Annotated in this window: 39 protein-coding genes and 11 pseudogenes (1 of these 50 running past the window's edge); 31 read left to right on the top strand and 19 right to left on the bottom strand. The window is 58.2% G+C overall.

All coding sequences use genetic code 11. The features are described from left to right. Together EN857_RS35650 and EN857_RS14330 are read right to left on the bottom strand one after the other, a co-directional pair. A pseudogene (locus EN857_RS35650) lies at positions 1-61 on the bottom strand (class I SAM-dependent methyltransferase); its annotated part reaches 332 nt to the left of the window's first position; the annotation flags it as partial. Between the two features lie 679 nt (positions 62-740). After that, on the bottom strand, positions 741-1,094 hold the full coding sequence (locus EN857_RS14330; protein ID WP_128186998.1) for a transposase: 354 nt from the start codon (positions 1,092-1,094) through the stop codon (positions 741-743). Between the two features lie 284 nt (positions 1,095-1,378). On the opposite strand from EN857_RS14330, the pseudogene EN857_RS14325 reads away from it, so the two are divergent. After that, positions 1,379-2,727: pseudogene (locus EN857_RS14325) on the top strand (IS5 family transposase). 394 nt (positions 2,728-3,121) lie between these two features. On the opposite strand, the gene EN857_RS14315 reads toward EN857_RS14325, so the two are convergent. From EN857_RS14315 to EN857_RS14285, 6 genes are all read right to left on the bottom strand, one after another. Beyond that, positions 3,122-4,297: a Xaa-Pro peptidase family protein gene (locus EN857_RS14315; protein WP_128187000.1), complete on the bottom strand. Its 1,176-nt coding sequence runs from the start codon at positions 4,295-4,297 to the stop codon at positions 3,122-3,124. 335 nt (positions 4,298-4,632) lie between these two features. Beyond that, positions 4,633-6,003 (bottom strand): MmgE/PrpD family protein, encoded by a 1,371-nt coding sequence (locus EN857_RS14310; RefSeq protein ID WP_128187002.1) that lies wholly within the window; start codon positions 6,001-6,003, stop codon positions 4,633-4,635. Positions 6,004-6,229: 226 nt separating this feature from the next. Next, positions 6,230-7,387, bottom strand: a complete 1,158-nt coding sequence (locus EN857_RS14300) for a Xaa-Pro peptidase family protein (RefSeq protein ID WP_128187006.1) — start codon at positions 7,385-7,387, stop codon at positions 6,230-6,232. Positions 7,388-7,454: 67 nt separating this feature from the next. Beyond that, the gene (locus EN857_RS14295; RefSeq protein WP_135858787.1) at positions 7,455-8,030 is read right to left on the bottom strand and encodes a hypothetical protein; all 576 of its coding nucleotides are present in this window, start codon (positions 8,028-8,030) and stop codon (positions 7,455-7,457) included. Between the two features lie 7 nt (positions 8,031-8,037). After that, entirely contained in the window at positions 8,038-8,856 is an 819-nt protein-coding gene (locus EN857_RS14290) for a hypothetical protein (RefSeq protein WP_128187064.1), read from the bottom strand. 443 nt (positions 8,857-9,299) lie between these two features. Then, positions 9,300-9,980 carry a methyltransferase gene (locus EN857_RS14285; RefSeq protein ID WP_128187010.1) on the bottom strand — a complete coding sequence of 227 codons (681 nt, stop codon included), beginning with the start codon at positions 9,978-9,980 and terminating at the stop codon, positions 9,300-9,302. 334 nt (positions 9,981-10,314) lie between these two features. Between EN857_RS14285 and EN857_RS14280 the strand changes: the two genes are divergently transcribed. After that, positions 10,315-11,049, top strand: a complete 735-nt coding sequence (locus EN857_RS14280) for a helix-turn-helix domain-containing protein (protein WP_189521651.1) — start codon at positions 10,315-10,317, stop codon at positions 11,047-11,049. 236 nt (positions 11,050-11,285) lie between these two features. Here the strand turns inward: EN857_RS14280 and purU are convergent, their stop codons facing one another. Then, entirely contained in the window at positions 11,286-12,170 is an 885-nt protein-coding gene (gene purU, locus EN857_RS14275) for a formyltetrahydrofolate deformylase (protein ID WP_128187066.1), read from the bottom strand. Positions 12,171-13,272: 1,102 nt separating this feature from the next. Between purU and EN857_RS14265 the strand changes: the two genes are divergently transcribed. The 7 genes from EN857_RS14265 (at position 13,273) to EN857_RS14235 (ending at position 23,095) form a co-directional block, all read left to right on the top strand. Further along, positions 13,273-14,523 (top strand): sarcosine oxidase subunit beta family protein, encoded by a 1,251-nt coding sequence (locus EN857_RS14265; protein ID WP_128187012.1) that lies wholly within the window; start codon positions 13,273-13,275, stop codon positions 14,521-14,523. 7 nt (positions 14,524-14,530) lie between these two features. Continuing rightward, positions 14,531-14,821 carry a sarcosine oxidase subunit delta gene (locus EN857_RS14260; protein WP_128187068.1) on the top strand — a complete coding sequence of 97 codons (291 nt, stop codon included), beginning with the start codon at positions 14,531-14,533 and terminating at the stop codon, positions 14,819-14,821. Further along, positions 14,818-17,751, top strand: a complete 2,934-nt coding sequence (locus EN857_RS14255) for a sarcosine oxidase subunit alpha family protein (RefSeq protein ID WP_128187014.1) — start codon at positions 14,818-14,820, stop codon at positions 17,749-17,751. Before EN857_RS14260 ends, EN857_RS14255 begins: the two co-directional genes overlap by 4 nt. Next, complete coding sequence (locus EN857_RS14250; RefSeq protein WP_128187016.1) at positions 17,744-18,298, top strand: sarcosine oxidase subunit gamma; 555 nt, start codon at positions 17,744-17,746, stop codon at positions 18,296-18,298. Before EN857_RS14255 ends, EN857_RS14250 begins: the two co-directional genes overlap by 8 nt. Positions 18,299-19,636: 1,338 nt before the next feature. After that, positions 19,637-20,812: a Xaa-Pro peptidase family protein gene (locus tag EN857_RS14245; RefSeq protein WP_281035925.1), complete on the top strand. Its 1,176-nt coding sequence runs from the start codon at positions 19,637-19,639 to the stop codon at positions 20,810-20,812. A 20-nt stretch (positions 20,813-20,832) separates the two neighbouring features. After that, the gene (locus EN857_RS14240; protein ID WP_128187018.1) at positions 20,833-21,543 is read left to right on the top strand and encodes a gamma-glutamyl-gamma-aminobutyrate hydrolase family protein; all 711 of its coding nucleotides are present in this window, start codon (positions 20,833-20,835) and stop codon (positions 21,541-21,543) included. A 193-nt stretch (positions 21,544-21,736) separates the two neighbouring features. Next, positions 21,737-23,095 (top strand): MmgE/PrpD family protein, encoded by a 1,359-nt coding sequence (locus EN857_RS14235; protein WP_128187020.1) that lies wholly within the window; start codon positions 21,737-21,739, stop codon positions 23,093-23,095. Positions 23,096-23,281: 186 nt separating this feature from the next. Here EN857_RS14235 and EN857_RS14230 read toward each other — a convergent pair. Next, positions 23,282-23,590, bottom strand: a pseudogene (locus EN857_RS14230) (aminotransferase class I/II-fold pyridoxal phosphate-dependent enzyme); the annotation flags it as partial. Positions 23,591-23,842: 252 nt separating this feature from the next. Between EN857_RS14230 and EN857_RS14225 the strand changes: the two are divergent. Then, a complete protein-coding gene (locus EN857_RS14225; RefSeq protein WP_128187022.1) occupies positions 23,843-25,000 on the top strand; it encodes a Xaa-Pro peptidase family protein in 1,158 nt (385 codons plus the stop codon). A gap of 98 nt (positions 25,001-25,098) precedes the next feature. Here the strand turns inward: EN857_RS14225 and EN857_RS14220 are convergent. Together EN857_RS14220 and alr are read right to left on the bottom strand one after the other, a co-directional pair. Then, positions 25,099-25,449 (bottom strand): annotated as a pseudogene (locus EN857_RS14220) (D-amino acid dehydrogenase); the annotation flags it as partial. 28 nt (positions 25,450-25,477) lie between these two features. Continuing rightward, a complete protein-coding gene (alr, locus tag EN857_RS14215; RefSeq protein WP_128187024.1) occupies positions 25,478-26,611 on the bottom strand; it encodes an alanine racemase in 1,134 nt (377 codons plus the stop codon). Between the two features lie 450 nt (positions 26,612-27,061). Between alr and EN857_RS14205 the strand changes: the two are divergent. The 4 genes and pseudogenes from EN857_RS14205 to EN857_RS14190 all read left to right on the top strand — a co-directional run. Then, positions 27,062-27,166 (top strand): annotated as a pseudogene (locus EN857_RS14205) (IS5/IS1182 family transposase); the annotation flags it as partial. Between the two features lie 403 nt (positions 27,167-27,569). Then, positions 27,570-28,025 carry an Lrp/AsnC family transcriptional regulator gene (locus EN857_RS14200; RefSeq protein WP_128187028.1) on the top strand — a complete coding sequence of 152 codons (456 nt, stop codon included), beginning with the start codon at positions 27,570-27,572 and terminating at the stop codon, positions 28,023-28,025. A gap of 347 nt (positions 28,026-28,372) precedes the next feature. Next, positions 28,373-29,308: an aminotransferase class IV gene (locus EN857_RS14195; protein ID WP_128187072.1), complete on the top strand. Its 936-nt coding sequence runs from the start codon at positions 28,373-28,375 to the stop codon at positions 29,306-29,308. A 74-nt stretch (positions 29,309-29,382) separates the two neighbouring features. Further along, the gene (locus EN857_RS14190; protein ID WP_128187030.1) at positions 29,383-30,573 is read left to right on the top strand and encodes a glycine C-acetyltransferase; all 1,191 of its coding nucleotides are present in this window, start codon (positions 29,383-29,385) and stop codon (positions 30,571-30,573) included. 804 nt (positions 30,574-31,377) lie between these two features. Here EN857_RS14190 and EN857_RS35645 read toward each other — a convergent pair. Both EN857_RS35645 and EN857_RS34710 read right to left on the bottom strand, forming a co-directional pair. Then, positions 31,378-32,052, bottom strand: a pseudogene (locus EN857_RS35645) (transposase); the annotation flags it as partial. Between the two features lie 94 nt (positions 32,053-32,146). Next, on the bottom strand, positions 32,147-32,299 hold the full coding sequence (locus EN857_RS34710; protein WP_189521649.1) for a hypothetical protein: 153 nt from the start codon (positions 32,297-32,299) through the stop codon (positions 32,147-32,149). A gap of 302 nt (positions 32,300-32,601) precedes the next feature. On the opposite strand from EN857_RS34710, the gene EN857_RS14175 reads away from it, so the two are divergent. The 15 genes and pseudogenes from EN857_RS14175 to EN857_RS14110 all read left to right on the top strand — a co-directional run bounded on the left by EN857_RS14175 (position 32,602) and on the right by EN857_RS14110 (position 49,667). Then, positions 32,602-33,435, top strand: coding sequence for a transporter substrate-binding domain-containing protein (locus EN857_RS14175; protein ID WP_135858785.1), 834 nt, complete (start codon positions 32,602-32,604; stop codon positions 33,433-33,435). Positions 33,436-33,491: 56 nt separating this feature from the next. Then, entirely contained in the window at positions 33,492-34,466 is a 975-nt protein-coding gene (locus EN857_RS14170; RefSeq protein WP_128187036.1) for an amino acid ABC transporter permease, read from the top strand. Positions 34,467-34,579: 113 nt separating this feature from the next. Then, the gene (locus EN857_RS14165) at positions 34,580-35,323 is read left to right on the top strand and encodes an amino acid ABC transporter ATP-binding protein (protein WP_128187076.1); all 744 of its coding nucleotides are present in this window, start codon (positions 34,580-34,582) and stop codon (positions 35,321-35,323) included. Between the two features lie 85 nt (positions 35,324-35,408). Beyond that, positions 35,409-35,647: pseudogene (locus EN857_RS35640) on the top strand (hypothetical protein); the annotation flags it as partial. After that, positions 35,598-36,848, top strand: coding sequence for a sarcosine oxidase subunit beta family protein (locus EN857_RS14160; protein ID WP_128187038.1), 1,251 nt, complete (start codon positions 35,598-35,600; stop codon positions 36,846-36,848). The pseudogene EN857_RS35640 and the gene EN857_RS14160, both read left to right, overlap by 50 nt. Positions 36,849-36,866: 18 nt before the next feature. Then, positions 36,867-37,145 (top strand): sarcosine oxidase subunit delta, encoded by a 279-nt coding sequence (locus EN857_RS14155; protein ID WP_128187040.1) that lies wholly within the window; start codon positions 36,867-36,869, stop codon positions 37,143-37,145. Continuing rightward, positions 37,142-40,108 carry a sarcosine oxidase subunit alpha family protein gene (locus EN857_RS14150; RefSeq protein WP_128187042.1) on the top strand — a complete coding sequence of 989 codons (2,967 nt, stop codon included), beginning with the start codon at positions 37,142-37,144 and terminating at the stop codon, positions 40,106-40,108. Before EN857_RS14155 ends, EN857_RS14150 begins: the two co-directional genes overlap by 4 nt. Further along, entirely contained in the window at positions 40,101-40,625 is a 525-nt protein-coding gene (locus tag EN857_RS14145; protein WP_128187044.1) for a sarcosine oxidase subunit gamma family protein, read from the top strand. Before EN857_RS14150 ends, EN857_RS14145 begins: the two co-directional genes overlap by 8 nt. Positions 40,626-40,735: 110 nt before the next feature. Then, on the top strand, positions 40,736-42,004 hold the full coding sequence (glyA, locus tag EN857_RS14140) for a serine hydroxymethyltransferase (protein WP_128187046.1): 1,269 nt from the start codon (positions 40,736-40,738) through the stop codon (positions 42,002-42,004). After that, complete coding sequence (locus EN857_RS14135) at positions 42,005-43,402, top strand: L-serine ammonia-lyase (RefSeq protein ID WP_128187048.1); 1,398 nt, start codon at positions 42,005-42,007, stop codon at positions 43,400-43,402. It begins immediately after the preceding gene. A gap of 417 nt (positions 43,403-43,819) precedes the next feature. After that, positions 43,820-45,440, top strand: a pseudogene (locus EN857_RS14130) (ISL3 family transposase). Positions 45,441-45,463: 23 nt separating this feature from the next. Beyond that, entirely contained in the window at positions 45,464-46,207 is a 744-nt protein-coding gene (locus tag EN857_RS14125) for a S16 family serine protease (protein ID WP_245511307.1), read from the top strand. Between the two features lie 230 nt (positions 46,208-46,437). Continuing rightward, positions 46,438-47,499 carry a hypothetical protein gene (locus tag EN857_RS14120; RefSeq protein WP_135858782.1) on the top strand — a complete coding sequence of 354 codons (1,062 nt, stop codon included), beginning with the start codon at positions 46,438-46,440 and terminating at the stop codon, positions 47,497-47,499. A 98-nt stretch (positions 47,500-47,597) separates the two neighbouring features. After that, a complete protein-coding gene (locus EN857_RS14115) occupies positions 47,598-48,068 on the top strand; it encodes a hypothetical protein (RefSeq protein WP_128187052.1) in 471 nt (156 codons plus the stop codon). A 280-nt stretch (positions 48,069-48,348) separates the two neighbouring features. After that, positions 48,349-49,667: pseudogene (locus EN857_RS14110) on the top strand (DUF2130 domain-containing protein). A 644-nt stretch (positions 49,668-50,311) separates the two neighbouring features. Here EN857_RS14110 and EN857_RS14105 read toward each other — a convergent pair. From EN857_RS14105 to EN857_RS14090, 5 genes and pseudogenes are all read right to left on the bottom strand, one after another. Further along, positions 50,312-51,190: a TIR domain-containing protein gene (locus EN857_RS14105; RefSeq protein WP_128187056.1), complete on the bottom strand. Its 879-nt coding sequence runs from the start codon at positions 51,188-51,190 to the stop codon at positions 50,312-50,314. A 78-nt stretch (positions 51,191-51,268) separates the two neighbouring features. Beyond that, positions 51,269-53,794, bottom strand: a complete 2,526-nt coding sequence (locus EN857_RS14100; protein WP_128187058.1) for a S8 family peptidase — start codon at positions 53,792-53,794, stop codon at positions 51,269-51,271. Next, a complete protein-coding gene (locus EN857_RS14095; protein ID WP_245511306.1) occupies positions 53,784-55,073 on the bottom strand; it encodes an ATP-binding protein in 1,290 nt (429 codons plus the stop codon). Before EN857_RS14095 ends, EN857_RS14100 begins: the two co-directional genes overlap by 11 nt. A 468-nt stretch (positions 55,074-55,541) precedes the next feature. After that, a complete protein-coding gene (locus EN857_RS34705) occupies positions 55,542-55,715 on the bottom strand; it encodes a hypothetical protein (RefSeq protein ID WP_189522814.1) in 174 nt (57 codons plus the stop codon). A 69-nt stretch (positions 55,716-55,784) separates the two neighbouring features. Next, a pseudogene (locus EN857_RS14090) lies at positions 55,785-56,786 on the bottom strand (RHE_PE00001 family protein); the annotation flags it as partial. Here EN857_RS14090 and EN857_RS35635 point away from each other — a divergent pair. Beyond that, positions 56,694-56,891, top strand: a complete 198-nt coding sequence (locus EN857_RS35635) for a hypothetical protein (RefSeq protein ID WP_281035924.1) — start codon at positions 56,694-56,696, stop codon at positions 56,889-56,891. The pseudogene EN857_RS14090 and the gene EN857_RS35635 sit on opposite strands and share 93 nt — an antisense overlap. Positions 56,892-56,947: 56 nt before the next feature. After that, a pseudogene (locus EN857_RS35230) lies at positions 56,948-57,671 on the top strand (transposase); the annotation flags it as partial.

The raw sequence follows: 57,671 nt of genomic DNA, 5'->3' as shown, positions 1-57,671 counted from the left end.
CTAGAACTGCAGTCGCGGCTCTATCACCGCCAATATACGCAGCCTGTAAAGTGCCCGCCATTTCTGCCACGATCGAGGGGCCGCAGTAGCGTTCGCCCTCCATGTCCAACTCGTAGGAGTCTGCCCATTCAAAATAGTGCTGCGCCAATAGATTGGCGTCACCCTTGAGCGCATGTGACGCCTTAATCCGCTTTTGCGCAGCTTGTCGGATCGCGTTCTGTTGATCAACGGCTTTCATGGATTCTCCGCTAATATGTGAGCTTGCCAGTTTCCACTGCGACTTGTCTGCCCGAAAAATTCGCCCCGACCGCTGCAGATGCCGCTCCGGGAATTCCAACATCTCTCAAGAAAGGTTATCTCCGTTGACCTAATGCGTATCCTCTCTCGGTTTCCACCTGATTCATCATTAAACTTTTGTTATTATTTTCACTTTCAAATTAGATTGACGGGGGCCCGTCCGCGCCTCCAGATGAATTCAGCTGGTCCCGGTCCAGAACGCTTGGGAAATAGTTCAAGTTTTTTCCCGTGACTTCAACGGAAACCGGAAGGGAATAGCGTTGTAACCGTCCCGCTGGGCTCGAAGGGCGTGCCCATTGATTCCGCGACTCAATCGAGACGGGGAAGCCGCAAAGCAGCTTCGTTCTGTGCCGGTGAAATTCGTTGCAGTCCGACTCGAAACTCAACTGCGGACGCGTGCGTAGGATGGCTCCAGCACAGCGCCGGCGTGATCGCTCCGGATATTAGAGGGCGTTGTAGCCACTGTAGGCATCGGCCTGGAGAATGGCGGCGAAACCTCGAAGATGCCGCTCGTGATGCGCCTGTCGTCGATCGCACGAGGCGTAGTAGAGCGCCCCTGGCGGCGCACGGTCTTCAATGGCGGGTCGTCGCGACATAGGTCCAGATGTGGCCCGCGACGGTCTTGCCTTGGCCAGGATCGGCACCGTAGGATCATCGCCGTGCAGGCGCTCGGCAGCCAGAACATGGACCTCGATCAGCTCGTGGAGCGGCTGCGACGCCGTCGCGCAGACGCTTGAGGTGGGCGACCAGGGCGGCGTCGTTGGAGCGCACCGCCTCGGTCGCAATGCGCGCAGCACGTTCCGCCAGGATCATCGCGTGCTCGCACCCGGCGCCTGACGATGCGCCAGGTTACGGTGCTTGCTGAAGAGAAGTCGAACTGCGTCCCGGCACCGCGATCTGGTCGACCGTGAACTATCCGCAAGCCATTGATCTGGCATGTTGATTGAGACGGATAGCGGCTTTGGAATTGCAGGATTCGCGGTTTATGAGCGCTGTTTTCCTGCAATTCGGTTTTGCGATTCCCTTGTGCTGCGGAGCGTGATTCACTCGATTCGGCGGCGGCGAATCGAGGGGACGGCGAATGTCCAAGCCACGCGAGAAGCGCGAGACGGGAGAGCAGGATCTGTTCCGCTCCAGGCTCGATCAGATCATCAACATGAAGCACGAGCTGGTGCGGCTGGCGCAGGCGATCGACTGGCCGGTGCTGGAGGAGCGTTTCGGCGCCGTCTATTCGGACGGCCCCGGCATGCCGCCGCTGCCGATCCGGCTAATGGCGGGGCTGGCGATCCTCAAGCACACCTTCAACCTGTCGGATGAGGTGCTGTGCGAGCGCTGGGTGGAGAACCCTTACTTCCAGTATCTCACCGGCGAGACGTTCTTTTGCCATACGCTGCCGTTTGACCGCTCCTTGATGACGCGTTGGCGCAGCCGTATGGGCGAGGAGCGGATCGTGGCGCTGTTGCAGGAGAGCCTCAGCCTTGCGGTCAAGACCGGGGCGATGAAGCCGGCCGACACGCGCCAGGTCATCGTCGACACGACCGTGCAGCCCCGAAGAACGTCATGTTCCCGACCGACGCCAAGCTCATCCACCGGGCGCGCGAACGGCTGGTGCGGCTGGCCAAGAGGAACGGGCTCCATTTGCGCCAGAGCTATGTGCGGGTCGGCAAGCTGGCGCTGATCAGCCATCAGCGCTATGCCCACGCCAAGCAGTTCAAGCGGGCGAACAAGGCGCTGCGCAGGCTCAAGACCTATCTCGGCCGGACCATTCGCGACATCTCCCGCCAGATCGCCGGCGATGCGGGGCTGGACGCGCTCTTCAAATGGCCGCTCTACCAGGCGGCCAACGTTCTCGAGCAACGCCAGCGCCAGCGCGGCCGCAAGATCTACAGCCTGCACGCACACGAGGTAGAATGCATCGGCAAGGGCAAGGCGCATATGCCCTACGAGTTCGGGGTGAAGGTGTCGGTGGCCACCACGCTGAAGCGCTCCAAGGGTGGCCAGTTCGCCCTGCATGCAAAAGCACTGCCCGGCAATCCCTATGACGGCCACACGCTGGCAAGCGTCATCCCCGACATGGAAAAGACCATCGGCAACGAGATCGGCCGCATCCTCGCCGATGCCGGCTATCGCGGCCACAACGCACCGCAGAGCCACAAGTTCAGGGTCTTCACCGCCGGCCAGAAGCGCCGCGTCACCCCAGCCATCAAGCGCCAGATGCGGCGGCGGTCGGCGGTCGAGCCCGTCATCGGCCACATCAAGAGCGAACACAGAATGGGCCGCAACTACCTCGCCGGCCAGCAGGGCGACGCCCTCAACGCCATCCTGGCCGCCGCCGGCTACAACTTCTCCCTCCTGCTCAGGTGGCTGAAGGATTTTTTGTCGCTCTTGATCGCCCTGCTTCAACTTCGGCCGAAGTCGGTCGCCGCTTAGGGCCCGGATTGTTCACGGTCGACGATCTCGTAGACAAAGCTCTCCTGAGAAGGAGATTCGAAACAGCCGTGCCCGCAAGTCGCCGCACACGGTGAGTTCCGCACAAGCCACGAAAAGGGACGGCCTTGTTCGAGAGGTCAAAGCCGTCGACGATGCGTCCAAGCATCTTGCGTGCGTCACATCGCAGATGCCGCTCTGCGGGTAGCCAGCACCTCGCGCTCGACTGAATGGCGCCAATGCTTCTCGCCAGGCCGCGAAAAATACTGCGTCCGCATCCACTGGCCAACTTCGACGAAACCCGTGCCTTGCGCCTTGGCCCATTCGTGACTGGGCGTCAGGTGCCAGGTTATCACAAATCTCGAAGCCGCGTTCTCAATAAAAACTTCGTTGTTGCCTACTTAACGAACAGCTGGCGCGGTATTTTCGTCAGGGGTTCGTGCCCGGTCTCGGCAACGACAAACGGTTGAGTAATGGTGATACCGTGGTTCTTGAGCCAGAGCCCCGACATCATATGGAAGCACATGCCCGGTCGGAGCACTGTCTTGTCCCCCTTGCGAAGACTGACGGTTTTTTCGCCCACCGCTGGCGGATACCCAAGACCGAGCGAATAGCCGAGACGTGAATCCTTCTCGTGCCCGTGCTTGGCAAGCGTCTTGGCAAACGCGGCGTGGACTTCCTCTGCGCTCTTGCCGGGAGCTACGGCGTCGAGCCCTGCATTCAGAGATTCCACGACGACGTCCGCCAGGTTTTGATAGTTCGGGCTCGGTTTGCCGACGCAAATCGTGCGAGCCAGATTGACCTGGTATCGATGGCGATTTCCGAAGAGCTCGAGATTGACGATGGTGGACGGTAACAACGGCTCGTCGGTCCATGCGGCATGCGGAGCCAGAGCCTTCTCGCCTACGCAAAGGTAGGGTGGCGAACACGTATAGGTTCCGCCGAACTCGGGCGTACCCGCCATCATCTGATGGTATATGACAGCTGCAATGTCGCACTCCCTGACGCCGGGTTCGATCGCATCGACGGCACGGTACATCATCGCATCAGCGATACGGCCGGCCTGTCGCATGAGTGCCACCTCGGCCGGGCTCTTCACCAGACGTATCCAGTTCACGAGCAAGTCCGCATCGATGAAGGTGGCCTCAGGCAATGCCTTCATCAGGTCGGAATGTGCACGCGCGGAGTAGTAGTAACCGCCCATTTCGACGCCGACCCTCGTCTTCCGGCCAGCGATTCCCTTCACGATTTCCGCCACGAAGTCATACGGACTGAGAGCCGACTGCACATACGTATCAGCGTAAGTACGGATGCTGTCGTTGGACAGATAAGTGGTCATGAAGGCCGAAATGCCATCCATGCCCCGTCCGACCCAAATCGGCTCTTCGCGGTCGAGAGCCACCACCACCATCTGCGGAACGTAAAATGAATAGGCGTCGTAGCCGGTCAAGTAATTGGCGTTGGCGGGTTCGGAAAGGAGAAGAACGTCTATGCCCCGCTTTTCCATCTCCTTCTTCACGCCCGTAACGCGTGTCGCAAACTCGGACCGCTCAAAACGTAGTTCCTTCTCCATTTCGACCCCTTTTTTAATACGCCTTTAGAAGACTGTTCAGGACGTCCGGATTCAGAATCCGTCCGGGTAGATTGCCACTTGATGGCGCGCGTTATGCTACGCTCGCTCGCGCGCCTAAGCGCGGCGGCCAGCGCAATCTTGGACGGGACCGGGCCACGTTCGAAGCTTCCATCCCCTGTCGGATGCCAGTTTTCGCCAGTGCGAGACTTATCGCCTCACGCCGTCCGGCATAATCCGCGTCTGTTAAAACGATCGCGCCTCGATGGCGGTTTATGTGGGCGTGAATCATCTTTTACTAATCAACCCAATATGTTGCTTGGAAGTCAGCCGGAAGATCAGGCTAGCCTCTGCGCCGTGTCTCCCTCGGCGTTCCTTTCTAAGTGTCGGCCGTCTGGTGGCAAAAGGGCGGTCAGAAGGCGCCGAAAGCCTACAGTTTCAAGGCTAGCTGTCGCCGACAGGATCTCGTCCTGCCACCGCGGGTGAACGTTCCTTCGGGCGATGTTCTTGAACTTCTCCGCGACCTGGTCGCTAGATAACGAGTTTGCTACATCCCCCAGGGGATGCAGCACGATCATCTCTTCGGGGCCGTTCCCCTGATCGATCAGGACGCGGGCAGGCGTTCCTACTGGAAACGCGGAAGCAAAATCGGGCGACGGCTCAAGTTCAATACGCGCGGCCAAGTCGAGAACACGCGCGTCAGCAAGACGCTCCATTTGAAAAGGCTGTAGAGCTTCGCGACCGTATAAAGCGGCCACCGCGCAGCTGAAATAGAAGCTGTACTGCCCCCCCTCCAACGTGCTGGGCGCGCGCTCGTTTGCAAGGCGCATCGCTTGGGGGAACGTTTCGATGCGCAGCTTGCGGATCTCTTGCCCGTCCCGACGCATGGCAAGGATCGCATCGATAGCCGCGTGGATATAGCGGCAGCATGCATATGGCTTAAGATAGCATTTTTGTACTTCCCACGACGACCCCAGAGCGTTTGTCAGGACATGGCGAGTGAAACGATCATTGTCATCAAGAAGATCAAGAGGTCCGGTTGCGGCTGCCCACGCGCGATAGGCTGCGGTGATACCCGCAACCACAGCAGGGGGGATCCCTTCCTTGATCGTGCTGCCCTCGAACTTGGAGCTTGCGGTTAAGAAGACAATCGGTCCTTCGGATCCGGCAATCGCCAATGCATGAGCGGTTTCTGCGGCACCTAAGCCCAGGAGACGGCAAACTGCAGCTGCAGCCCCGTAGCCGACCCAACGTCCGGTCGCATACGTATCGATTGTCGCAATCGGACGAGAGCTCGCAATTCGGAGAGCGATTTCGTATCCGAGCGCGATTGCAACCATCGTTTCGGAGACCGACGCGTCAACAGCTTGAGCCACTGCCAAGGCCGCGGGAATTACGCCGGCACCAGCGTGACCTCCTGCGCCGCGGTGACCATCGTCGATATCCAGTGAGCTCGCGGCAGCGCTATTCGCCATCGCGGCGCCGACCACACTAGAGTTATCGTCAGTCAACCAAATACTGATTGGGCCTTCGCCATACGCTTCCAACGCCGCCTTTCGGGCAGCATGAGCTAACGGCGATCGCAGGCCCGCAGCGGTGGCACCGATAAGATCGAGCAACAGCAACGAGATTGTATGCCGTGTAGCCGCCGGCAGCGCAGAGGCCGGGTAGCAGCTAACGAAGTTCGCGAGTTCAGCTATCGCTCTCACTTGGGCGCTCCACTTTCTCTAGTGAATGAAATGACCTTCGAAAATCTGCGTCGCCAGTAAGCACGACACCAGAAATACGGACCAGTACCGCGCCCGCTTCATCTGCCTTGACATAGGGCAAGATCATCGGACGTGCGCCGGACTTTTCGATTGCGGGCGCCGGACAAAATAAGCCCTTCTTCTCTGCGTCGAATTGCTGACGATACTTATGACTGGTTGAATAAGTTTAGCCCTCGTTCGAGGATTCGCAGTTGCACGAGAAGAGCTTGCGCTCGGTGCTGGTTAAGCGTTCAGGGCCTTGTTCCGTCACCAGCACCATGTCGCTGAAGCCCATCCCAGCTGCCATCATCAGCATATCAAACACCATTCCCGGCTCTAGGACCCATTCCACGCCCGGCACGAAATCGCGGATAAGTTCGCCTGCGGAGGGGCGGTAGTTGAGACCAAGCGAATAACCGGAACGGTTCGTATAGGTCTTGCGGAGACCCGTTGCTAGCAGCGGCTCGCGGCAAGCTCGATCGATCATGCTGGCCGGAGTGCCCGGCCGCATCAGCGCGATGGCCTCGTCTTGGACGCGGATGATTGTCTCAGCGATACGCTGCTGCTGAGCGCTGGGCTGACCAATTACGGCGGTACGCATCAAGCGTGCCCAGTAATGTTGATGGATCCCGCTGAGCTCAAGATAGACAGTATCGCCACGTTCCAGGCGCCGGTCGGTATAGGATCCGTGTAAGAGATTTGTTCGATTGCCGGAGGTGATGACACCGCTAAGCGGAATTTCCGCCCCGGCGCTCACCAATGCGCCGAACATGGTGCTGGCGAGCTGTCGCTCCGTGATGCCCGGCGTGACAGCCTCGATGCCAGCGTAAATGCCCGCTTCAACGCAACGGGCAGCGCCGCGCAGATAATCTATTTCTCGCGGCGATTTGATCAGTCGCAGATGGTCGACAATGCGCGGCTCTCTGACAAAAGCTGCATTCGGCAGCAGCGCCTGCAGCATCTTCCACCGTTCCAGCGTCAAGAACCAGGAGTGCTCATCCACGCCCACACGCCCACCTGCCAAGCCGAGGCCTTCGAGGGCACTTCGCGCCGCGTCGAGCGAAACGCGGATCGGATCGAAGGAATCTGCATAGCTTGTGTGGCTCCTGACCCAAGACGTGACGTGCGCCGCCGGGATTTCCACATCGCGCAAGATCAGCACCGGGTCGCCATGGCTCGGGACCGCTACGGCGTGATATGAGAAAAACCCCGCGCCAGCGTCGAGACCCGTCAGATATTGAATGTTCTCAGGTTGATGCAGGAGTAACACGGGAAGATCATGCTTAGCCATCTCCTCCTGTGTGCGTCGAAGCCGTGTCCTATATTCTTCAAGAGAGAAATCCATACCGTTGGCTCCTTCATCGTCAAAATAACTCACCTTTATTGGTCCGCCGTTCGCTTGGCGGATTGCGTCACGATGACATAGAAACAGATTGCGACGCGATCAGCAGACTTGAGACTGCAGTAATCGTGGGTGTGATCTCTTCCCGAATTCCCGACCACATCTTGATTGGCAGGGCCAGGGTGTCTGGCCCGCTCACGCACCACCAATAAAGGATACCGGCCAGAAAGCGTACACTACCTCCGACGGCGCGCACCAAGACCGTAGCGAGGTCAACGAGTTGCACGCTAGTTGAGTAGCGAACAGTAGTGCCTGCTGATTGGCCAGCGCCTCGCTGAGAGCCGAGCAGCGGTTCGATTCCCATGAAATAGCTGGATATTCCATAGAGCACGAGCCTGATCGCGAGTAACACGGTGGCGACGGTGGCCGCAGGCGGCCAGTTAAGCGTCGCGTTCATCAGCATCAAGGGTACAATTGTGTTCGGACCGCCTAGCAGTGAGGGTATGATGTAGAACTCAAGTGCGAACACGAAGAGGAGCAGCCCGGCCGCTCTTATGCATGGAGCGCTCATGGGAAAGAACATGCGCAAAAAATTCTGGGCCGGGGAGTCTCCCAAAGAGGCAGCAGCGCGCGTCAGACTGTCCATGACAGGCTCAGAGCACTTCGCGCGACGGCGCGGAGATGTAGCAGGACGCGTAGATATAGCCGGTCGTACGCTCTAGGCGATCCTCCATGCCCAGTTTGGCCATAGCCTTCAGGATTGCCTGCCGTTCTGTTGGTGTGGAGAACCGGCGTTGGCGTTGTCTGAACCGATCTACAATCTTGGTTTCCAAAGCGAAACCTCGAAGTGCCCGCGCGATGTCGTCATAACTGAAGGGGTGCATTGCAAAGGCGACGACCCATGGGTCTGACGTCGCGGAGGCCTTATACACGCGCGCAAAGGTTCGCTCCGTGGCGTAGCCCACACAGCCTGTGCTGATGATGATATCCGCACCCGCAAGGGCGCAACGTTCATTGGGGGTCAAGTCACGAGTTTCCAAATTCCCCGTGATACCAGCCTCCAGAAGCCCCAGAGTCCGTGCATATCTAACAGCCCGGAACGATGGATCCACGCCGACGAACTGAATGTCGTCACGGAGGCCGCGATCGCGAAAGAAAGCGCGATGCTCGGTCTCCTGTCGGCCCGAGAGCGATCCGCTGGGTTCCAGATAGGCAGCATACAGATCGTCGAGATTGAGATCGGTGCGCAGCAAGGCGGCGTTGACACCATAGGAGCAACCGATATCGATAATTTTCAACAAGGTCTTGTTTCGAACCCGTCTATAATCGGCAAAGATCCTTTCGAAGACCGGCTTGGCCCGATCTGGAATCATATAGTCCAGGTGCAAATGCGCGCGAAAATAGGCGTGCGGCCACTTGCGATTATAGGCTGCCGTGAAATCTTGCTTCGCTCCCTGAATGCTGCTGTACACTTCACTTGCTGGCGGCATCGTCCACCTCACTGCCCGTGACCTTGGGGTCGCAGCCGACGGTCAAGATAGCTCTGTCTGAAGCTGGGCGCGGCGAGCGTATTTGAGAGGTGTGGACTTACCGATATCTCGCTTTCCACAGAATGCAATCTGACACGGACCTGACATGCTGCTTTCCTTCATTCATCCATCGGGATCTGATCCAAGACATGAATATTCGTGGTGCCCCTGCCGCCTCACGTTGAAGGAGCTTCAAAGTTGTACCAATTGCGCAGAAAAGCCCGAAAAAGACTTTGCCTTAAGAATGATTGGCTTACAGCCTCGTGATCTGTCCTTCCGTCTAGCCGTTGGACCATGTTCAGCTGATTGCGGTGCGAACGACAGGTTTGTCCCGCGCAATGGGGTTGGACAAGTGGCAGTCAAGGAGCAATGCAACAGTTCTGAAGTCATACGCTTAGGACCTTTTTACGAAAGGAAAAGATCCTGTTGATCTGGCTCACATGAGGGTGGTTGCCGGCCCCGAGAAATTCGGCGGAGAGATCGTTCGCGCGGATAATTTCCGAGAGGAGATCGTCCCGCGCACCACCGGGGAAGCCGAGGAGGATGCTGCCCGCGTCTGTGAGGAATTTTGGGCCTTCCGATAGATAGCGGCAGAGCAATCCATAACCCGGGTCGATGGCTCCTCGCTCGAGGTTGTTCTCATACTCGTAATCGTCCGGCGCAAAGACCGACGGATAATTCCAAAATATAAAATCGAATTTTCGGTGCGCTGGAACGTTTGTAAAGATGTCGCTTTCGATTACCTCAACATTCTTGATGCCGTTTCGTGCAGCATTTTCTAACGCGTTCGCGACCGCGTTAGGATTGATATCACAGGCAAACAGCGACACAGCACCGAGTTTTGCGAGGTACAGACCCGGAAGGCCGAAGCCGCAGCCGATCTCCAAAATGCTTTTTCCAGCAACTGGAGGAAAATTGTCAGTATACCAACGCCAACTATGGAAATCATGTGGTGGGTAGACGCCTTCGTGAATGGTCAATTCCAGTCCAAATTCATTGATCCGCAGCGGAAAAGTGCGCTGTTGGCTGAGTTTGAGTCTCGTCTTGATATGATCAATTTCCGTCATATTTCTGCTTCTCTAGCTAGACACAAATAAACACAGCGATCGACTCAGGACCGTCCATGATACAGAGGGCCGAATACCTAATTCAGTTCGATACCGTCTCAGAACTCAATATTGGACAGATTAATTGTGATGTCAATCGTCCATATGATTATAGTTTGTAATATAGATTTCAGAAAATAGCAATAATTGATAATGCACTTTTGAATCTTCAACTAACTAATAACATATATGTTAAAATATGTTCGCAAATGTCATATTCATTTAAAAGTAAGACTTCTCGCCTAGAGCGCGCTGGAACGAGGCGTGCCGGCGCGAAGAGGCAATCCGCAAGCTCGTGGAGCGCTATCCAAAAAGTCTGAGCGGTCAGGCTGTAGCGGATCTGGCGTGGGAACTGGACCTCAGCCGGGCCACTCTCTACAGGACGATCAAGTTGTTTCGAGCAGGTGTCACTGTAAGTTCCCTGATGGACCGAAAGCGCGGTCGGCGACAGGGACATCGCGCTCTCGACAAAGATCGAGAAGCCCTCGTGCGTCGAACGATTGAAAGCCCCCTATCTCAAGCCGACACGCCCGTCATTTGCACAGTTGTGCGCCAGGTCCAAATCGCCTGCGCAGTGGCGGGCCTTGCTTCACCAAATTGGCGCACCCTCAAATCCCGGGTTGAAGAGGTCGATCTACGGGTGAGGGGCGCAAGCGCGGCGAGGGCGAGGTCGTCAAAGCTACAACGGCCACGCCAGGTACCCTTTCGGCGTCGCGGCAGCTTGAACTTGTGCAAATCGGTCATACCAAGGTCGACGTGTTCGTTGTCGACGAAGAAGGCGTCTACCGCTCGGACGGCCCTGGCCGACACTAGCGTTGGCATCTTTTCTCGGATGGTGACGGGCTTTTATCTGCCCATGGAGGCGCCGTCGCGATTATCGACAAGCCTTTGCATATGGTACTCCGTATTCGACAAGACCCATGAGGTATCGCTGCGGGCTACAATCGCGGGCGCCCTGTGGGGTTCACCGCGCATCGGCGCGCGCATGTATCCCGAAAAGGCTTGGAGATGGTCCTCGGCTTTCAAATAAACAGTCTCCTTGCGGCGATGAGGCCGCTGCGGGTTTTCAGGTCAAGAGCCAGTTCCAGGGCTTGGAGCGCTGGGCCCTTTCGGTCTCCCTCCGCACCGAGAAGAACCGGCAGTTCAAGAGCTGCAACGATCAACAGGCGTCGGCGGTCATATGAGAGTCGCGTACGGTGAGAGTGGGCTTGTCTCGGCAGGAATGACGGCAACCCGATCGCCATTCTATTGACGCCAATCGCCGTTTCATCCCATCCGCTCTGAGGCATAGGTCCCCGCGCTCGGCGGGAAGACCACGACGCGGTTGCCGTTTATGAAGCAGCGATGGTGGATGTGGGCGTGTACCGCCCGCGCCAAGACTTGGCTCTCAACGTCGCGGCCGATGGAAACATAGTCCTCGGCGCTCTGCGCGTGAGTAATGCGCGCGATGTCCTGTTCGACAATCGGGCCCTCATCGAGGTCCGCCGTGACGTAATGCGCCGTCGCGCCGATCAGCTTGACGCCGCGCTCATAGGCCTGCTTGTACGGACTGGCGCCCTTGAAGCTCGGCAGGAAGGAATGATGGATGTTGATGATCTTGCCCGACATCTTCTTGCACATCGCATCCGAAAGCACCTGCATATAGCGGGCAAGCACGATCAGCTCGGTCCCGGTCTGCTCGACGAGATCCAAAAGCTGGGCTTCGGCCTGCGGCTTGTTGTCCTTGCTCACCTTGATATGGTGGAAGGGAATGTCGTGGTTGACGACCACCTTCTGGTAATCGAAATGATTGGAAACGACGCCGACGATGTCGATTGGCAGTGCGCCGATTTTCCAGCGGTACAGCAGGTCGTTGAGGCAATGGCCAAAGCGCGACACCATCAACAGCACCTTCATGCGCTTCTGGGCATCGTAGATCTCGGCATCCATTTTAAATTTTTCGGCCACCGGCTTAAAGGCTTCGACCAGCGCCTCCTGCTCGATCCCTTCCTCAGAGATGAAGGAGACCCGCATAAAGAACTTACCGGTATCGAGATCATCGAACTGACTTGAATCAATGATGTTGCAGCCTTGATCGGCCAAGCAGTTCGATATTGCCGCAACTATCCGGCGCGTTGATTCGCACGTCACAACAATGGTATAAGCTGCCATAATAAATCCAAGGATTACAGTTGCGCTCAAGGGCGCCGTTTGACGGTCGCCCATTTTAGGTTTCATGAGTAATTAAGCGGCCATCAAACGACTTGATCCCGATCACCGGGCGAGCTACCCAACCTCGCCGGCCATGACGGACTCATGCGTTGGCTGCACTTTGGGACAGCCTGAGGGCAATCCTCCCTTGTTTGGAGCACCTCCTATGTGAACTCCATCTACTCCAATACGGTTTCGACCATCTTTACCCAGTAGCCGATGCCATACCGAAAAGCATTGTCATCGAAGTCAACCGCTGGATCATGTTTCAATTTGGCTGCACGCGGCCTTAGAGTGCTCGCTAAAGAATGGCGCATGTGCCCGTAGTGTTTGCACCAATCTGGGGCCTTCCCTGAAACATTGACGCCACTATGAGGTGTGTGTTGAAAGCGATGGGAGGCGAACCAAATAGAATGAGAGTGCAGAGCTATTTGGCGACTCCGACAAATCACCGCGAGTCTGCTCTTTGATTATTGGCGCAGTTCGATCGCAAGGCTGGGTAGATTCAAGGCGCCCAGGCATCCTGCTCAAGATGCCTTGGGAGACGGTGGATTGCGGTGGCCGTAGGGCGCACTCCGCGCCCAAATCTGCTTGCTTACCGAGACACGAAAGCCCTCCTACAGCTTCCAGTCAGAGTCACACCCGGTTGTCATCCAACAGCGACGGTTTGCCCGCTCGCCGTTAATCAATCCATAGCGACCACAGCCGCACTCCCCAGTCCCGATTGACCCGCACCGTGGCGCTGCCGAGCAGTGCTGCATCTACACCGGAGGTACATCATAGCACGAGGCAAGCGCCAGCAACTGCCGCGTTGAGTGGCATCGCCTCTCCCTCGTGCCAAAGTGTCGCCTATCCTAATCAAACTCGCCCCAGCGAGATGCCTAGGCGTAATCAGTCATTCGACGGCCTTTTTTGAAACAGCTCGCGCAGATTTTCAGATTGTTTGTGTTCCAAGCGCCATTTGCGCGATGTTACACCTCCTTGCCCACATTCCGACATCTCTCAACTGCTCGTCTTGAATGACGAAGTTGTAGTTCTGCTGCTGTTATTGAGGATTCCGGCCATGAAATTTTCAGGCTTTCGCGTTCTTACTGAAGCGCTCAAGGGTCATTCTGGATGGAAGCCCTTATGGCGCAATCCTGATCCACAGCCGTTTTACGATTACGTCATCATTGGCGGCGGCGGGCACGGCCTCGCGACGGCTTATTACTTGGCCAAGACCTTCCGGCAATCTCGTATCGCCGTTTTGGAGAAGGGTTGGTTAGGATCCGGGAATGTTGGCCGAAACACGACAGTTATCCGTTCTAACTACCTGCTTCCCGGTAACGGGCCGTTCTACGAGTTTTCACTGAAGCTTTGGGAGGGGCTGGAGCAGGAACTGAATTTCAACTCGATGGTTTCCCAGCGCGGCGTCACCTATCTCTTTCACTCGGATTGGCAGCGAGATGCGTATCGCCGCCGTGCCAATTCAATGGCGCTCGCCGGTGCGGACGCTCGCCTATTGAGCCGCGAGGATCTAAAGGCGATGCTTCCTTTTCTGAACTACGACAATGCGCGCTTTCCGATCCATGGCGGCTTTATGCAGCCACGCGCAGGGACGGCACGGCATGACGCTGTCGCATGGGGCTACGCTCGTGGCGCCGATCTGCACGGTGTGGACATTATCCAGAATTGCGAGGTGACAGGTTTCCGCATCGTTGATGGCAAGATCCGTGGTGTGGAGACCTCGCGCGGCTACATCGGTGCCAACAAGGTCGGCGTGGCAGTGGCGGGCTCCTCGAGCCGCGTCATGGCGATGGCGGGGATGCGCCTTCCGATCGAGAGCCACGTCCTGCAGGCATTCGTTACGGAAGGCCTGAAGCCAATTATTCCTGGTGTAATTATGTTCGGCGCGGGGCACTTTTATATAAGCCAATCCGACAAGGGCGGCCTCGTCTTCTGTGGCGAAATCGACGGCTACAACTCCTATGCGCAGCGCGGGAACTTACCGATGGTGGAGGATGTCTGCGAAGGCGCCATGGCCGTGATGCCGATGATCGGTCGGGTGCGGCTCCTGCGGCAATGGGGCGGCGTTATGGACATGTCGATGGACGGCTCACCAATAATCGACCGCACGAGCATCGAAGGCCTTTATTTCAACGGGGGCTGGTGCGTTGGGGGTTTCAAGGCGACGCCCGCCAGCGGCCACGCCTTCGCCCATCTTCTTGCGACCGATACGCCTCATGAGACCGCGCGCGCTTACCGACTCGATCGATTCGCAAGAGGATACTTAATCGATGAAAGCGGCGCTGGTGCGCAGCCGAATCTACAGTGAGGTCAAAATGCTCATTCCCCATCCAGTTCTGGGTTTGCGCGATGCAAGTGAATTTACATATCTCGGCGACGCCCGGCTTATCGACCGTCCAGACCCATCTGCACCCGACGCCGAGGCCGCCTTTTGCGACTATGTATATTTGCGCGACAATCCGGCGGGCGTGCACCGGGAGTTGTGGTTCCACGAGCACGGCGACCGCTCCTGGCTGGTCGTTACGCGCAACACGGTCACCCACGAAATTCTTAGCGCGGAGTTGGCCGACCACGTAGCCCTTGCGCGCAAGAGGAGCGTAAAATGACGCGGCTCTCAGGCGGACTAATCGACCGTTCACAAATACTGAACTTCAAGTTTGACGGAAAACGCTACCAGGGGCATCCCGGCGACACGCTTGCCTCGGCGCTATTAGCCAACGGCGTTCGCCTGGTTGGGCGCAGCTTCAAATATCATCGTCCCCGCGGGGTGCTGTCCGCCGGTTCGGAGGAGCCAAATGCCTTGGTCGAGCTGCGCACCGGCCCGCGACAGGAGCCGAACACGCGCGCGACAACGGTCGAGCTGTTCGAGGGACTGGAGGCGCGAAGCCAGAATCGTTGGCCCTCGCTTGGTTTCGACGCAATGGCTATCAATGACCTGTTCTCACCGCTTTTCACAGCCGGGTTCTACTACAAGACCTTTATGTGGCCGAAAAGCTTCTGGGAAAAAGTCTACGAGCCAGCCATCCGCAGGGCTGCGGGACTCGGCACCATCTCAATGAAGGCCGATCCCGATGCCTATGATAAAGGCTTTCTGCATTGCGACTTGCTGGTGATCGGCGGAGGGCCGGCCGGACTTGCGGCGGCGTTGACGGCGGCTCGCGCGGGCGCCCGTGTGATTCTGGCGGAGGAGGATTTCCGCCTGGGCGGACGACTCTTGTCCGAGACGGAGGCACTGGGCGCGGTCACGGTCGCCGACTGGGTCTCCGAGCTGGAATCTGAATTCGAGAGCCTGCCAAATCTTCGGGTAATGAGCCGTACCACGGTTTTCGGCATCTATGACCACGGCATCTATGGTGCGGTGGAAAGGGTTTCAGATCATCTTGCGCAGCCAGGTGGCCGCGTCCGCCAGACACTTTGGCGCATCACGGCGAAACGTGCCATCTTGGCTGCAGGCGCAATAGAGCGGCCCGTCGCCTTTGCGGACAATGACCGTCCCGGCATCATGCTGGCCGGCGCGATGCGGGCTTACGCGAATCGCTGGGCAGCGTGCCCATCCGAAAAGGTCGCCGTCTTCACCAACAACGAGAACGGTCACCGTACCGCCTGCAATCTCGCCGCCAAAGGTGTCGACATCGCCGCTGTCATTGACGCGCGCCCGGAGGCGAAGGCTCGTGGTGATTACCGTTTGATCGCCGGCGGCGTTGTGACCGGCTCACGCGGCCGTCTTGGCCTAACCTCGATTGAGGTTCAAACAAAGGGCAGGTCCGAATGGATCGATTGCGGCGCCCTAGGGGTCTCTGGCGGCTGGAACCCGAACGTGCATCTGGCTTCGCACCATCGAGGTCAGCCAACCTGGAATGAGCAGTTGCAAGCGTTCCTGCCTGGCGAGAATGGGCCTTCTGGGTTGCGGGCGGCGGGCGCTGCAGCGGGGTGCTTCTCGACCGCGGAAGCGCTGCGTTCGGGTGCGGAAACGGCGAGATGTGCGTTGGAGGACATGGGGATCGCGGCGAGATCGCCCAGTTTGCCGTGCCCGGAAGAGGACGCATATAAGATTGCACCCGTCTTTCACGTCCCGGGCAGGAAACGCGCGTGGGTCGATTTCCAGAACGACGTGACGGTGAAGGACATCAAGCTCGCCCATGCCGAGAACATGCGGCCGGTAGAGCACTTGAAACGATACACGACTTTGGGGATGGCGACGGATCAGGGCAAGACCGCCAATGTGATCGGGCTCGCCGTAATGGCGGAGCTCACTGGTAAAACAATCCGGGAAACCGGAACTACGATCTTCCGCCCGCCCTATACTCCCGTGGCGTTCGCGGTCCTGGGGGGCGGCGATATAGGGCCGCATTTCCACCCTCCCCGCTTGACGCCGACCCATCGCTGGGCCGAAGCTCAAGGCGCGGTATTTGACGAGTCCAGCCCATGGCGGCGAGCCGATTATTTTCGCCGTGAGGGGGAAACGCACTGGCGCCAGAGTGTAGATCGCGAGGCCCAGGCCGTGCGTAGCGCAGTTGGCTTGTGTGACGTCTCCACGCTCGGAAAGATCGACGTGCAGGGCACCGATGCGGGGCAGTTTCTCGATCGTCTTTACAGCAACATGATGTCGACGCTGAAGGTCGGCCGCGTTCGCTATGGGCTGATGCTGCGCGAGGACGGCTTTGCCTATGACGATGGTACCTGCGCCCGGCTCGCCGATGACCATTATGTGGTCACCACAACGACGGGCAATGCGGGGCTGGTCTACCGAAATATGGATTTCGCCCGGCAATGCCTCTGGCCCGAGCTTGACGTACAGCTCATATCCACGACCGAGGCGTGGGCGCAAATTGCTGTCGCAGGCCCGAGATCGCGTGCACTGCTGGAGCGGGTCGTCGACGGGTTCGACTTATCGAACGAGGCGTTTCCCTTTATGGCTTGCGCGGAAGTAACGGTTTGCGGCGGTCTGCGGGCGCGGCTCTTCCGCGTCTCATTCGTGGGAGAACTTGGCTACGAGCTCGCGGTTCCCACCCGCTACGGGCATGCACTGATGCATGGGCTGATGGAGATGGGTGCTGAACTGGAAGTGACACCTTTTGGAGTCGAAGCGCTATCTGTTCTAGGAATGGAAAAGGGTCACGTCGGTGGAGCCCAGCTTAACGGCCAAACCACGGCCGAAATGCTCGGACTCGGTAAAATGGTGTCGCAGAAGAAAGACGCAATCGGCGCGATCATGTCTCGGCGCGAGGGCCTGGCCGGAAATAAGCGCCGGCTGGTAGGTCTTCAGCCTGTCGAGCCTGGGGGCAAGATCGTTGTCGGTTCACATCTCTTCGCCGAGGGAGCAGCATTGAACCATGATACCGATCAGGGCTGGATCACGTCGGCCTGCTATTCGCCCCATGTCGGGTCAATGATCGGGCTCGCTTTCCTCGAGAATGGCTATGGACGGCTCGGCGAAGTGATCGTGGCTGCTAACCCGGTCGAAGGGGAAAGTGCACGCCTGCGCGTCGTATCGTCCCATTTCGTTGATGCTGAAGGAGTACGTCTGCGTGGCTAACCTGAGACCGCCCAAGGCGCTGGGCGCCGAAAATCCTCGTTACGCATCGTTTGCAGCGTTGGAGATTCGTGAGAACCCGGATCTGGCGCTTGCCTCGCTAGCGCTGCGCCGGGAAACCGTTGCGCCCCAGCCGTTCGGTTTAAATTTGCCGGGGCCGGGACGCTGGGTAGCAGATCAGGAAGTGGCAGCTTTCTGGACTGGACCGGGTCAATGGATGGTCGAAGCCGAAGGCCGCGCCGAAGAGGACTTTGCCGCAGATCTGAAAGAGGCTGCCCGCGGTTGCTCGGTGACCGAGCAAAGTGGTGGGTGGATGGCTGTCGAAATTACATCTCGGGCCGGCACAGGCCCCCTCGAGGCATTGCTGGCGAAGCTAATCAACATCGATCTTGCGGGTTTCGGGCCGGGTCGCGCGACACGTACAGTCCTTGACCACATGACCTGTTTCGTAATCCGCCGCAGCGAAACCCATGTCGCCGTGCTTGGCGCGCGCTCGTTTGGAGCTTCGCTCTGGCACGCGCTAGAAATTGCCTCAAGCAGGATAGAGTAGAAGGCAGCTTGGCGCAGGCTTTCCAATTGGCCGAATGCTTGCCAAGCCAAAAAAGTGTCGGACGTTCATGTACTTTTATAGCAACGGCATTTGCGGATGACTCGTAGGGGTCTCCAAACGGCGACCAACCTGACTCACGACTGTCGCGATAGCTGAACGCGGCTTGGCGAGATGGCAATCACGCGGATGGACCTGACGGCGGCGCCAGTTCGGGCTGCGGCGGCGAAGACGCGGGATGCACGGGCGGCGCCCCCGAACACTGGCGATCGCCCTTGTTAGAGCGGCGACCGCAAGATAGCGGCGGAGACCTGGGCATGCATCGGCAGACGCTGCGCCACTGGGTGCATCTACAATGCGGGCGGATTGGGCGGACTTTGCAACCGCAAATCGCAGGAGCCCCAGCCGCAGTTGACGCCGACGCAGAAGGCCGCGTTGCGCATTGGTGGAACAGGGCCACGATCCTGAGCGCAAACGGCATGGTACACTGGCGGAGAAAAGACCTTTAGGCGGCGGACCAAGGCGATGTCCGGGATTGCAGAAGCGCACGGCGGCCGCGCAACTGGCCGGCCTCGACTTTGTGCGGCTGACGCTGCGTCCCCGAGGGCGCACGAAGCGGCCTAGGAGGACTTCAATAAAACTTCTCCGACAAAGTAGCGGCTGTTGTGCCCGAACACGGCCGAGGCAAGCGGCGGAAACGATGTGGTCTGTGTGGCAACGACCCTGTTCAGCGCGGTGGAAAATATCGGATCCGCAGCGGTCGAGACCTAGCCGCCTTCCTGGGGCTCGTCCGCCTCAAAGATCGACGTAGGGAAGATCAAGCTGCTAGGATGTCGAAGCGCAATCAAATTGAGAGTGTGTATTGCTCACGTAACGGTGCTCCCGGTGATGGAGCGTTGCCTCATCCATTTTGCTGCCGGCTTGGCGAGAAGGAGGCCGGGCGCGGATATAGTCGGGTTTCGCAGGCCTGGCCTCCTTCGCGAGCGCCTTCTTGTTTGAGGGGCCAAACAGCAACGCGTGCGCCTGTCCGCTGCGCCAGACGTTTGGCCGGCGTGAAGCGTTTGAAGCAGTTTGTCCGGGTGGTCGCCGGGATACTCGGCCTGCAGTCGTGACAGAAGTTAGCTGTCGGGCCGTCAAAGCTCCATAGCTTGGGCATGTGCTGTGAGCAATCTTCACAACGAAACGTCGTATGTTGAGCGGCGATTTCAAATTGGGCCAACTTCTGCAACCGAATTTCACCATGCGGTAAGTTTTGACGGAAACGCGTCTTGTTTCGATATTACCGTATAAGGGTTGGCTGACCACCATCGGTCCCGGCACAACAAACTGGCACTAAGTTCAATGGAGCTGAATACAGTGACTGAGGCGGCGCTTAACAGGATGGATTTCTCACTCGAGGAGTATCGTTCACGGTTGCACCGTACGCAGGAGGAAATGGCGAAGTACGATCTTCCTATCCTATTGCTGCACCAACCAGAAAACATCAATTATCTTACCGGTTTGGATGACGTTATGTACGTCTCCTATCTGGCCTTAGTTGTTCCCAGCCGCGGAAACCCGGTGCTGGTCATTCGCGACATGGAAGTTCCGGCAGCACAAAACACCTCGTGGGTCAAAGACTACGTGGTATATCCAGATGCTGCAATCGATCCGCTCCGTGTTTCTCTCGACGCAGCACACAGGGCCGTAGACGGCCTAGGTTTGGCAGGCGGACGGATTGGTCTAGATGACCACTCGTGGTTCTTGACCGCAGAACGTTGGAAAATGCTTCAAACGGTGCTGCCTCATGCAAACTTAGTCGCAGAACCGCTGATTGTCGACCACCTCCGCCTGATCAAGTCACAGCGGGAAGTAGATTATCTACGTGGCGCTGCTCGGAGCGTTGACGCGGGGATGCGAGTGGGTCTTGATGCCATCAAGTGCGGCGTGTCGGAGCGAGAGCTGGCTGTCGCAGTCTATAGCGAATTGACACGCGCTTGCACACAGGTGCCAGACGGCTGTCAAATCACCTCTGGTGATCGAACAAATCTCATCCACGGGTGGTCCACCGACCGACGCCTGGAACGTGGCGATCCTGTTTACTTTGAGCTCAACGGAATTCACAAAGGATACTGGGCGCGCTTGATGCGCACCGCGGTCGTGGGTCCAGCGACTGCGCAGCAGCGCCGTATAGCAGAGAAAATTGTCGGCATTCAAGACGAGGCTATCGCGCTCATGCGCCCGGGCATACCGGCCAGCGTAGTCGATCAAGCTTGCCGCGAGCCGATCGTAGCGGCGGGTCTTCGCCAGACCTACACCAACCGTACTGGCTACTCGCTGGGTCTCAATCAACGGCCCTCCACCGCCGAATTGATCCGCGAGTTCCTGCCGGATGTGAAATGGGTGCTGCAGCCCGGAATGGTGTTCCATATGGTGGCGATCGCCGGCGGCATGGGTTTCAGCGAGACTGTGCTGGTAACGGAAGATGGGCCTGAACGCCTGACGCGCTTGGAGCGCACACTTTTTGAGAGCGCCTAACGGCTTATCCTGGGGAAAAAATGCGACCACTTGTTGGAATAGTCAGCAACTTTGAAGTCGAGAAGAAGGGTTACTTCTGCTTAGAAAATTATATTCGTGCGATCGAACAATCCGGAGCGCTTCCAATCATCCTGCCCTATGTTAGTGAAGGCGATGTTGATCAGTTGCTCGACACGTTGTCTGGAATCGTCCTGTCGGGCGGTGGGGACTTTCCAACCGAGTTCTACGGTGCTGATCCACACCCGTCTGTTCAGAGAATGATCCCCGAGCGTGATCGCTTCGAGTTCGCTCTTGCCCGGGCAGCGTTTGAACGACCGGTGCCGGTACTCGGTATTTGCCGTGGCATGCAGATACTGAATGTTATCGCGGGAGGAACCATCTATCCCCATACTCAGGACGCTCTCCCTGGGGTCGGCGACCATCGTGATGGGACCCCGCTTGAACAGGTAGTCCATGGGATTAGCATTGAGCCAAATACATACCTGTCGCGACTTGTCGAAAGCCAAAATTTGTCATTCCGGGTCAACAGCTCCCATCACCAGGCTATTGCCAGGCTGGCACCTGGTTTCATTGTTTCGGCACGAGCTGACGACGGTATCGTCGAGGCAATCGAGGCGCCGGATCGGCCCTTCGTCATCGGTGTGCAGTGGCATCCAGAGGCGATGTTCGAGAGCGAGCCTGCGTGCCGATCGCTGATACAGAACTTCGCCAAAGCTTGCGGGGTCAAGTAACACCCACAAGGCCAAAGGCCAGCAATATCGTCGGTTCGCTGTTGTAAAATGCGTAACTTCCTTTAGGAGGGCACCCCGATCCATGAAGCAGCCCGCTCACTCACATCAGTAGCAGCGCGATTAATGACTGTTGGTCGCGCGCAAACAACTTTCTCACCGCTAAGGCGGCTTATCATGAATATTGGAGCACATCGTGCAACCCCTTGTGAACCTCGCCGACTTCGTGGCTACCTTTCCGCCGGAAAGTTTGCCTGTGCCAACCAAGCAGACGATCTCCACCCTGATGCTCGACCTAATCGGTGCTGCAGGAGCCGGCTTACATTCGCCGCTTGCAAGGGCTGCCAGGGCGTCCGCCCTTAGTGCATATGGTGAAGGGTCTGTGACGATTTGGCTGACTAATCAGAAATCAAGTGTTGTAGGCGCTGCCATGGCCAACAGCGCTGCCGCCAGCGCGCTTGATATCGATGACGGTCACCGCGGCGCTGCGGGTCACGCTGGCGCCGGCGTTATACCTGCTGCTCTGGCTGTCGCCGAAGCCATTGGGGGATCATCATCGGAAATATTTGAAGCAATCGCGCTCGGTTACGAGATCGCTTTGCGCGTCGCAAGTTCCCGCCCCGCGGAATCGGTGGATAGCTATGCTAGTGGGCGATGGGTAAACTATGGCGCTGCAGCCGCTGCAGCCCGCCTGCTCAAGTTAACCGCTAACGAGACCGCTCATGCGCTTGGTATCGCGGGCGGCGAAGGCCCAATCGTCTTCACGGCCCCTTCTCCAAAGTTCGAAGGCAGCACGATCAAAGAAGGTATTCCTCCTGCCGTCGTGGCAGGCATTACTGCTGCTTATCGGGCTCGAGAGGGAGCAACGGGCCCGCTCGATCTCTTCAACGACGAGGCTCGTTTCGATAGCAACATTCTTTTGGGCGGTCTGGGATCGTCTTGGGAGGCGCAAAATTGCTATCTGAAACCTTACGCGTGTTGCCGGTACATGCATGCAGCCGTTGACGCTATCATCTCGATGCGTAGATCTGGAACTGAGATCAAGACGCTTCGAATCAATACGTTTCCCCAGGCAATGCGTTTGGCAAACGAACGCGCCCCAACCAACCTCGAGGGGGCTCAGTACAGCTTCTATTTCAATTGCGCGCTCGCTTCCCTTTACGGCGCCGAGGAACTTCAGCCGGTCGCCTTAGAGAGACTCACTGACGAGAGGGTTCTCGAAGTTGCCAACCTCATCGAACTCGTCCCTTCGCCGGAATTCGCCACGGCATTTCCCGTTGGTACACCGGCTCGGGTCTTCCTCGATCAGGGTGATGGGGTTAAAGAAATGCTTGTACTGCATCCGCTTGGAGACGTGGCAAATCCAATGTCGAAAGAGCAAGTCGTTCACAAATTCATGAACATCACCGAAAATCTCGGGCGCGAATGGCAGGAGGACCTTGTTGCGGCAGCTTTGAATTTCGAGGAGGGCGGTCTATCATATCTCGTTTCATCCTTGGCGGCTACCAAGCACGATGTTTCTCCGACGGAGCGGGGGAGAGCCGTGGCGGTCTGAGCGAGCTATAGCTGCTGGAAGGACAATCGGCTACAGAACTTGGAAGGTAGTCGGCGAGCCGAACCTTGGAGTCATGAATTGACGGTTCATTTACACCAGCCGCTCCTTGGGCCTTCACATGCCTGAAGGGTTCCGAACTTCCCGGTTGGGGATGTCGGACGGCTTCGCCTCGTTCCTGCGGCTCCTCCCCTCGGCTTTCTGCAGCTCTTCTTCCAGAGCCCCCATGTCGTTGTTGGCATAGCGAAAGCCCTTGGCCTGGAGAGGCGCACGCGAGGCATAGTTAAGCGCGTCGGAGATGATCGCGTCCTGCTCGCCGAGAATCGTGTCGAACAGGCTGCCATTGGCATCGAAGCAAAAGGAGTAGAGGACCGTGTCTTTCCATCCCGAGGAACGACGAGATGCGCGCCTCGATCTGCCAATGCCCTTCCTACTGCCGCATGTGAAACGGACCGACGCAATGCCGTAGCTGTAACGGTTGAGTGCCTTTTTGCCGGCGCGACCGCCCGAGGCGACCGCGATTTCGCCCGCCTTGTTCCCATCGGAAACGGATTCACCGCAGCGCATCCAGTCCGCGCATGATCCCAAGCAGTGCATCAACGTCGACCATCCCAGTCCACGATCCCACGGCGACGATTCGCGCTGACAACCTCCATCCGGCCGGCGGGCCGGCAATGACTCTGCCGCCGCGCACGGCCGGGTGGCGCAGTTTGGCGCAATCGCTATCAGAGAGTACTAGGAGAACCATTGATGTCAGTCGCATTCACTCCAGAAGAATATCGCGAACGCACACGTCGACTCCGCCAGCGGATGGCGGAGCGCGGCATTGACACGCTGCTCGTCCTGAACGAGTCAAATATGAACTATCTCACTGGCTATGAGGGGTATTCAGATTACGTTCCGCAGCTCGCTCTGGTGTGTCAAGACGAAGAAGATCCGTGGCTCATCTTGCGCGAGATTGATACATTTTGCGCGACACCGACCTCGTACCTGCCGGAGTCGCGCGTCCTAAGCTATCCCGAACGATATATTGGTTCCAGCGAGTGCACGCCGTGGCAACCGATAGCCGATCTCATCAAGGAGCGTTCCAAATCCAATCGGCTCGGCGTTGAAATGGGGGCGAAAATACTTGGCATGAAATCTTATGCCGCGCTCGCCAACAATCTTGACATGTCGAAAGCGGTCGATGCCGATGGCATGGTTGCCACGCTGCATCGAGTAAAATCGCCGGCAGAACTCGCCTACATGGAACAGGCTGGGAAGATTGCCGACAGGGCCTTGCAAGCCGGTCGCCTTGAGATCTCTGTGGGGGCGCGCGAGTGTGATGTGGCTGCCGCAGTTCAAAGTGCTCTCATTAAAGGAACTCCAGAATTCCCTGGCGGGCCTTGCTATGGCGCTCTCACCATGCCCGTTGGCTCCCCGGCCAATGCACCTCATCTCAAGTGGTCCGATGCCACCTACAAGTTGGGATGTCAGACAAATTTTGAGATTGGCGCCTTTCGACACCGTTACGCGTGCGCATTGTCGAGGACGATTTTCTTGGGTGAGCCAAGGGCTCGCGCACAGCATCTACATCGAGCAGCGCTGGACGGCTTTCTCTCGGAGTTCGACGCAATTCGGCCGGGCGTTAAGTGCTCCGATGTCTCCCACGCGTTTAAGCGAGCATTCGAACCTTATGGGGTGCGTAAAGAGTCCAGGAGCGGTTACTCCACCGGTATCGACTGGGGTGCCGATCTCAGCTTCAATCCCGACGATCACACCGTGATCGAAGCTAACATGACCTTCCACGTCCTTGTTGGCATTTGGGAGAAGGAAGACGGCTACATCTTCAGTGAGACCGTCCGCGTCACTGAGACTGGTGCGAAGTCGCTGAGCAACATGTCGCGTGAACTGCTCGTGAATTACTGACCTCGGTTGGGACGATGCCGGCGTGCCGTATGTGACGCGCCGGGGTCGACTTCACGGGTGCAGAGTGTCTAAATTGAGCACTCGGCTTGCCGGAGAGCGGCAAGTGAGGTGCGGCTATAGTCGGCTAGGCGCAGCATGCGGCTCTTGGATGGCATACCGTCCGGACGTGCAGTTGAACAACATCTTCACCAGCCAGGAGAGCAGGGCCTGGTCGATCTTTGGCCGCAGGATCAGGGATGCATGTTCCATGAACAGCCACTTGATGGCTTTCTGCGGAATACCAGGGGCGCCTTATAGCCGCACGAAACCACGCCCGGCATTGGCAAAGCAGGTCTCCAGCGCCGGACCTTCAGCCGGTCGATCATCGTCACCTCGTGACCCGCTTTCGCCAACTCGTAGCCGCAGGTGACGCCGAGGATGTCGGCACCAAAACAATAACTTTTCCTGATGTCCCCAATGCATCAGCCGGGAGGGCTCCTAGCGATAAAGCCTGTTATAGCGATCGCCTAGGCTTGTTAGAATTTCATAAGAAACCGTACTGGCATCACTCGCCAGGTCCTCAAGCGATTGATGTGGTCCAAGAACTTCGACGAAGCTGCCGAGCGACAGAGTTCCCTCGGGCAGGGCGGTAATGTCCACGGTAATGCTGTCCATCGAAACCCGGCCTGTAATCGGCAGGCGAGTTCCCATGAAGTAGACGGCGCCACGGCCGCTAAGGCTGCGGGGCAGCCCATCGGCGTAGCCTGCAGCAATCGTCGCGAGTCGGATTTCTTTCTCGGCGACGTAGGCTCCGGCGTAACCGACCCTGGACCCGACGGTAACCGTCCGGGTTTGGACCACGGCGACCTCGAGGCTGACGACGGGCTCCATTGGATTGCTTTTTCCCGCCGTCGGAGCGCCGCCGTAAAGGGCGATTCCTGGTCGTGTCAGCGCACCGTGATAGTCTTTTCCAAGAAAGATGCCAGCAGAGTTGGCCAAGCAGATTTCGAAGCCGGGAAACTGGTCGGCAATGCGCTCCATCACGACAAACTGAGCGTTGTTCTGTTCGTTGTCCACCTCATCAGCCGACGCGAGGTGGCTCATGATGAACAGGACCTCGACGTTATTTTGCGTGGAGAGTTCCGCAGCCAATGCATTGCATTCCTCGGCAGGTATGCCGAGCCGTGACATTCCTGTGTCGAATTGAAGGACCGTTGGGAGGCGACGCTTCAGCAACTTTGCGAATGCAGACCAGCGCTGCCATTGCTGCAACGAGTTAATGACCGGCACAATACCGTTTTCTGCGCATGCGATCTCATCGCCAGGCTGCAAGCCGTTCAGCACAAAAATCTGTGCGTTTCTAGCTATAGCTAGAAGCGGCCGCAACTTCGCTGCCTCGGAAAACTGAGCGACGAAGAAGTGCCGGCAGCCCTTAGCGTAGAGCGTGGGCACCACCCGTTCGACCCCGAGGCCGTAGGCATTCGCCTTCACGACAGCTGCGGCTCGGGCTGGCGCAACGAGGGAGCAGAGTTTTGTATAGTTTCGGGCGAGTGCCAACAGATCGACCGTAAGGCGTCCGGTAGCGCCATCGGCAAAGACGCGTTCTTCGAATGACGCAATTCCGTGTGTCATGTTCCATCCTGTCCCGCGAAAGGATGACATCTTCCTTGAAATTGCTCGTGTTTCTTTGCATTCTCGCTTGGAAATCGAGCGTTTTGTTGCATAAGAGTTCAATATGCAGGGTTCTTTTAACATTATCGAGTTAGACGCGGTCGAGCAGGACTATTATGGGGTTCCGTTGATCCGGCTCGTGATTCAAGCACTTTGAGGAGAAGCTTGAAATGGCACGTTTCGATCTCACGCACCGAGAGTGCGCACTGATCCATGCCCCTTGTTCCCGACAAGCCACGCGGGGGTGCTCGTACGGATGACCGTCGTGTTCTGAACGCGATTTTCTACATCCTGCATACCGTTCGCCTTGGCGCGATCTGCCTGACCGCTATGGCTCGTGCACGACGGCCGCAGTCGATCTAGTTTATCGACAGCTTCATTTTCCGCGCCCACCGGCATGGCGACTGGCCGAAAAAAGGGGGCCCGGATCACGCCATCGGCCGTTCTCGTGGAGGACTGACCAGCAAAATCCATGTCGTTTTTGACGAGAATGGGCGGGCGGTGCGCCTCGCCTTACTGCGGGAGGCTTCCAACTAAAACCATTACTCTTCAAACGGAAACAGACTGTTAAAGAATGCGACTGACAGTTATTGCCGAAATGTTCGCATAACGTTCTTCAACTTGGCCAATTCCCTAAGTTCAAGGCGATCGGCCGTACTGTCGGCGAGGCGGCGCAAGGTGAGAATTCGCAGATACACCTCATTGACCAACCCCCAAGGTTAGTAGCCGAACCGGCAGCCGGTATTTAACGAATCTGTCGGAAGCGTCGTCGTTGCATGAAACCGGTTGATTTGAAACGTTCATCGCATCTCCGGGCATAAGTTGGCGCCTGCTTTGTAGAAAGCCATGCATTAAGATAGTCTGCAGCACCTCGGTGCTGCCGTTAGTTCTCGGAATCTAATACTGGAGCTGCAGAGACATGCTGGATGATCTCGATCGACGCCTCATCGCCGCACTTCAGAAGAACAATAGATTGTCTTTTGCGGAACTAGCGGAGCTTGTAGGTTCTTCGGCAGCCTCGTGCATGCGGCGCGTCAACAAGCTCCGAGCGGACCGAGTGATAATAGCCGACATAGCTCTAGTCGATCCGAAAGCGCTTGGGAAATCCCTGACCGTTGTTGTAAATGTGGAACTGGACCGGGAACGCTTAGATCTCGTCGATGAGTTCAAGCGCGCCATGCGCGCCGCAAAGGAAGTAACCCAATGTTACATGGTGACGGGCGATGCAGATTTCGTCCTGATCGTCGCCGTGGAAGACGTAGAAGCTTTCGATGTGTTTGTGAAGACAAAGCTCTATACTAACCCAAACGTTCGTAAATTTAGAAGTATGATCGCACTCGACCGTGTGAAGTTCGAACCTCGTATTTTGGTCTAAGGCATATTTACTCTGATTTTTTTTCACCAGCAGACGGTGTTTTTTGAAGCACCTATTGCGCTTGCGGTGCCGATTTGATCGTGCATGCGCATGGCTTGATGCAATGAATAGGTGCAGCTGGCGTTTCGCCAGATTGTATGGACAAGCGGCTTCGGTCCTCTTGTTCGTCACGCAGACATTAGAAGTCCAGACTTAACGGGATCTTAGAGCGACCCAATAACAGCAACAAGGTTGTGCGTGGAAGGCACATGAAGTCCCTCGGGACGGCATGGGGTCGGACGCGCGCAGAGATCTTGGCGTAGCCACGTTTAGAGGAAGAAAACATGACACTTGTCACGACAGAGCCGATGGTGGGAGTCCCGGAAGTCGAACCTAGCCATAAGGATGCACGGCGTTATCCTCACGGTGTCGCCTTCATGGACGGACAGTATCTCCCAATGTCTGAAGCGAAGGTCTCGGTCCTTGACTGGGGTTTCCTGCACTCGGACGCTACTTACGATACCGTGCACGTCTGGGAAGGGCGCTTCTTCAGACTGGACCTTCATCTTGATCGCTTCTTCAGGGGGATGGATCGTCTCCGAATGAAGCTGCCCTATCATCGCCAAGAGGTCGAGCGGATTCTTTCAAACTGCGTCGCTCTCTCTGGACATAAATCAGCCTACGTTGAGATGATCTGCACGCGGGGAGGTTCACCGACATTTAGCCGCGATCCGCGCGAGGCCGAGAATCGGTTCATTGCCTTTGCTGTGCCGTTTGGTTCGGTTGCCAACAAAGAACAGTTGGAGCGAGGTCTGCACGTTGGCGTAAGCGAAACCGTTCGAATTCCGCCGAAGTCAGTGGATCCGACGGTCAAGAATTATCACTGGCTTGACTTGGTCAAAGGTCTTTACGACGCTTACGATGCTGGGGCTGAAACAGCGCTCGTGATGGACACTAACGGCAATATTGCCGAAGGTCCCGGATTTAATGTCTTCACCGTCAAGAACCGTCAGCTGAAGACACCAGCCTTTGGGGTACTTCCAGGAATTACGCGGCAGACCGTTTTCGATCTGTGTGGGGAAGTGGGACTTGCGGCGACCGCTGGAGACCTATCTCGTCTTGAACTGGGCGAAGCCGATGAGGTATTCATCACTTCCACCGCAGGGGGGATCATGCCAGTGACGCGCGTTGATGGTTCATCCATCGGCAGCGGCATAGTTGGCCTCGTGACCCGCCAACTGATGGACCTCTACTGGCAAAAGCATTCCGATGATGCTTGGTCTACCCCAATTGATTATGCGTAGCTAATCAAGCGCTAAACTGTTGGCTCCGATCACGGGGGAGCCATCATTTGCAAGGCTGAACGCCGGATACATCGATGACCCAAACCTTTCTTGCGCATCTTCGACGGGAACTGGCGGATCTTAAGTCCGCCGGTCTCTACAAATCCGAACGGGTGATCAGCTCGCGCCAGTCTCGAGAGATCAGGGTTGCCAAAGGTAATAGTGTACTCAATTTTTGTGCGAACAACTATCTAGGCCTTGCGGACAACGAAGAGATCGCTGACGCCGCCAAAGAAGCGCTTGACCGGTATGGCTTTGGCATGGCCTCGGTTCGCTTCATCTGCGGCACACAGGAAGAGCACAAACAACTGGAAGCGCGCATCTCCGGCTTTCTCGGCATGGAGGATACGATCCTTTACTCCTCCTGCTTCGATGCGAATGGAGGCCTTTTCGAGACGCTGCTTGGTGAAGAGGACGCTATAATTTCCGACGCCCTGAACCATGCCTCGATCATCGATGGCGTGCGACTATCGAAGGCAAGGCGCTTTCGTTACGCCAACAACGATATGAAGGCGCTGGAGGAAGAACTGAGAAAGGCGGACGGCGCGCGCTTTAAATTGATCGCGACTGATGGCGTGTTCTCGATGGATGGCATCATCGCAAATCTCAGGGGCGTTTGCGACCTCGCAGACCGGTACGATGCGATGGTCATGGTGGACGATAGCCACGCCGTCGGCCTCGTGGGTGAGCATGGGCGCGGCTCTGCCGAATATTGCGGCGTGGAGGGTAGGGTGGACATTCTCACCGGCACGCTCGGCAAGGCGCTCGGCGGTGCTTCCGGCGGCTACACGTCCGGCAATTCAGAAGTGATTGATTGGCTGCGCCAGCGTTCTCGGCCGTATCTCTTCTCCAACACGCTAGCACCGGTGATCGCCGCTGCCTCCCTGAAGGTATTCGACATTGTCGATAACGGAGGGGTTTTGCGCCAGAAGCTTTACGATAATGCCCGTCGTTTTCGGTCCGAAATGACCAAGGCGGGCTTTACGCTGGTCGGCGCCGACCATCCCATAATACCGGTGATGCTCGGTGATGCGAGTGTAGCGCAGCAGATGGCCGAAATGATGCTCGCCCGAAGTATCTATGTCATAGGCTTCTCCTTTCCTGTCGTTCCGAAGGGCCAAGCGCGCATCCGCACTCAGATTTCGGCGGCGCATTCTCTGGCGGATGTCGATTTCGCGGTTGAATGCTTTGTGGAGGTCGGCAGGGAACTAGGAGTCATTCCCTAAGACTGTCGCACCTCGATCAGAATCGAGGCACTGTTTAAGGTCATTTAGCAAGACGAGATGGATGTTCTGGATGAGATTTCTCAGCCATAGTTCCGCTATCCAGATCGGCAGGTGGAGTCTCTGACTGGATGCTCCTTGTTCACCGGTCTCCGGACAGTGGGCTAGGTTTATTTTACCCAGTATGACTGCCCTGGGGCGTGCTTCTCCAGCAGCATGGCATTGTTGCCCATGATGCGGTGGATCAGTCTCGCGTTGAAAGGCGGACGATCGGCGGCTCGTCTTCGCGACAGAGAAGTGCAGCGATCCGCCGTTTACCGAAAGAGGCCCCCATCGACAAGGTTCCGTCGGCTTATGATAATTCACCGTGCGGCTTTATCTGCCCGTCAGTCTCAGCGAAGTTGGAGCGAGAGGCGCCCAAAACGTCGGCCACGCATTGGCGACTAGCCTTCAGCAAAAAGATCGGTCGTGATATTTGTTTTTGGCCGACTTTGAAAGCGCGTCACGGAGCACCTCAACCTCCATCGTCTAGCGGTCTGGCGGTCTGGCAGCGGAGCACGCGTTACAGCACACGAAGGCGGTCCTCAAGCATCCTAAGCTCAAAATTGCTGCCGACAGGTTCATCCGATTCCACGGCAGCCGCTCCTCCCTTTAATCGCATGCGGAGAACATCAAAGACATAAGCCTGTGCTTGAGGTTTGGAGACTCGGAATTTAGTAGGCCGTCGGGCTCCCAGTCGAGCAATGCCAGGTGAGCAAATCGATCCAACCTCTAGATGGCTGTGGAGTGGACCCCATTTCGCGGACATACGACACCGTCGTGGGTGCGGGTGGGCCGCAGAGCTGTATGCTTTGAAGGTTCAGTCCGTTCTGCTGCATCACTCTGAGAACACGCTTGGCATTGACCATGGGCCTGCCATCTTTGCGCCGCTGCCGGTTGAGCAATGCTGTCACCCGGCGATAGCCATAGGTGGGGCGCTGGGCAATAGTCGAGTGCAGTTCGGCGAGCGGGGCGGCGACGTCTTCGGGCTTGCGATAGGGCCCACGCGGCTTGGAGGGCTTGCTGCTGCGGTCAATCACATTCGACCGGGAGACGCCCAGCGTTCTAGCAATCGCACTCATTGGGAATCGCCCCCGGGATCGCTCCACGACAGCAACGGCGACGACCGTTTTTTTGGGCGAGCGAGTTCAAGGGCTTCCTTGAGGCTCTCGGCTTCCATGGTCTTCTTGCCCAGCATGCGCTCGAGATCGAGCACCCGCTTCTCCAGTTCGCGGATCTGGCAAGAGCCCACAACATCTTCGTCAGCCTGAACTGCCGCGTAGCCGTCTTCGAGCATACGGCGCTTCCAGGCAAAGAGCTGGGAGGGGAAATACCGGCGCGTCGTGCCACATAGGAAACGCTGATGCCCGGCTGCATGGCTTCCTCCACCAGCCGAACCTTTTCGGCGACGGACCAGCGCCGGCGGCGCTGCACCGAGGTGATAACTTCGACCGCCTAAACGGCGAATCGGAACTCTTGGACATAGTCGTACTCATAGGCGCATGCCTATGCCTTATCGGCTACGCCGCATGTCCGGTCAAAATGAGGTGCGCTCCAGGCTGCCATTCCGCCATTCCTGGGAATGCAAAATGGCTTGCACGTCTAAGGTCTGCAACGCGGAAAGCGCCATTGGGAGAATGATCGCCTTTGCAGGTTCTTGAACAGTGACATCACCGTGGATTTCAAACAAGTACGCCTTTTGGAATGACCATTTCAGCCTCGAGCACATTTTGGCGCATTCCTCATGCCATTATCCATTATTCATTGCCATATGATGACGACCAACGAATGTCTCTTAGGAATGGACAGAAAAGCTTCCCGATACCGAGCGTCCACATCTCACCTGGACCTCGTCAGGATAGATAGCCATTGACTGAGTGTCTATTCAAACAATTCTGAGGCCTCGTGCAAATGAGGCGGCCGGCTCAGAATATCTGTGTAGTTGAATGTCGGCCGGAGATAGAAAAATCAAACCTAACAAGGGGAACGAGCATGAACAAGATTAAGATGGCTGTAACAGCGGTGTCGATCGCTCTCACGTCAGTGGCTTTCGGCCCTTCGGCTCACGCCGGAGAAGTCCTAGATCGGATCCTTGCATCTAAAACCCTCAGGGTTGCTGCGGGTGCCGATTGGGGGCTTATTGCTCACCTGGATGAAAAAAATGAGCTAGTTGGCTACGACATCGATGTTGCGAAGGGCATTGCAAAACATCTAGGCGTAAAGGCCGAATTTGTAACACCGGGCTGGGACTTGATTGCGGCAGGCAATTGGGCGGGGCGTTGGGACATTGGCACCGGCCAGATGGCGCCTACCAAAGCCCGCGCGGATAAGTTCGATTTTTCGGTCCCATACTTCTACGATCGGACAATAATTGTTGTCCATAAGGATAGCAAGGCAGCAAAAGCTTCAGATCTCGACGGCAAAGTGGTTGGCGTAAATGGTGGAACTGTTGCCGAAGCCTATGCAAATCAGACCTACACGCCGGATGACCCTAATGCTCAGCCCGTTCACTACGATTTCAAAGCTGGGGAGGTTAAAACCTATGGCAATTCCACTATCGCTTTTGATGATCTTCGACTCGGGGATGGGGTCCGTCTCGACGCTGTCATTACAGATGAAACCTTCACAGAGGGCGCGATAAAATCGGGGTATCCGCTCAAGATCATCGAAAGGCTGTTTCCTTTGCCCGCGGCAATCCCGATGATGAAAGGTGACAAAGAACTGGTCGAAAAGGTCTCTGCCGCGATCAAAAGCATGCGGGATGACGGAACACTGTCGAAGCTATCAGTGAAGTGGTATGGATCTGACCACTCTGTAGCGCAATAAGCAGGTGTTATCCAAGCGGCTCGGCTGTGCCGAGCCGCACACGTGAGGATGTTCTCATGCTTTACCAAGATACAGTCGAATCCGAAGTTATTGTTCACAGGCCTTGGTTTGTTGCCACTCTCTTCGCGATCGTGCTTGGGTTTTTTCTTTCTTTCGATTTGGCGGGCAGCACGTTCGGCGAGCTCATGCGACCCATTATTGGTGATCCTCTCCAAAGTGGTATCTATGGACGTTTTGCGATTGCATTTGTGATCGCAGTAGTGTTCTGCATAAATATCGTTTTGATAGGATTTGCGCCACTGAAGGTACAAATTAGTGTCGTATGGATCGAGTTACTTATACTCTTTGTTGCCTTCTTTAATTCTTTCAAATTGAGCCTGCCATTCATCACGTCGAATTTGCCATATCTGATTACTCAGGGAGTACTGACTACCATTTACGTCTCGGCGATTTCGCTGTTCTTCGCGTCGCTGATAGCAATCGTGGCGGCAATTGCAAAACTCTCAACCAATGGATTTGCTTACGCTATTGCCAGTTTTTACACGTCTTTCTTCCGCGGCCTGCCGCTTCTCATCCAGATTTATCTGATTTACCTCGGTCTGCCGCAATTGGGTATTGTGATCAGTGCCGTGCCTTCAGGCATACTGGCACTGTCCCTCTGCGTCGGCGCCTATATGACAGAGATCTTTCGCGCTGGCATTCAGAGTATCGACCGTGGACAATGGGAGGCATCCCGCTCCATTGGCTTCGGCTTCGGCCTCACGATGCGCAGGATTATCCTGCCTCAGGCACTGCCACTCATCATCCCTCCAATGGGGAACACCTTCATATCAATGTTGAAGGACAGCTCGTTGGTTTCGGTTCTCGGCGTGTGGGAGTTAACGTTCCTTGCTCGCACAATCGGCCAACCGACCTTCCATCACATGGAGATGTTAGTTACAGCAGCCATAATCTATTGGATCCTGTCCGCCTGCCTTGAGGTTGCTCAATCGCGGCTCGAGCGTCATTTCGCAAGGAGTAAGATTCGATGACCCCTAGCAACGTGAGTTTTTTTAAGGGACATGGGCACGGCCCATCGCAGCCGGCTCAAAATGGATTGAGCATCCAAGCCCTGGAAGAAGCATACAGCCAGAAACAAGAGCCGATGAATGCAGAAAAGATTATTGAAGCGACGCACGTCTCCAAATGGTACGGCACCTTCAAAGCATTGACTGATGTGAACCTTACCGTTCGTAAGGGCGAACGCATCGTCATCTGCGGCCCGTCCGGATCAGGCAAATCTACGCTGATCCGGTGCTTCAACCGGCTCGAAGCGCATCAGGAAGGCGAGATCACCGTCAACGGGATCAGATTGCATAACAAAATGCGCAACGTGACTGAAGTTCGCAAGAATGTTGGTATGGTCTTCCAGCACTTCAATCTCTTCCCCCACATGACCGTGCTGATGAACTGCATGGCTGGTCCAATGTGGATCAAGGGCGTGCCCGAAGCAGTGGCCAAGAAGACCGCCCTAAAGTTCCTAGAGCGCGTGCGCATTCCAGAACAGGCCAACAAATACCCGATTCAACTCTCCGGAGGACAGCAGCAGCGTGTAGCCATTGCGCGCTCTTTGTGCATGGAACCTGCGGTCATGTTGTTCGACGAGCCTACCTCGGCGCTCGATCCAGAGATGGTGTCGGAAGTGTTGGAAACTATGACAAGTTTGGCGCGCGATGGCATGACTATGGTCTGCGTTACCCACGAGATGGGCTTTGCACGCGCCGTTGCCGACCGGGTTATCTTCATGGATTGGGGCAAAATCGTCGAAGAGGGCAAACCGGATGACTTCTTCAGCAACCCACAACACGAACGGACCAAGCTCTTCCTTAGCCAGATCTTGTCGCATTAGCCGAACCCGGGGCGCAAAGGGGCGGTTTCATCGGAATCGCCAATGTTACCTGCTCCGCGACCGTTTTCGCCCTCAGCGGCGGCGTCCTGAAAAGAGCTACTGAGCCTGCCTGGCATTATCCGCAAAGCCTTCGAGCGCGAGAGGGTCAATGCGGCATGCGGCCGGGCGTTCGAAATCGACGCAGGAACTTTTGGATCGATGCGCTCCAAGTGGAACTCCTATTCTAATTGTGGGCGTAATTTAATCCAACTCCTCAGCCTGGATCTTAGCAGCGATGCAATACTCCGCACTTTCAATCCTTCTCAACGGCCTCCGCGGCAATAGCGGCTGGGCGCCGGCATGGCGCGAGCCAGCGCCAAAGCCGCAGTACGACGTGATCATCGTCGGCGGCGGCGGGCATGGGCTTGCGACCGCCTATTATCTCGCCAAGGAATTCGGCATCACCAATGTCGCGGTGCTGGAGAAGGGCTATCTCGGCTCTGGCAACGTCGGCCGTAACACGACGATCATCCGCTCCAACTATCTGCTGCCCGGCAACAATCCTTTCTACGAGCTTTCCATGAAGCTGTGGGAAAACCTGGAGCAGGACTTCAATTTCAACGCCATGGTTTCGCAGCGCGGGGTGCTGAATCTCTACCACTCCGACGCGCAGCGCGATGCCTATACCCGGCGCGGCAACGCGATGATGCTGCATGGGGTCGACGCGGAACTACTCGACCGCGCGGCGGTGCGTACCAAGCTGCCTTTCCTCGATTTCGACAATGCGCGCTTCCCCATCCAAGGCGGTCTCCTGCAGAGGCGCGGTGGCACCGTGCGCCATGATGCGGTCGCATGGGGATATGCGCGCGGCGCGGATCGTTGCGGTGTCGATATCATCCAGCACTGCGAGGTGGCCGGCATCCGCCGCGAGAACGGCAAGGTCATCGGAGTTAAGACCACGCGCGGCTTCATCGGTTGCGGCAAGCTCGCGCTGGCTGCCGCGGGCAATTCCTCGCGCGTTGCGGAGATGGCTGACATCAAGCTCCCTCTCGAGAGCCACGTCCTACAAGCTTTCGTTTCCGAGGGATTGAAGCCTTTCGTTGACTGTGTCGTCACCTTCGGCGCCGGCCACTTCTACGTATCACAGTCGGACAAAGGCGGCCTCGTCTTCGGTGGAGATATTGACGGTTACAATTCGTATGCCCAGCGCGGCAATCTCGCCACCGTCGAGCATGTCGCCGAGGCCGGAAAGGCGATGATTCCGGGAATATCACGGGTGCGCGTTCTGCGGTCTTGGGGCGGCATCATGGACATGAGCATGGACGGCTCGCCGATCATCGACCGGACCCATATCGACAACCTCTATCTCAACGCCGGATGGTGCTATGGCGGCTTCAAGGCAACGCCGGCCTCGGGCTTCTGCTTCGCGCATCTGCTGGCCTGCGGCACGCCGCACGAGACCGCCCGCGCCTTCCGGCTCGATCGCTTCGCGCGAGGCTATCTGATCGACGAAAAGGGCCAGGGCGCCCAGCCCAACCTCCACTGACCCGAGGGTATCTGCACCATGGCAAGTCTCATCCCCTGCCCCCATTGCGGCTCCCGGCCGAAGGAGGAATTCACCGTGAAGGGCGCGGCGCTCGCCCGGCCCGCACCGGACGCCTCGAAGGACGCCTGGATGAATTACGTCTATCTGCGCGACAATCCGCGCGGCATCTATGAGGAATATTGGCACCACACATCGGGCTGCCGGCGCTGGCTGGTCGTCACCCGCGATACGGCGACGCATGAGATTTCCGGCAGCCGCGACGTAGCGCTGGCCAAGTCTGCGGAGGTCGTCCGATGACTTCCTATCGCCTGCCCAAGGGTGGCCTGATCGACCGTCAGTCGCGCCTCGGGTTCAGCTTCGATGGCACGTCGCTTGTCGGTCACGCCGGCGACAGCCTCGCCTCGGCGCTTCTCGCCAATGGCCGCCAGTTGGTTGGCCGCAGCTTCAAGTATCACCGCCCGCGCGGCATCCTGACGGCGGGCGCCGCCGAGCCGAACGCGCTGATGACCATAGGCAGCGGCGGCCGCACCGAGGCCAATACCCGCGCCACGATGCAGGACCTTTACGACGGTCTCGAAGCCCGCAGCCAGAACCGCTGGCCGTCGCTCGATTTCGACATTGGCTCGCTGAACGGCCTTCTGTCGCCTTTCCTGGCGGCCGGCTTCTACTACAAGACTTTCATGTGGCCGGCGAAGCTGTGGGAGGGCCTCTACGAGCCCTTTATCCGCCGCGCCGCCGGGCTGGGCAAGGCAACCTACGAGGCCGATCCCGATCGCTACGAGAAATCCTGGGCGCATTGCGACCTGCTGGTCATCGGCGCCGGCCCCGCCGGGCTTGCGGCCGCGCTGAGCGCGGGCCGTGCCGGCGCGCGCGTGATGATCATCGATGAACACAGTCAAGTGGGCGGGTCGCTGCTGTCGGAGACCGCGACCATCGGTGGCGAAGCTGCGCCCGCGTTCGCGAGGCGCTTGGCCGATGAGTTGGAATCGCTGCCCAAAGTGTGCGTGCTGACCCGCACCACTGTCTTCGGCTGGTATGACGGCGATGTCTTCGGCGCGGTGGAGCGCGTCCAGAAGCATGCCCACACCCGGGATCCGAACAAGCCGGTCGAGCGGATGTGGCGCATCATCGCCAAAAAGGCGCTGCTTGCATCGGGCACCGAGGAACGTCCGCTTGTCTTCGGCGGCAATGACATTCCCGGTGTGATGATGGCCGGCGCGATGCGCAGCTATCTCAACCGCTTCGCCGTGGCACCTGGCCGGCGGATCGCCATCTTCACCACCAACGACAGCGGTTATGCGCTTGCCCGCGATCTCGAGGCGGCGGGCGTTCAGCTCACCGCCATCGTCGACAGCCGGGCCGACGCCCAAGTCGCCTATGCCGGCAATGCCCGCCTGATCATGGGCGCCGTCGTCTCCGACGCCAAGGGCGGCAAGGCGCTTTCGTCCGTCACGGTTTCGACGGCTGATGGCGCGACCGAGCCCCTGGCGGTGGATGCGCTCGCCATGTCCGGCGGCTTCAGCCCGATCATTCACCTGGCCTGCCATCGGGGCGGCCGGCCGCAATGGTCGGACGCGCATGCGGCCTTCATGGCCCCGGCGGAGACACGGGGCCTCGATCTCGCCGGTGCGGTCACGGGTGCCGCGGGTCTTTCGGCTTGCTTCGCCGAGGGCGCGGCGCGCTCTGTCGACATCGCGCAAGACCTGGGCTTCCCCGCCCGGCCCTTCGAGGCTGGCGCGATCGAGGGCGATATCGTTGCTCCGCCCACACGCCCGCTCTGGACTGTCAGGGGTGTGAAGGGCAAGGCCTTCGTCGATTTCCAGAACGATGTCAGCGCTAAGGATCTCGGCCTCGCCGTCAAGGAAGGCTATGGCGATGTCGAACTAGCCAAGCGCTACACGACATCAGGCATGGCGACCGATCAGGGCAAGCTCTCCAATGTCAACGCGATCGGCCTGCTGGCGGAGGCGCGCGGCGTCTCTCCCGCCGAAGTCGGCACCACGACTTTCCGGCCCTTCTACACGCCGATCAGCTTCGGCGCGCTCACCGGCCCGTATCACGGCCGTCATTTCCAGCCAGTGCGCAAGTCGCCGTTGCACGACTGGGCACGCAAGCATGGGGCGGTTTTCGTCGAGACCGGCCTCTGGTACCGCTCCTCCTGGTTCCCGCGCGTGGGCGAGACCGGCTGGCGCCAAAGCGTCGACCGCGAAGTTGTCAACGTCAGGAAGAACGTCGGCATTTGCGACGTCTCCATGCTCGGCAAGATCGAGGTCTGCGGCAAGGATGCGGCGGAGTTCCTCAACCGTGTCTATTCCAACGCCTTCCTGAAATTGCCTGTCGGCAAGGCGCGCTATGGCCTGATGCTGCGTGAAGACGGTTTCATCTATGACGACGGCACGACGAGCCGGCTCGCCGAGGACCGCTTCTTCATGACCACGACCACGGCCTATGCCGCCGGCGTCATGACCCATCTCGAGTTCTGCGCCCAAGCGCTGTGGCCCGACCTCGACGTGCGGCTCGCCTCGGTCACCGACCAGTGGGCGCAGATGTCGGTTGTGGGGCCGAAGTCTCGCGCCACGCTACAGGCGATCGTCGATGACGATATCTCCAGCGAGGCCTTCCCCTTCCTCGCGGCGAAGGACGTCTCGCTCTTCGGTAGCCGGCTGCATGGCCGCCTGTTTCGGATCTCCTTCTCGGGCGAACTGGCCTACGAGCTTGCCGTTCCAGCCGGCTATGGCGAAAGCGTCGCAGCTGCGATTCTTGCAGCGGGCAAGGAACACGGTATCCAGCCCTATGGCGTCGAGGCGCTCAGCGTGCTGCGCATCGAGAAGGGCCATGTGACGCATAACGAGATCAACGGCACGGTGATCCCCTCGGATCTCGGTTTCGCCAAGATGGTCTCCGCGACCAAGGCAGACTTCATCGGCAAGTCCATGCTGGACCGTGAAGGACTCGTCGCTGAGGAGCGCCTAAGCCTTGTCGGCGTCGTGCCGCTCGATCCCGCGGCCAGCTTCCGCACCGGCTCGCACATCCTCGCCAGGGGCGATGCGGCGACGCTCGAGAACGACCAGGGTTATGTCTCGTCGAGCGCCTTTTCACCACATGCGGGCTCGACCATCGGGCTCGCTCTGGTGAAGCGCGGCCATCTCAGGCACGGCGAGGAAGTCGTGGTCTGGAACGGGCTGAGGAAAGAATTCACTGCGGCTCGCCTCTGCAATCCTGTTTTCGTTGATCCAGCAAACGAGAAGCTCCATGTCTGATTCCGAGCTCATCCACCGTCCGGCGATCGGCAGCGCGGCCGTGCGAGGCTCCGACGCCTTCGCCATCAGGGCGATGCCCGAGGGTACCCTGATCCACATCTTGGGCAGGCCAGGCGGCGAGGATCTTACGGAAATGCTGCGGCACCTCTTCGGCGACGAAGCCAACACGGTCCGCCCTGCCGGACCAGGGCAGTGGCTCCTCGTGAGGGATGAAGCGACGTCTCACGTTGACCTGCAGGCAAAGTTTGGGAAGCTAGCTCCGCACATCTTCGCGGTAGATCAGTCTCACGGACGCGTCAGAATTGAAGTCACGGGCTACGCAGTCCAATCGCTGCTGGCAAAAGGTATGGCAATCGATCTTGATTCTATGGACGTTGGCCATTCCTCCATGGCGCTGATGGGACACTTTTCCGTGCACATCACGCGCGTGGCGTCGGATCATTTCGAGCTGATTGTGCTGCGCAGCTTTGGTCAAAGTCTATGGGACGAGATAGCTTATCTCAGCGCCGATCTCTGAATCCACCCGCGTCACGTTTCTGCGGCCCGCCAACTCAACAGGTGCGCTAGCAAAGCATTTTAACAAGCTGCAAAGTGCTAACGCCGGCGGCCATCAACTAGGATAGAATGATGCATTACCGTCTCCCGCACTTCACCGTATCTGACACATTGGTTGCCGATGCCATTGCAGAAGAACTTGATCGGCAGAGAACCCAGATCGAGCTTATTGCCTCAGAGAATATTGTATCCTCTGATGTGCTAGCGGCTCAAGGCTCGGTACTGACTAACAAGTATGCCGAGGGCTATCCCGGCAAGCGCTATTATGGCGGATGCGAGTTTGTCGACAAGGTCGAGGCGCTTGCCATCGAGCGGTTGAAAGCAATTTTCGGTGCGGAATTCGCGAACGTTCAGCCGCATTCCGGTGCGCAGGCCAATCAGGCAGTGTTCTTGGCGCTTCTTCAGCCCGCCGAGCGGATCATGGGTCTGTCGCTTGCCCATGGCGGCCACCTCACGCATGGTTCGCCGGTTACAATGTCGGGCAAATGGTTCGATGTCGTCTCTTATGAGGTCGATGCCGAAACACATCTGATCGATATGGAAAAAGTTCGAGATAAGGCGCTAGAGACGAAACCGAAGCTTATCGTCGCCGGGGCCTCGGCGTATCCGCGCCAGATTGATTTCGCCGGCTTCCGTAGAATCGCCGACGAGGTCGGAGCCTATCTGATGGTCGATATGGCTCACTACGCCGGTCTGATCGCCGGTGGCAAATACCCGAACCCAGTCCCTCATGCCCATGTCGTCACGTCCACCACTCACAAGACCTTACGCGGACCGCGCGGCGGTTTCATCCTGACAAATGATGCTGATCTGGCGAAGAAGCTGAACTCGGCTGTCTTCCCCGGAAATCAGGGCGGCCCGTTGATGCACGTCATCGCCGCGAAGGCCGTGGCTTTCGGCGAGGCACTGCGTCCGGACTTCGCAGATTATGCCAGTCGAGTCATCGCGAATGCGCGAGCCCTGGCCAAAGTGCTTACGAAGGGCGGGCTTGGTATTATCTCAGGTGGAACCGACAGCCATATGGTGCTGGTCGATCTTCGACCGAAAAGGGTTACCGGTAAGTTTGCCGAAATTGCTCTTGAGCGGGCGGGTCTCACTTGCAACAAGAATGCCATTCCAAACGATCCTGAAAAGCCGTTCGTCACCTCAGGCATCCGGCTCGGAAGTCCGGCAGGCACCACACGGGGCTTCGGTGAGGCTGAATTTGAACAGATCGGCGCGCTCATTCTGCGTGTTATCGACGCGCTTGCTGTGAATTCTGAAGGCAACAGTGCGGTCGAGACTGAAGTGCGGGAGCAGGTTGCCGCACTGTGCGAAGCCTTCCCAATCTACGGTTCGTAAATGTTCCTATCTGTATTCGACATCTTCAAGATCGGCATAGGTCCATCGTCTTCTCACACGATGGGACCCATGGTCGCGGCCGCGCGGTTTCTCGACGATCTGCGTGGCGGTGGCGACCGGATTCCCGGGGCGGGTGAACTGTTTGGTCTTAGAGCCAGCCTGCACGGTTCACTCGCCTTTACTGGCAAGGGCCATGCCACCGATCGCGCTGTCATCCTCGGTCTGTGCGGGTTGAAACCCGATACGCTTGATCCTGACCGCGTGGAAGAGTTTGAGGCCGAGGTGCGCAGGACTGGTTTCGTCCATCCGGAAGGACTGCCGGCCCTACGGTTCGATCCAAAAAAGGATCTGGCGTTCGACTATGGCCCCCCGCTTTCCGGTCATGCCAACGGACTCGTCCTTACCGCCTACGACCGGCAGGGTAATGCATATCAGCGGGAGGTTTATTATTCGATTGGCGGCGGCTTCGTTGTGACCGAAACCGAACTGCAAAAAGCTGCAGGTGGCATGCGCGGTAGTAAGCAACACCCGATACCCTACCCGTTCACTACGGCGGCGGAAATGCTGCGCATGGGCCACGCATCTGGCAAAACGATTGCTCAGATGAAACGGGCGAATGAGGAGGCGGTTCACGGGCCGGAACTGGATGCGAAGCTGGACCACATTTGGGAGGTGATGGAAAGCTGCATCGAGCGTGGCCTGGCGCAGGAGGGTACGCTGCCAGGCGGGCTGAAGATAAAACGTCGAGCAAAGGCTATCCATGCGCAACTGCAATCGGAGCGCGGATTGAATCTTACCCAGCCGCACCAAGCCAATGACTGGATGAGCGTCTACGCTATGGCAGTGAACGAGGAGAACGCCGCCGGCGGGCGCGTTGTCACCTCACCCACCAACGGCGCGGCGGGCGTGGTGCCGGCCGTGGCGCGCTATTATCTTGATCATTGCGTCGGTGCGCGCCGGGAGGGCATTCGCGATCTTCTGCTGGTGGCTGCGGCGATCGGCGGTCTGATCAAGCATAATGCCTCAATCTCAGGGGCGGAAGTAGGCTGTCAGGGCGAGGTGGGTTCGGCAGCGGCCATGGCGGCGGCCGGGCTTTGCGCCGTTCTGGGTGGTAGCAACGCGCAGGTCGAAAACGCCGCCGAAATCGCGCTGGAGCATCATCTAGGCATGACGTGCGATCCGGCGGCGGGACTCGTTCAGGTTCCCTGTATCGAGCGCAATGCGCTCGGCGCAATTAAAGCCGTCTCAGCGGCGAGCCTTTCGTTACGCGGCGACGGCACCCATTTCATGCCACTCGATAATTGCATCAATGTCATGCGCGAGACTGGCCACGACATGCACGTGAAATACAAGGAAACCTCGCAGGGTGGCATCGCCGTCAATCTACCCGAATGCTGATTCAAGCTCGGCGGTTATTCGACCAACCCGGCAACATGCGAGATCTTGGCTGAAGTCGTGCTATTTCAGCGACGTAACCTTTGCCGTCGCAAAGGCGTGGGATCCTTCGATGACGCGCGACGGCGTCAGCTTACGCCGGGCGAGCGGAAACACGCTGCCCAATTTGCAAAGTTGCAAAGTTTAATTACTAGAACGCAATCGGCACGAACTCGCCGTCTTGGAGAGCCTGGACAGCGGCAAGCGGGTCTGCGAGTGCGGTCGGCCCTGCGCGCGGTTCGTGTGTTGTCCTGGGTGATCAACGCGAAACCGCGCGAGTAAATTACCCGTTGCTGTTGGTGTCGCTTTGCAGTCAATGAGGGTCTTCCTCAATTTGTGTGGTTCATCCGCTGTTAGCGACGCTATCGCTATGGGCGGGGCATGCGAACGAAATCGAAATGGTCGCCCGGCCCAGGGGTCAGAATTCTGGGTGTCACGCTCACTGATGATCACAGTTGGGTTGTTTCCGCTGCCGGACCCGCGGTCGCCCCGATTGTGGCCGGCGAAGTCGAAGTCGGCATGGCTGGTCCAATCGCAACCTTCAGGATCTGCCGGTCCAGGGCAAGCCCGTGACGGTGAAGCTCCTGCTGAGCCGCTGGCGATGTGCACATCAGAAATGTGAGCGACAAACGTTCACCGACCGACTGCCGACTGTTGCTTCCCCTTATGCGCGCCGCACGACAAGGGTCGCGGAAATTGTCGGCCTGCTCGGCCATAGCGCCGGCGGCCGTCCAGGCGAGCGCCTCATGCAACGACTCGGCATGCCGGTCAGTGACGACACCATCCTGCGGCAACTGAAGCGGGATGCCGCGGGTACTCACTGCACCTCCGAGATTCGGGTGGTCGGCATCGATGACTGGAGTTGGCGCCGAGCGACAAGATACGGGACCATCATGGTTGATCTCGAGCGTCGCTCGGTCGTCGACATTCTCGATGATCGAAGTGTCGATAGTGCAGCCAGGTGGCTGCGGAACCATCCCTCCGTCGAGGTCGTCAGCCGAGACCGCTGCGGCCTGTATGCGCAGGCCGTCCGTGAAGGCGCACCGCAGGCCCGGCAGGTGGCCGATCGGTTTCATCTGGTCCAGAATCTTCGTACGGCAATCGAGGAACAGATGAGCCTTTCTGGCCGTGCTTCAGGAGGAGCCATCCTGTCCGAGGACGCCATTGTCGACGCTGCGGCACATCGCCGTCGCGCCCGGCTCGCGCATAGGCAATCTCGCCAGGAAATATTCGAGATGCTCCACGCCTTCCGCCAGGACGGGCTGTCTTACAGCGAGATCGCACGACGGACCGGCTATGAGCGTCGAAGCGTAGCGAAGTGGCTCAAGTTCAAGGCTCCGCCAGATAGGCGGCGAGCAGCATTGAACCCCACTTCGCCATGGTACTTTGAAAACGTTGCTTGCCCAATGCTGGAAGGAAGGGAACCGCTGCGGACGGTATCTGTTTCATGACGTCAAGCAGCGCGGCTACACCGGCAGCTTCTCCAATCTGGAGCGCCTGCTGGGAGCCTGGCGGCGGGCCGAAAGAGAGCGCGTCGATGATGTTCCTTCCATGGCGCTCAGCTTGGGACCCGTTCGAGATCCGGATAACGGCCACGCGATTTCGCCAGTTGTTGCCGCGGCGCTGTGCATAAAGCCAAGAGGCCTGCTGACGCCTCGACAGGCAAGGAAAGTCGATGCCCTGAAGCAGGGATCCGACGCATTCGCCGAGATGCGACGCCTGGCAATGCGCTTCAACCGGCCTCCTTCGCAGCAAGAGGTCGAAAACACTGGACCCCTGGATCGACGATGCAATCGACTCCGAACTCATCCCGATTATGCGGTTCGCCCGTGTTTTGCGCAGAGACATCGATGCCGTCAACAACGCCATCGAGCTGCCCTGGAGCAACGGACAGGCCGAAGGTCAGATCAACCGCCTCAAGACCCTCAAGCGCGCAATGTATGGCAGGGCAGGCCCCGAACTGCTGAGAGCACGAATGCTACCACCGCGCCACACAAACTGAGGAAGAACCTCCCGCACGGCGATGTGACCCAGGAAGAACTCTCGGAAATCCTTGGGTTGGCTCTTGAAGGACGCCGCCGCGTGAAGGAGCAGCTCAAGAAGATGGGCTCCTTCGAATATTATCAGACATCGTTCAGCTACACCCTCCAAGAGACTGGAGAGGAAAAATTTGTAGGTGTGCCCGAACAAGGGGGACGCGATCTAATCTCCATGGATCCGCTTTCTCCCGGGACGGTATACACAGCGGGCGTAACGTCTGATGGAACAGTCGGCCTTTACCGCTTGGAGGTTTCAGTATCGAGCGGAACCGGGAAGTTAAAGATGGCCGGCGGAATTGCCGGTGCAATGAAAGAATCCGTCCAGCGAGCTTTCAGCTACGTACAGGCGAAAAAGACGGAATTCGGCATTGCGCGCGATCTCGACATTTCGGACATACACGTCGAGGTAATCGACCTGCTTGGCAATCGAGTCGAGGCTGAAGTTGGGGTCGCCTTCTTTGTGGCATCCTATTCCGCACTCAGGAAAGCGCCTGTCAGCCCCGCATTGCTGGTGTTGGGAGACATGAGCGTCCAGGGGAATATCAAACCTCTTCGGTCCCTCACGGAGCCGCTTCAAGTTGCGAAGGACAACGGTGCAAAGCGCGCACTCATCCCGATCGAGAATAAGCGAAACTTCCTGGATGTAAGCGCTGATATCGTCGAACAGGTCGACCCGATCTTCTACGGCGACCCCAGAACAGCCGCTATGAAGGTGCTCGGGAGCTTATAGCCAAAAACTGTATTCGCCGCGCCGTTGCTGCCGACCTGTCGCATCGGCGCCGCCATCGCGGAGGCGTACCTTCCGTCGCGGCGACAAGAGCGTGGAGCAAACGAATGTTTGGAATTCGCGCAATGTGCCAATGTGCACCGCGGCACCTTTGCTCATCTGGATTTCTACTATTCCGCTCAATCCGGGCCAGTCAGGACAGTGATCGCTGTCGACAACATGGCGTGCGCCCTATGGAAATGCTTAGGTCGGGGAAAACGGGGGACGACATGCTTAGGCTGATTTATGAGACGAAAGCGAAGAAGGCTGCGCAGGAAACACTTGCGGAGATCGTGAAGGACTCGCTGCCGTCACAGGGGACGCGAAGAATCGGCTTCAAGGGCGGCAACCGCGACCGCGAACTATTCTCAGCCGGCGAAGGCGAACTCTGGGCTTCGATCAGCAAAACTCCTGAGGACACGACGATCCCGAGATACTGGAACGCGTTCGGCATCTTCGAGCCCGAACGAAAAATGCAGCTCATTGCAGTAGAGATCAACGTTCCTTCCGACACCAACGGCTGGCAGGTCGCCGGGGCCTTCGCACAAGACGACGAGACTGGCGACGTCCACCTGATGCACGATGGCGCGGTCGGCGGCGGACGTCCCGGCATTGGACAGGAGGCCTTCCTGATCTCGGCGAACATGCGCATGGTCGAGGTCCTTTGCGAAGACGGTCGGTTCCGTAAGGCCATACCCATCGGCAACATGTCTGACGCGGGCTTCGTCGGCCGCCTGGCGCGGTACGTCAGCAAGGTCGCGGATTTCAAGCACGCCGTTTCCGAAGGCGAACTGGAGCCCGCCGAGCTCCAGAAGCGGGTCGAAGAGGCCGAGAGCTACGACAAGGAATTCTCGGGAACTAAGCGCGGCCGGCGCGGCGGAACGTTCGCTTACGAGACATATCATGGCGAGATCGTCGACATGGTCGTCGCCGAAAGGCATGCGGCGCGCAAGCCGGACGAAAAGGTCTACAACACCCAGCTGATCGACTGCTACGTGCGTCGGGCGGGAAAGATCACCGAAGTCTACGAGATCAAAACGGGCGTAGGCAGGCAGCAACTCTACACCGCGATCGGGCAGTTGGTGACGCATGCTGCTGTCAGCAATGCCGCGAAGTTTCTCGTTGTCCCGACTGACGAACATATGCCCAAGGGTTTCGACAAGGCCATCAAAGCGCTCGACATCACGGTCCGCGGGTTCAGGCTGGCAGGGACGAAGCGGAAGCGGATCATCGAACTGGATCCGGTCCGCACCTGATGGCTACGAAAATGAATTGGCAGCGTACGCAGCCTGGCCGCGGAGGGTTCGACGAACGCACAGCACACGAATGGCGCAGCGGCCCGGAGCTGACTGAATTGGACCTGACAACCATGCCGAATAGCCGGTCGGCGGACCTATTGCTGCCGCCGACCATCTACTGGTCCGTCAGTCTTGCACGATCATTCCCTGAGGCAGACGAACCCGGGCATCAGCGCTTGCGGCAGGCAGCGATCACAACGGCCGCTGCGGTCTACAAGAGTCACGGGATCAACAGGCTGCTCTCGCGGTCATTGGCGCTGTACGAGCGGGCTAGTAGATCGAAGCCATTTCCGAGTGCATACTTCGCTCTGTATTTCGATCTTGAAGCCATGAAGATCGCGCTCAATAGCCGCTTCACGCACGATCCGCTGCCACGCCGAAACCTCTCTAAGTTCTACAGATACATGGAGGTCATGAACCGAAGCCGATGCTGCTGGAGCTTTGAGGATGGCGGTTTCAACGGATTAATGGATCGCATGTTAGGAGCACCGGGCAAGATCACAGCGAAGGGGTTCTCCGGTCCGTGACCGTGACAACGATCATGCCGGCTTCCTGCCTGGCTGATGGGCCTCATCGCCTCGAACACCTTGTCCAGCCTCTCCAGGCTGATCCCGCGCAGTTCGACCGGCTCCATCCCAATGCCACTCCCGCCGCTCGCGCAGGCGCGCCATTCCACAAGATAAAGCGCCTCCCCTAGCTTTGCGGCGGGGATAACTCGTTAGTTCACTCTTTGTTCTTTTCCGAAAGTGCCTGGCGGATATAGTCTGGCGTGTCCTTCAACAGATTCCTCAAGGAGGCAGCGCGCAGATGACCGTCCGGCCCACTAATACCATGCTGCAGGGGGACAGGATCCTCAATGAACCGACAATCCGCTGCCCAAGCTGCAAGACGGAAATCAAGCTCAATGAATCGCTCGCGGCCCCTTTGATTGCCGCCACGCGCGAAGAATACGAAATGCGCCTGGCGCAGAGCAACGCCTCGATGGCTGTCAAAGAAAAGGAGCTTAAGCGCCAGCAGGCCGAGATCGCCGCCGCCAAAGAGGACATCGGCAACCAGGTGGCTGAGCAAATTAAGCTTGAGCGTGCCGGAATCGCGTCGAGGAAGCGCGCAAGGCAAAATTGCTGCTTTCGGTCGATCTGTACGACAAGGACAAGAAGCTTGCCGAGCTCGAGGCGACGTTGAAGGCGCGCGACGAAAAGCTGACCGAAGCCCAGCAGCAGCAGGCGGAGTTCCTGAAAAAGCAGCGTGCGCTTGACGACGAGAAGCGCGAGATGGCGCTGACCATCGAAAGGAAGATCCAGGAGGGATTGGATGCCGTTCGCGTCAAGGCGAGGTGCGAGGCCGAAGACGGCCTCAAAATGAAGGTCGCGGAGAAAGAGGAACAGATCGCCGGCATGCAGCGTCAGATTGAGGAGCTGAAGCGCCGTGCGGAACAGGGTTCCCAGCAGCTGCAGGGTGAAGTTCTGGAGCTCGAGCTGGAAGCCCTCATTACCAGCCGGTTCCCAATGGACATCATTGAACCGGTTGCCAAGGGTGAGTTCGGCGGAGATGTCCTGCACCGCGTGGTCGGACCGGCGGGCCAGCCATGCGGCGCCATTTTGTGGGAATCGAAACGCACCAAGAATTGGAGCCAGGGTTGGCTCGGCAAGCTCAGGGCGGATCAACGAGCTGCGAAAGCGGATATCGCGCTGATGATCTCGGAAGCTCTGCCTCCCGGTGTGGAAACCTTCGATCTTCTTGACGGCGTCTATGTCGCCCATCCCAAATGCGCGATGCCGATCGCCATCATGCTCCGGCAATCCCTCATCGAGCTGGCGAACTCCCGCCTCGCCCAGGACGGCCAGGCTACCAAAATGGAGCAGGTCTATGGATATCTGACCGGTCCCCGGTTCCGCCATCGCGTCGAGGCGATCGTCGAAAAGTTCTCTGATATGCAGGAGGATCTAGCCAAGGAACGCAAGGCCACAACTCGCCTGTGGGCCAAGCGGGAGGCCCAGATCCAAGGCGTGATCGAATCGACTGTCGGGATGTACGGCGACTTACAGGGTATCGCCGGAAAGGTGATGCAGGAGATTGAGGCCTTGGATGTGCTGGCAATAGAAGCATCCCGGCCCGATACCGAATAGGGCGGTATGCAGCTCAGCAGGAAAACGATTGGCAATCTGGAGCGGCTTCCCCGGACGTAACCATCGGACTCCCTTCGGATGGCGTGAACAAAAGAAGCCCGCCGCACCTGAGGCAAACGTCGTCGGCTGATCGCTGTGGCCTGTCAGACCGCGCGCTCGAAGGAGTCAGAACAAGAGCTGCTCAAAATCGTACGCTAAGACCGAACGGAGCATGAATATCATGCCGCCTGTCGGATTGGTGCTGGCAAGCGAAGCGCCGGCTGCATTACCCGCACCCTGGCACTCCCCGATATCGCAGTTCTGCGGCCGACGCTCACGCCAGAGTTCCGGTTATGCGTCGACCATGGCGGATGAGCTGGAGCAGGCCACGGCCGGCGTCGCCCGTGCGTTCAAGCGCGATTAGACGAGGCAATTACTAAGAAATACACGACCGGCGTGAAGTTCGTTGACGGCGCCATGACGAGCTTTTGCAAGGCTTACTGCGATTTTCTTCAAGACTGGAACAAACGGGACGGAACGTCATTTATCCTGCCCGCGCCGAAGGATAAGTGGTGGGACGACAGCTGGTTCCAAATGAAAGTTGTTGAACTGCGGCGTGGGTTGAAGTCCGCCATCTCGCCCAGGTGTTGACTGGCTGGGGAAAGCTAGCCAATCAGCGCTAGGCGCTCGCAGATGAACTCCGAGATCCGGGCGGGGTCGAAGCGCCGTGCATCGACAAATCCATCGGTCTTGAATACGCCGTCGACGGTGCCGTCGTCAACGCGCACAAACATGATGCGCTGGTGATCGCGCTCCATGATGATGTCGCGGATCGCCCTGAACTCGACCCCGCACCAGTCTTTTCGTTGGTAGTCGGACCCGATGAAGACCACGATGAGCTTCGAACGGTTGCGGTATATGTCCTGCAGGAGCGTGTCGAGCGACGGCCGCGCTAGCTGCGAGACGTAGTTGTTGTCGTAGAAATAGGCGTGGGGGCCGATGCGAGCCTCAAGTTCCCGCGCGACCTGCTCGACTAGGGCGCGGACCTCGCCCGGAAAGGAGAGCCCGACATCGAACCCATGCTTGGTAATGTCGACCGCTCTCGCCGCCTGACGAGTCCAGGAAGGGAGTAAGATGCCGCGAGCGGCATGGAGCTCCTTCGGCAGATTGACATCCTTCACTGCCCAATGGGTTCGATTCATTTCCCAGTTGCCAATGTCGAGCTCGAAGCTAAGAGTGTCGAAATCAGCGACGGTGAGAAAAGGCTCGATCGTAATGATCTTGTACTCAATACGTGCCTGCCGTTGGCGTACGGTCACTTCACGGATGATGCCGAACTTGGGGCCGAGATCGCGGCCCGCCTCATAGGCAAAGATGCAAGGTAGGCGTTTCAATTCCGCCAGCGCAGCCTCGTCGAAAGTACCGAAACGATCTGCGATCTGCTTGTCAGTATACTCGCCATGTCGGACACAGCGAGTTAGATCGAGGATACAAGGCTCGCCTCTCCACTCCTCCTCCCTACCCGATACGAAGAGATTATACATTCACCCCCCCCTCAGAAATCTGCAACCCTACCAAGGAATAGAATGTAACTGCAGCCGGAGATCGTAAGCCCTTCTGCATCAGCCACGAGGCCGCAATCTTGTTGCCGTGCGAACATCTTGCGCTACTGCGTTGCTCGACTGAAGCCATTGGCGCATCTCTCCAAAGACCGGCTGGTCGCCGTCCGGATCCTCCAAGGTAAGGACCACGGCAAAAGGAACCCCTTCCGCCGGAAACTGCGCTTCAGCACGCACGAGGCTGGTGACCTCCAGTCGCCACTGAGAGGAGCTTCCGTTCTCGGCGAACGTGCTCTCATATTGCTTCGAGGGCCACCATTTCAAACCGTGATCGATGAGGGCCTTTTCAGGGATCGCGAGATTTGTCGATTTCGGCAGGTAGCGGGCCGCGATCTGGTTGGTGAACCGGATGCCGCCATCGGCTGCGGGCTCGGCCTGACGTTGCTTCAATGACGCTTCCAGGTTGACGCGAACGAATTCGGCGCCAAAAGCCGGATCGAGAGGCGGCGAGTAGACTAGTGTGATCTTGGCGCGGCCTGAGCATCGCCCGTCGGTGACCAGGCTCCGTGGCCACGTGAACGGAAAGCGAAGAATGACCGGCTTCTTCTCGCCTATGCTGAGTCGACTCTGGAAAAGCAGGGTGATCTGGTGGTCATCTGTTTCCAGCATCGTGTTGACGGCTCGCGGCGTGCCAAAACCCGCAAATTGCCGGCCGATGTCCCTAAGACCGCGCTTGGTCAACGGCTCTGGCATCGCCGTGTGATGAAGCAGCATTGCCCGGAGGGCATCGACTGACAGGCCACCCTCCGTGGCCACGTCGAGGCCCGCAAGGGTGCGCGCGACAAGAGGTGCGGCGAAGCTAGTCCCAACTACGCTCTCTTTGGTGCCTTTGGAGGACACAGACGAAAGCCCAGTTGGCCTTCCAAGTCCGCTCCCGCCTGCCCCGCCGTAGCACGCGACATCGGGTTTGACGCCGACCTGGAGTCCAGGTCCACGCGCAGTATAAACGGTCGGCGCGTCTGCGATCTGACCGGTGTCGGGAGGGTTCAAAGCGCCCACCGAGATTGATCTGACGCTCTCGGCTGGCTTGAATATTGTGTCTGGCGAGGTTCGGGAGGCGAAATAGTTGATGACGTCGACTGGTCGTTTTTGCCAGGCGGAACGCGACTGAGAGGGTGGCAGATTCCCGGCAGAGTTCACGAAAATCACGCCATAGGCATCCGCAATCTGATCGAGCCGCGAAGCATAAATGCTATATCGGTGCCGCTCGACCGGTGCGACCGCATTAATGGAAAGATTGAACACCCTAACGTCGCGCTCAGCCTTCGCCTGGGCGACAGCCTGCTCGATCTCCTCCAGGAAGTCGGAAAAGCCTCTGGGATATCGGGCCATAAAAGGTCCGCTCGGATAGAGCGGTATGTCGTAGAGATGGCAACCATTCGCCTCGGGCGCGACCGCCGAATTATTGAGAGCCTGCCCAATCGTGAGCAACCCCGCGACATTGGTGCCGTGAGCTGCGTCATATTCTCCGGGCGAAAGATAGTCGAACCTGCCAGCGACCCAGTCATCTAGAATTGGCGCCACTCCAGAGTCGATGACCCCGACAATCGGGTAGACGGACTGCTCCTGCGGAGTCGGAATTGTGACTGGCATCGCACTCGTCTCAGGTCCGGCTTTCGAGCGGTCATCGGTCAGTTCAAGCAACACAGGTGGCAGTATCGCGCGCACCAGAGGATGCTTCTGGAGTGCTGTCAGGGCCGCCTCATGTCTTTCGGGGTTGTAGTCCATTGAGGACGTCGTGACCTCCAGACCCGAATCGCTTCCCGCGACTCCGGTTAGGTTGTCGATCAGCGCTTCGACGGGTTGCGTCGTCAGTTGAACTTCCAAGACAGGAGTCCGACCGACCTCAAAGGCAAGATAGCTGCGCGCGCCGAGACCTAGCGATAGCAGCAACTGTTCCAGCGATCGCCGAAGAGCGATGTTCCCGATCGGATCGTCGGCAATTACTCTTTCGTACGGCGTCTCGAAAAGCTCAACCTGATATCCGGAGACCGCTCGGGGATCCTCGAGGGCGGCCAGAGCTGCCGCGGTGGAGAATGCTCGCTTCTGTTCCGGAGGCGCGATCTCAATGGTTTCGATGGCGCCAACTTCGGCGCGTGCGATGGTCGGAGCCTTGTAGGGTTCGTTATCCACGCGCCTATATTTGATCTCGACGGTGGCCTCGGCCTTCTCAATCCGCTGTCGCAGGGCCTTCAGATAGATCAATGGTGCTCGAAAATACAGTGTCCCCACCGCGTCAGCACCCACGCAAGGGAACTGATCCGGCTTAAATAGCCACCAGACAGGTCGGTACGATTTCGCAAGCGCCTCGTTGCGCATCTGAATCCTTAGATAGGCGGCTGGGCCGTAGGGGCTTTCACGAATCTCGTCGATGATCCGGTCGACCGCAGCCAGAAGCGAGTCTCTGTGCGCGACGAACTCCTTGTCAGCGCCTTCGAAAAAGTCTTTGTTCCGAGGCGGCTGGCCCGGATCTGGCGCCTGATGAAAGTCGCGGTCATTCAGGATGATCTGAACGGGGTTATTTGGCATACGAAGCCTCCACCAGTGGCAAATGCCGCTTCGACTTCTTGAGGTCGCTTACCCGTGACTGACCGTATCCTGTCGCTTCACCGATTTCGGTTTGCTTGAGCGAAAGAGCGCTATCATTTGCGATCAGGCTGACGAATGCCTCCTGATCGGCCGCGAGGATCCGCGCAGGCACATTATCATGATGTGGCGTACGGGCCAGGACAGAACTCAAAGCGTGGAATAGCCCCGGTCCGTCGTGAGATTCGCCGCTGAGCGCCAGTGTCCGTTTCACGGCCGTGCATACCCTTTCGATATCAGCCCCCGTGCGGCCTGCCAGACAGTATGAAAACACCCTTAGAGTCGAACCGGGCGCATCGATCGGCTGAAGGAAGCGCGCGATCAGGGTCTCGCGGGCGTTCTCGTCCGGCTCACCGAGGTGGAGTTGGGTTTCGAAGCGGCGCCAAACGGCTGGATCCAAGAGTCTGTCATGGTTTGTGATGGCTATCGTAATGCCTACACTTCGCCGAAGATCGAGATTTTGCAGCAGGGTGTTGACCACTCGCTTGATCTCTCCAATCTCTTGCGGGTCGTCCCTGAGCTTCGCCAAAGCGTCGAACTCATCCAGAAGCAGGACGCAGGCGTACCGGTTGGCAAAGTCAAAAAGGTTCGCGATGTTGCGAGCGGTGGTGCCCAGGAACGACGATATCAGGCCGTCGATCCGCGCCGTGATCAGCGGCAAGCCCAATCGAGCAGCGATATAGTGGGCGGTGACGGTCTTGCCCGAGCCAGGCGGCCCGTAAATCAACAGGGAGCGCGTGGGCGACACGCCGACGGCTTGTAGCACGGATTGGTTGGTCCACTCCCCTAATAGTCCCTCGACCGTCTCAAAAACGACGGTCGCATGAACGGGAGCCCGGCCGTTTCCGCCCGGGAAATTGATCGTGCACAACCGAGCGCCAGTCTCTCGATCAATCGGTGGGTTCACGCCTGGCTCAAGCACTTCTCCAACGACCTGCCCACGAGACATCTCCACGCGACTGGGGGCCATTTCCTGCGTGTCGCGTGCCGCAGCACGAAGCCTTTCCAGCGTGGCGGCATCCTTGCTCTCCCCAGCCTTTTCCAGACGCTCGCGAAGGCGCAACACCTGCTTGTCCAAAGCTTCGCGGTCTCCGGCGAGGCCGGCCCGAATGATGCTCTGAACAACCGCAAAATGTTCCATATCGAGAAACTCGCCTTCTGAATCGGTTAGTAGTGATGAATATCTCATTGCCGCCGATTCGACAAGGCTTTTCGCTCCCAAATATCGTCTCTTTACCGCGTTCTACCGGCCGTTCTGCAATTGTAATCGTAGAGCTAGCCGTTTCCATCAGCCCAGAGGCGATTCAGATCGTGCGGGTAGCAAGGGACAGTATTGCTTGTCGTCGGGAAAGCAGAGGGCTCATGCTATTTGGGCCTGTCGGCTCGAAGCTGGGATTTTGGCCGAGCTGAAGAACGATTAGTGAACGTCAGAGTTTGGCGTGAGCTTTGATCAGCATGGTTACATTGTCGGCGGTGAAACTTGAAGCCGCGGCGATCGGGAATACGGGGTCGGTTCAGGATGAGGGCGAAATGACACCCGGAGGCCATTCCGCATTGGCATCGGACCCATCCAGCATCCGATTCTCGAAGTCGTTAAGAGCGTTCTGCACCGTTATGTCGTCCATGACCAAATGCTACTTCGCTTGGCATCTCATGGAAAGCGCGGGAGACACGGCACCTGCATGATCGTTCAGGACGTTGGGTTGTCGCCGTTGTTGACGCCTCCCGTGGTATCGGCCTTGATCGAATGCTTGAGGAACTCCGCGTGACACACGTCAACTACGCGCTCGTCTCTAATGCAGGCGCCGATCACATCCAACGTATCCTGGCGCTCACGTGCGAGCGCATAGCGTCGGTCGGTCAACACCGGCCGCTGCCACTGCTGGAGCTTGGTGGGTGTACTGGGACGGAATACAGTCGGATTGACTTCGCGCTATAACACGCCCCACGCGCGAAACCTTCCCCTCCCCGTCATCTCGCGCAGTCCGAGCTCGCCGATAAGATTGAGCGCGCCCTGCTTTGTCACTTTTAGCCCCTTCTGAACCATGCCAGTCGAGACAAGTGGCCGCGACAGCACCAGCTCGATCAGGTCGGAAAGTTTTGAACTGACGCGCCGCTCCCGCAGCCGCCGTTCCATCTGGCTTTTCGCCATCACCAGCCGGTCATGCTCTTTCAACCCGGCGAGCGCTGCCTCGTGGATGGCATCGACAAAAGCCAACAACCGATCCCAGCGATTGCGCGCCCGCCGCCGCTCTCGTGGAATGGTCTTGGCGCCGAGCTGCAGGCTGGCGAGATGATTGGCGGCAAGACCCTCCTGCCGCAGCAGCGCGGCGACGAACAGCGGCCCGAGCCACGTGGCATGCTGCAGCACCTCGATGTCCGACCAGGCTTCGAGTAGGACCGCGGCGCGCAGGATGACCGGCAGATCGCCGGTCCTGGCCATCACATCCCGCCATTCGGCCAGCCGTTCTTCTTCATTCCAGTCGAGATCGTAGATCAAGTCCGGCCGCTCGTCCGAACGCGGCGTCCTCGCCGGCACGTCGGCGCCGCTCAGAATCTTTGACGAGCGTGCCAGTACGATATCGATCTCGGCAAATTCTTCGGCCAGAAGATCCTCGTCAGCGTCATCCCGACCACCAGCCTCAATGGGGCTGGCCCCCTCCACTTCCCGGCTTTTTTGTCCCGCCGCAGGCCTAGCGCCGTCCCGACCGGTCAGGGCCAAAAAACCGTCGCGACTGAGCGCCCAGTCCGGCTTCTGCACAAAAATGCGCCGACGGGTACGCAGCACCGCATGCGCACGAGTGAGTTCGTGGGTTGGGGTGCGAATGTCCATGTGGGCGTCGTGCAGGACGAGGTCTTCGAGGTGGACGAGCTCGCCGTCGAGCCACAGCGCGGCGGCTGCGTCGGCGAAGTGCTGGCGCTCGACAAAACCGTCGCGGACGGGGGAACGAGCCAGCCGCTCGTCAAGGCGGGCCAAAACCTCGGTGGCTGTCGCTTTTACTTCCCGATTTCAAACAGGGAAAAGTCAGGTGTTGTTTAGGTTTAGGCGCTACGACAGCCCCGATTTTTCGCTAACGATTTCACTGACTGCTCGATTTGCCGCACCGATTGCACAACCGGAAAGCCGCACCCGGCACGTCGCATTCCGACGAAGCATGGTCGGCGCACGTCGTCTCGCTCGCGAGCTCGACAGGATTCTCGACGGTTCGGGCCAAGACGCGCGGCAATCAACCGGGCCGCGGCCGAGCTGCGCCTCTCGACCCGCCAAGTCTACAATCTACTGGCGCGCTACCGCAACGATCGGACCGTGACGTCGCTGCTGCCCCAGTCGGATGGCAGCCACAAGAAGCGCCTTGATCAAGGCATCGAGGCGATCATTGCGACGACGTTGCGAGAGCGGTGGCTCGTGCTGGAGGCTCCGCCGCTCGCTCCCGTCGTGGCCGAGATCCGCGCTCGCTGCGAAGAGGCCGGCTTGGCCGCTCCGTCCTATCTCACGGTCGCCGGCCGGATACCGGGCTGTTCAGCCCCGAGGAGATCGCGAGGAAACGGTCCGCCAATCCGAAGCATCTCCAGCGGCTCAAACCGCGGCCGGGATACATCCATGCGGCGCCTCCGCTCGATGTCTGCCAGATCGATCACACGCCCACCGACATCAACTTCGTCGAGGTCGTCGACGGCGGCGGAACGTTCATCGGCCGGGCATATCTCACGATCGTCACCGACGTGGCCACCCGCTGCATTCTTGGCTTCTGCCTCACCCTCGAGAAGCCGTCGGCGCTGTCGGTCGCGCTCTGCCTGGCGCACGCCATGTGTCCAAGGG

Origin of the sequence: Mesorhizobium sp. M4B.F.Ca.ET.214.01.1.1 (assembly GCF_004791545.1) — a bacterium.
In the GTDB taxonomy this organism is placed as follows: domain Bacteria; phylum Pseudomonadota; class Alphaproteobacteria; order Rhizobiales; family Rhizobiaceae; genus Mesorhizobium; species Mesorhizobium abyssinicae.
Note: the sequence above shows the minus strand (reverse complement) of the source record. Positions and strands in the feature narration are given on the sequence as shown.

Coding starts and splice junctions, on each gene's coding strand:
- EN857_RS14315 (WP_128187000.1), bottom strand. CDS start 4,297: ATGGAGAAGGAACTACGTTTTGAGCGGTCCGAGTTTGCGACACGCGTT.
- EN857_RS14300 (WP_128187006.1), bottom strand. CDS start 7,387: ATGGATTTCTCTCTTGAAGAATATAGGACACGGCTTCGACGCACACAG.
- EN857_RS14295 (WP_135858787.1), bottom strand. CDS start 8,030: ATGGACAGTCTGACGCGCGCTGCTGCCTCTTTGGGAGACTCCCCGGCC.
- EN857_RS14285 (WP_128187010.1), bottom strand. CDS start 9,980: ATGACGGAAATTGATCATATCAAGACGAGACTCAAACTCAGCCAACAG.
- purU (WP_128187066.1), bottom strand. CDS start 12,170: ATGGCAGCTTATACCATTGTTGTGACGTGCGAATCAACGCGCCGGATA.
- EN857_RS14265 (WP_128187012.1), top strand. CDS start 13,273: ATGAAATTTTCAGGCTTTCGCGTTCTTACTGAAGCGCTCAAGGGTCAT.
- EN857_RS14260 (WP_128187068.1), top strand. CDS start 14,531: ATGCTCATTCCCCATCCAGTTCTGGGTTTGCGCGATGCAAGTGAATTT.
- EN857_RS14255 (WP_128187014.1), top strand. CDS start 14,818: ATGACGCGGCTCTCAGGCGGACTAATCGACCGTTCACAAATACTGAAC.
- EN857_RS14245 (WP_281035925.1), top strand. CDS start 19,637: ATGGAGCTGAATACAGTGACTGAGGCGGCGCTTAACAGGATGGATTTC.
- EN857_RS14240 (WP_128187018.1), top strand. CDS start 20,833: ATGCGACCACTTGTTGGAATAGTCAGCAACTTTGAAGTCGAGAAGAAG.
- EN857_RS14225 (WP_128187022.1), top strand. CDS start 23,843: ATGTCAGTCGCATTCACTCCAGAAGAATATCGCGAACGCACACGTCGA.
- alr (WP_128187024.1), bottom strand. CDS start 26,611: ATGACACACGGAATTGCGTCATTCGAAGAACGCGTCTTTGCCGATGGC.
- EN857_RS14200 (WP_128187028.1), top strand. CDS start 27,570: ATGCTGGATGATCTCGATCGACGCCTCATCGCCGCACTTCAGAAGAAC.
- EN857_RS14195 (WP_128187072.1), top strand. CDS start 28,373: ATGGTGGGAGTCCCGGAAGTCGAACCTAGCCATAAGGATGCACGGCGT.
- EN857_RS14190 (WP_128187030.1), top strand. CDS start 29,383: ATGACCCAAACCTTTCTTGCGCATCTTCGACGGGAACTGGCGGATCTT.
- EN857_RS14175 (WP_135858785.1), top strand. CDS start 32,602: ATGAACAAGATTAAGATGGCTGTAACAGCGGTGTCGATCGCTCTCACG.
- EN857_RS14170 (WP_128187036.1), top strand. CDS start 33,492: ATGCTTTACCAAGATACAGTCGAATCCGAAGTTATTGTTCACAGGCCT.
- EN857_RS14165 (WP_128187076.1), top strand. CDS start 34,580: ATGAATGCAGAAAAGATTATTGAAGCGACGCACGTCTCCAAATGGTAC.
- EN857_RS14160 (WP_128187038.1), top strand. CDS start 35,598: ATGCAATACTCCGCACTTTCAATCCTTCTCAACGGCCTCCGCGGCAAT.
- EN857_RS14155 (WP_128187040.1), top strand. CDS start 36,867: ATGGCAAGTCTCATCCCCTGCCCCCATTGCGGCTCCCGGCCGAAGGAG.
- EN857_RS14150 (WP_128187042.1), top strand. CDS start 37,142: ATGACTTCCTATCGCCTGCCCAAGGGTGGCCTGATCGACCGTCAGTCG.
- EN857_RS14145 (WP_128187044.1), top strand. CDS start 40,101: ATGTCTGATTCCGAGCTCATCCACCGTCCGGCGATCGGCAGCGCGGCC.
- glyA (WP_128187046.1), top strand. CDS start 40,736: ATGCATTACCGTCTCCCGCACTTCACCGTATCTGACACATTGGTTGCC.
- EN857_RS14135 (WP_128187048.1), top strand. CDS start 42,005: ATGTTCCTATCTGTATTCGACATCTTCAAGATCGGCATAGGTCCATCG.
- EN857_RS14120 (WP_135858782.1), top strand. CDS start 46,438: ATGGAAATGCTTAGGTCGGGGAAAACGGGGGACGACATGCTTAGGCTG.
- EN857_RS14105 (WP_128187056.1), bottom strand. CDS start 51,190: ATGTATAATCTCTTCGTATCGGGTAGGGAGGAGGAGTGGAGAGGCGAG.
- EN857_RS14100 (WP_128187058.1), bottom strand. CDS start 53,794: ATGCCAAATAACCCCGTTCAGATCATCCTGAATGACCGCGACTTTCAT.